General features: G+C 69.8%; 63 protein-coding genes and 1 tRNA gene (1 of these 64 cut by a window edge). 38 read left to right on the top strand and 26 right to left on the bottom strand.

Going from position 1 to position 55,153, the window contains the following annotated elements:
* Positions 1 to 66, bottom strand: partial view of a response regulator transcription factor gene (locus tag AU195_RS14965; RefSeq protein ID WP_059159853.1) — the 5' portion only. The gene continues 648 nt to the left of window position 1, outside the view; 66 of the gene's 714 nt are visible here — the first part of the coding sequence; its start codon is at positions 64 to 66; its stop codon lies off the left edge, out of view.
* 101 nt (positions 67 to 167) lie between these two features.
* Here AU195_RS14965 and AU195_RS14960 point away from each other — a divergent pair, with 101 nt between their 5' ends.
* From AU195_RS14960 to AU195_RS14950, 3 genes are read left to right on the top strand one after another with little or no spacing between them, the layout of a single operon-like run.
* Positions 168 to 824 (top strand): glycosyltransferase family 2 protein, encoded by a 657-nt coding sequence (locus AU195_RS14960; RefSeq protein ID WP_059159852.1) that lies wholly within the window; start codon positions 168 to 170, stop codon positions 822 to 824.
* Positions 821 to 1,492, top strand: coding sequence for a TIGR04282 family arsenosugar biosynthesis glycosyltransferase (locus AU195_RS14955; RefSeq protein ID WP_059159851.1), 672 nt, complete (start codon positions 821 to 823; stop codon positions 1,490 to 1,492). The genes AU195_RS14960 and AU195_RS14955 overlap by 4 nt, the downstream gene beginning before the upstream one ends.
* Before the next feature lie 3 nt (positions 1,493 to 1,495).
* A complete protein-coding gene (locus tag AU195_RS14950; RefSeq protein WP_059159850.1) occupies positions 1,496 to 2,125 on the top strand; it encodes a methyltransferase domain-containing protein in 630 nt (209 codons plus the stop codon).
* Here the strand turns inward: AU195_RS14950 and AU195_RS25230 are convergent.
* From AU195_RS25230 to AU195_RS14940, 3 genes are read right to left on the bottom strand one after another with little or no spacing between them, the layout of a single operon-like run.
* Positions 2,007 to 2,588: a hypothetical protein gene (locus AU195_RS25230; RefSeq protein ID WP_157531138.1), complete on the bottom strand. Its 582-nt coding sequence runs from the start codon at positions 2,586 to 2,588 to the stop codon at positions 2,007 to 2,009. The two genes, AU195_RS14950 and AU195_RS25230, sit on opposite strands and share 119 nt — an antisense overlap.
* Before the next feature lies 1 nt (position 2,589).
* Positions 2,590 to 3,876: a molybdopterin-dependent oxidoreductase gene (locus AU195_RS14945; RefSeq protein ID WP_059159849.1), complete on the bottom strand. Its 1,287-nt coding sequence runs from the start codon at positions 3,874 to 3,876 to the stop codon at positions 2,590 to 2,592.
* A gap of 51 nt (positions 3,877 to 3,927) precedes the next feature.
* Positions 3,928 to 5,283 carry a glycosyltransferase family 39 protein gene (locus AU195_RS14940; protein ID WP_059159848.1) on the bottom strand — a complete coding sequence of 452 codons (1,356 nt, stop codon included), beginning with the start codon at positions 5,281 to 5,283 and terminating at the stop codon, positions 3,928 to 3,930.
* Positions 5,284 to 5,466: 183 nt separating this feature from the next.
* On the opposite strand from AU195_RS14940, the gene AU195_RS14935 reads away from it, so the two are divergent.
* The 3 genes from AU195_RS14935 (at position 5,467) to AU195_RS14925 (ending at position 7,766) form a co-directional block, all read left to right on the top strand.
* Entirely contained in the window at positions 5,467 to 6,321 is an 855-nt protein-coding gene (locus tag AU195_RS14935) for a formate/nitrite transporter family protein (RefSeq protein ID WP_059159847.1), read from the top strand.
* Positions 6,318 to 6,773: a cyanase gene (cynS, locus tag AU195_RS14930; protein ID WP_059159846.1), complete on the top strand. Its 456-nt coding sequence runs from the start codon at positions 6,318 to 6,320 to the stop codon at positions 6,771 to 6,773. Before AU195_RS14935 ends, cynS begins: the two co-directional genes overlap by 4 nt.
* 108 nt (positions 6,774 to 6,881) lie before the next feature.
* A complete protein-coding gene (locus AU195_RS14925; RefSeq protein ID WP_059159845.1) occupies positions 6,882 to 7,766 on the top strand; it encodes a universal stress protein in 885 nt (294 codons plus the stop codon).
* A 5-nt stretch (positions 7,767 to 7,771) separates the two neighbouring features.
* On the opposite strand, the gene AU195_RS14920 is transcribed toward AU195_RS14925, so the two are convergent.
* Positions 7,772 to 8,476 (bottom strand): helix-turn-helix transcriptional regulator, encoded by a 705-nt coding sequence (locus AU195_RS14920; RefSeq protein WP_059159844.1) that lies wholly within the window; start codon positions 8,474 to 8,476, stop codon positions 7,772 to 7,774.
* Positions 8,477 to 8,582: 106 nt separating this feature from the next.
* On the opposite strand from AU195_RS14920, the gene AU195_RS14915 reads away from it, so the two are divergent.
* Positions 8,583 to 9,119, top strand: coding sequence for a DUF2231 domain-containing protein (locus tag AU195_RS14915; protein WP_286149262.1), 537 nt, complete (start codon positions 8,583 to 8,585; stop codon positions 9,117 to 9,119).
* Positions 9,120 to 9,121: 2 nt separating this feature from the next.
* Complete coding sequence (locus AU195_RS14910; protein WP_059159843.1) at positions 9,122 to 9,556, top strand: hypothetical protein; 435 nt, start codon at positions 9,122 to 9,124, stop codon at positions 9,554 to 9,556.
* Positions 9,557 to 9,561: 5 nt separating this feature from the next.
* Here the strand turns inward: AU195_RS14910 and AU195_RS14905 are convergent, their stop codons facing one another.
* A complete protein-coding gene (locus AU195_RS14905) occupies positions 9,562 to 10,176 on the bottom strand; it encodes a pyridoxamine 5'-phosphate oxidase family protein (protein ID WP_059159866.1) in 615 nt (204 codons plus the stop codon).
* A gap of 86 nt (positions 10,177 to 10,262) precedes the next feature.
* Between AU195_RS14905 and AU195_RS14900 the strand changes: the two genes are divergently transcribed.
* Positions 10,263 to 10,604 (top strand): DUF3140 domain-containing protein, encoded by a 342-nt coding sequence (locus AU195_RS14900; RefSeq protein WP_059159865.1) that lies wholly within the window; start codon positions 10,263 to 10,265, stop codon positions 10,602 to 10,604.
* Positions 10,605 to 10,650: 46 nt separating this feature from the next.
* Here AU195_RS14900 and menE read toward each other — a convergent pair whose 3' ends face one another.
* The gene (gene menE / locus AU195_RS14895) at positions 10,651 to 11,718 is read right to left on the bottom strand and encodes an o-succinylbenzoate--CoA ligase (RefSeq protein WP_286149261.1); all 1,068 of its coding nucleotides are present in this window, start codon (positions 11,716 to 11,718) and stop codon (positions 10,651 to 10,653) included.
* Positions 11,719 to 11,786: 68 nt separating this feature from the next.
* Entirely contained in the window at positions 11,787 to 12,086 is a 300-nt protein-coding gene (locus AU195_RS14890) for a DUF3349 domain-containing protein (protein ID WP_059159863.1), read from the bottom strand.
* A gap of 216 nt (positions 12,087 to 12,302) precedes the next feature.
* On the opposite strand from AU195_RS14890, the gene AU195_RS14885 reads away from it, so the two are divergent.
* The 3 genes from AU195_RS14885 to AU195_RS14875 are packed head-to-tail and all read left to right on the top strand — an operon-like array spanning position 12,303 to position 14,186.
* Positions 12,303 to 13,553, top strand: coding sequence for an inorganic phosphate transporter (locus tag AU195_RS14885; RefSeq protein ID WP_059159842.1), 1,251 nt, complete (start codon positions 12,303 to 12,305; stop codon positions 13,551 to 13,553).
* 38 nt (positions 13,554 to 13,591) lie between these two features.
* Positions 13,592 to 13,870: a hypothetical protein gene (locus AU195_RS14880; protein ID WP_059159841.1), complete on the top strand. Its 279-nt coding sequence runs from the start codon at positions 13,592 to 13,594 to the stop codon at positions 13,868 to 13,870.
* Between the two features lie 10 nt (positions 13,871 to 13,880).
* Positions 13,881 to 14,186: a DUF3349 domain-containing protein gene (locus AU195_RS14875; protein ID WP_059159840.1), complete on the top strand. Its 306-nt coding sequence runs from the start codon at positions 13,881 to 13,883 to the stop codon at positions 14,184 to 14,186.
* Positions 14,187 to 14,191: 5 nt separating this feature from the next.
* Here AU195_RS14875 and AU195_RS14870 read toward each other — a convergent pair whose 3' ends face one another.
* From AU195_RS14870 to fadD8, 7 genes are all read right to left on the bottom strand, one after another.
* Positions 14,192 to 14,563, bottom strand: a complete 372-nt coding sequence (locus tag AU195_RS14870; protein WP_059159839.1) for a VOC family protein — start codon at positions 14,561 to 14,563, stop codon at positions 14,192 to 14,194.
* 21 nt (positions 14,564 to 14,584) lie between these two features.
* Positions 14,585 to 15,460: an SDR family oxidoreductase gene (locus AU195_RS14865; RefSeq protein WP_059159838.1), complete on the bottom strand. Its 876-nt coding sequence runs from the start codon at positions 15,458 to 15,460 to the stop codon at positions 14,585 to 14,587.
* Positions 15,461 to 15,545: 85 nt separating this feature from the next.
* Positions 15,546 to 16,457 (bottom strand): 1,4-dihydroxy-2-naphthoyl-CoA synthase, encoded by a 912-nt coding sequence (locus tag AU195_RS14860; RefSeq protein ID WP_059159837.1) that lies wholly within the window; start codon positions 16,455 to 16,457, stop codon positions 15,546 to 15,548.
* 11 nt (positions 16,458 to 16,468) lie between these two features.
* On the bottom strand, positions 16,469 to 16,927 hold the full coding sequence (locus AU195_RS14855; RefSeq protein WP_059159836.1) for a nitroreductase family deazaflavin-dependent oxidoreductase: 459 nt from the start codon (positions 16,925 to 16,927) through the stop codon (positions 16,469 to 16,471).
* A gap of 7 nt (positions 16,928 to 16,934) precedes the next feature.
* Positions 16,935 to 17,627, bottom strand: coding sequence for an HAD family hydrolase (locus AU195_RS14850; RefSeq protein ID WP_059159835.1), 693 nt, complete (start codon positions 17,625 to 17,627; stop codon positions 16,935 to 16,937).
* Between the two features lie 12 nt (positions 17,628 to 17,639).
* Complete coding sequence (locus AU195_RS14845; protein WP_059159834.1) at positions 17,640 to 18,887, bottom strand: RNA polymerase sigma factor; 1,248 nt, start codon at positions 18,885 to 18,887, stop codon at positions 17,640 to 17,642.
* Positions 18,888 to 18,987: 100 nt separating this feature from the next.
* Entirely contained in the window at positions 18,988 to 20,586 is a 1,599-nt protein-coding gene (gene fadD8, locus AU195_RS14840; RefSeq protein ID WP_059159833.1) for a fatty-acid--CoA ligase FadD8, read from the bottom strand.
* 91 nt (positions 20,587 to 20,677) lie between these two features.
* Here fadD8 and AU195_RS14835 point away from each other — a divergent pair, with 91 nt between their 5' ends.
* On the top strand, positions 20,678 to 20,941 hold the full coding sequence (locus AU195_RS14835) for a DUF3253 domain-containing protein (RefSeq protein ID WP_059159832.1): 264 nt from the start codon (positions 20,678 to 20,680) through the stop codon (positions 20,939 to 20,941).
* On the opposite strand, the gene AU195_RS14830 is transcribed toward AU195_RS14835, so the two are convergent.
* Positions 20,938 to 21,402 (bottom strand): YciI family protein, encoded by a 465-nt coding sequence (locus tag AU195_RS14830; protein WP_059159831.1) that lies wholly within the window; start codon positions 21,400 to 21,402, stop codon positions 20,938 to 20,940. The genes AU195_RS14835 and AU195_RS14830 overlap by 4 nt on opposite strands.
* Positions 21,403 to 21,570: 168 nt before the next feature.
* Here AU195_RS14830 and AU195_RS14825 point away from each other — a divergent pair, with 168 nt between their 5' ends.
* From AU195_RS14825 to AU195_RS14760, 14 genes are all read left to right on the top strand, one after another.
* Positions 21,571 to 23,181 carry an amidohydrolase gene (locus AU195_RS14825; RefSeq protein WP_059159830.1) on the top strand — a complete coding sequence of 537 codons (1,611 nt, stop codon included), beginning with the start codon at positions 21,571 to 21,573 and terminating at the stop codon, positions 23,179 to 23,181.
* Between the two features lie 30 nt (positions 23,182 to 23,211).
* Positions 23,212 to 24,780, top strand: coding sequence for a long-chain-fatty-acid--CoA ligase (locus AU195_RS14820; RefSeq protein WP_059159829.1), 1,569 nt, complete (start codon positions 23,212 to 23,214; stop codon positions 24,778 to 24,780).
* Between the two features lie 19 nt (positions 24,781 to 24,799).
* On the top strand, positions 24,800 to 25,762 hold the full coding sequence (locus AU195_RS14815) for an o-succinylbenzoate synthase (protein WP_059159828.1): 963 nt from the start codon (positions 24,800 to 24,802) through the stop codon (positions 25,760 to 25,762).
* Between the two features lie 45 nt (positions 25,763 to 25,807).
* Positions 25,808 to 26,944 carry an LLM class flavin-dependent oxidoreductase gene (locus AU195_RS14810; protein ID WP_059159827.1) on the top strand — a complete coding sequence of 379 codons (1,137 nt, stop codon included), beginning with the start codon at positions 25,808 to 25,810 and terminating at the stop codon, positions 26,942 to 26,944.
* 63 nt (positions 26,945 to 27,007) lie between these two features.
* On the top strand, positions 27,008 to 27,964 hold the full coding sequence (locus AU195_RS14805) for an oxygenase MpaB family protein (RefSeq protein ID WP_059159826.1): 957 nt from the start codon (positions 27,008 to 27,010) through the stop codon (positions 27,962 to 27,964).
* Between the two features lie 4 nt (positions 27,965 to 27,968).
* Positions 27,969 to 28,550, top strand: coding sequence for a TetR/AcrR family transcriptional regulator (locus AU195_RS14800; protein WP_059159825.1), 582 nt, complete (start codon positions 27,969 to 27,971; stop codon positions 28,548 to 28,550).
* Between the two features lie 164 nt (positions 28,551 to 28,714).
* The gene (locus tag AU195_RS14795) at positions 28,715 to 29,680 is read left to right on the top strand and encodes a GlxA family transcriptional regulator (protein WP_059159824.1); all 966 of its coding nucleotides are present in this window, start codon (positions 28,715 to 28,717) and stop codon (positions 29,678 to 29,680) included.
* An 11-nt stretch (positions 29,681 to 29,691) separates the two neighbouring features.
* Entirely contained in the window at positions 29,692 to 30,429 is a 738-nt protein-coding gene (locus AU195_RS14790; RefSeq protein WP_059159823.1) for a DJ-1/PfpI family protein, read from the top strand.
* A 9-nt stretch (positions 30,430 to 30,438) separates the two neighbouring features.
* Positions 30,439 to 30,942 carry a nitroreductase/quinone reductase family protein gene (locus tag AU195_RS14785; RefSeq protein ID WP_059159822.1) on the top strand — a complete coding sequence of 168 codons (504 nt, stop codon included), beginning with the start codon at positions 30,439 to 30,441 and terminating at the stop codon, positions 30,940 to 30,942.
* Between the two features lie 70 nt (positions 30,943 to 31,012).
* Positions 31,013 to 31,795, top strand: coding sequence for an alpha/beta fold hydrolase (locus AU195_RS14780; protein ID WP_059159821.1), 783 nt, complete (start codon positions 31,013 to 31,015; stop codon positions 31,793 to 31,795).
* A gap of 2 nt (positions 31,796 to 31,797) precedes the next feature.
* Positions 31,798 to 33,429: a 2-succinyl-5-enolpyruvyl-6-hydroxy-3-cyclohexene-1-carboxylic-acid synthase gene (menD, locus tag AU195_RS14775; protein WP_059159820.1), complete on the top strand. Its 1,632-nt coding sequence runs from the start codon at positions 31,798 to 31,800 to the stop codon at positions 33,427 to 33,429.
* Entirely contained in the window at positions 33,426 to 33,938 is a 513-nt protein-coding gene (locus tag AU195_RS14770; RefSeq protein ID WP_059159819.1) for a DUF3592 domain-containing protein, read from the top strand. The genes menD and AU195_RS14770 overlap by 4 nt, the downstream gene beginning before the upstream one ends.
* A 55-nt stretch (positions 33,939 to 33,993) precedes the next feature.
* Positions 33,994 to 34,500: an SRPBCC family protein gene (locus AU195_RS14765; RefSeq protein ID WP_059159818.1), complete on the top strand. Its 507-nt coding sequence runs from the start codon at positions 33,994 to 33,996 to the stop codon at positions 34,498 to 34,500.
* 12 nt (positions 34,501 to 34,512) lie between these two features.
* On the top strand, positions 34,513 to 35,679 hold the full coding sequence (locus AU195_RS14760) for a zinc-dependent alcohol dehydrogenase (RefSeq protein WP_059159817.1): 1,167 nt from the start codon (positions 34,513 to 34,515) through the stop codon (positions 35,677 to 35,679).
* Here the strand turns inward: AU195_RS14760 and AU195_RS14755 are convergent.
* The gene (locus AU195_RS14755) at positions 35,676 to 36,335 is read right to left on the bottom strand and encodes a DsbA family protein (protein WP_502687345.1); all 660 of its coding nucleotides are present in this window, start codon (positions 36,333 to 36,335) and stop codon (positions 35,676 to 35,678) included. The two genes, AU195_RS14760 and AU195_RS14755, sit on opposite strands and share 4 nt — an antisense overlap.
* A 91-nt stretch (positions 36,336 to 36,426) precedes the next feature.
* Between AU195_RS14755 and AU195_RS14750 the strand changes: the two genes are divergently transcribed.
* Positions 36,427 to 37,554 (top strand): glycosyltransferase family 4 protein, encoded by a 1,128-nt coding sequence (locus tag AU195_RS14750; protein ID WP_059159815.1) that lies wholly within the window; start codon positions 36,427 to 36,429, stop codon positions 37,552 to 37,554.
* Between the two features lie 129 nt (positions 37,555 to 37,683).
* Here the strand turns inward: AU195_RS14750 and AU195_RS14745 are convergent, their stop codons facing one another.
* A complete protein-coding gene (locus tag AU195_RS14745; protein WP_059159814.1) occupies positions 37,684 to 38,508 on the bottom strand; it encodes an SDR family oxidoreductase in 825 nt (274 codons plus the stop codon).
* 71 nt (positions 38,509 to 38,579) lie between these two features.
* Here AU195_RS14745 and AU195_RS14740 point away from each other — a divergent pair, with 71 nt between their 5' ends.
* Entirely contained in the window at positions 38,580 to 39,272 is a 693-nt protein-coding gene (locus tag AU195_RS14740; protein WP_059159813.1) for a demethylmenaquinone methyltransferase, read from the top strand.
* A 95-nt stretch (positions 39,273 to 39,367) separates the two neighbouring features.
* Positions 39,368 to 41,152 (top strand): hydroxysqualene dehydroxylase, encoded by a 1,785-nt coding sequence (locus AU195_RS14735; RefSeq protein ID WP_059159812.1) that lies wholly within the window; start codon positions 39,368 to 39,370, stop codon positions 41,150 to 41,152.
* A 4-nt stretch (positions 41,153 to 41,156) separates the two neighbouring features.
* Here the strand turns inward: AU195_RS14735 and ygiD are convergent, their stop codons facing one another.
* From ygiD to AU195_RS14710, 5 genes are all read right to left on the bottom strand, one after another.
* On the bottom strand, positions 41,157 to 41,993 hold the full coding sequence (gene ygiD / locus AU195_RS14730) for a 4,5-DOPA-extradiol-dioxygenase (RefSeq protein WP_216636390.1): 837 nt from the start codon (positions 41,991 to 41,993) through the stop codon (positions 41,157 to 41,159).
* A 34-nt stretch (positions 41,994 to 42,027) separates the two neighbouring features.
* Positions 42,028 to 42,630, bottom strand: coding sequence for a DedA family protein (locus AU195_RS14725; RefSeq protein ID WP_059159862.1), 603 nt, complete (start codon positions 42,628 to 42,630; stop codon positions 42,028 to 42,030).
* A 62-nt stretch (positions 42,631 to 42,692) separates the two neighbouring features.
* A complete protein-coding gene (locus tag AU195_RS14720; RefSeq protein WP_059159810.1) occupies positions 42,693 to 43,331 on the bottom strand; it encodes a trimeric intracellular cation channel family protein in 639 nt (212 codons plus the stop codon).
* 21 nt (positions 43,332 to 43,352) lie between these two features.
* A complete protein-coding gene (locus tag AU195_RS14715; protein ID WP_059159809.1) occupies positions 43,353 to 45,545 on the bottom strand; it encodes a phosphatase domain-containing protein in 2,193 nt (730 codons plus the stop codon).
* Positions 45,546 to 45,637: 92 nt separating this feature from the next.
* Positions 45,638 to 46,078, bottom strand: coding sequence for a hypothetical protein (locus tag AU195_RS14710; protein ID WP_059159861.1), 441 nt, complete (start codon positions 46,076 to 46,078; stop codon positions 45,638 to 45,640).
* Positions 46,079 to 46,118: 40 nt separating this feature from the next.
* On the opposite strand from AU195_RS14710, the gene AU195_RS14705 reads away from it, so the two are divergent.
* Positions 46,119 to 46,382: a hypothetical protein gene (locus AU195_RS14705; protein ID WP_059159808.1), complete on the top strand. Its 264-nt coding sequence runs from the start codon at positions 46,119 to 46,121 to the stop codon at positions 46,380 to 46,382.
* Here the strand turns inward: AU195_RS14705 and menJ are convergent, their stop codons facing one another.
* Positions 46,383 to 47,609 (bottom strand): menaquinone reductase MenJ, encoded by a 1,227-nt coding sequence (menJ, locus tag AU195_RS14700; protein WP_172800587.1) that lies wholly within the window; start codon positions 47,607 to 47,609, stop codon positions 46,383 to 46,385.
* A 14-nt stretch (positions 47,610 to 47,623) separates the two neighbouring features.
* Here menJ and grcC1 point away from each other — a divergent pair, with 14 nt between their 5' ends.
* The 3 genes from grcC1 to AU195_RS14685 all read left to right on the top strand — a co-directional run bounded on the left by grcC1 (position 47,624) and on the right by AU195_RS14685 (position 50,245).
* Positions 47,624 to 48,631, top strand: a complete 1,008-nt coding sequence (gene grcC1, locus AU195_RS14695) for a nonaprenyl/(2E,6E)-farnesyl/geranylgeranyl diphosphat synthase (RefSeq protein WP_172800586.1) — start codon at positions 47,624 to 47,626, stop codon at positions 48,629 to 48,631.
* Positions 48,632 to 48,698: 67 nt separating this feature from the next.
* The gene (gene htpX, locus AU195_RS14690; protein WP_059159805.1) at positions 48,699 to 49,574 is read left to right on the top strand and encodes a zinc metalloprotease HtpX; all 876 of its coding nucleotides are present in this window, start codon (positions 48,699 to 48,701) and stop codon (positions 49,572 to 49,574) included.
* Positions 49,575 to 49,657: 83 nt separating this feature from the next.
* Positions 49,658 to 50,245: a hypothetical protein gene (locus AU195_RS14685; protein WP_059159804.1), complete on the top strand. Its 588-nt coding sequence runs from the start codon at positions 49,658 to 49,660 to the stop codon at positions 50,243 to 50,245.
* Between the two features lie 3 nt (positions 50,246 to 50,248).
* Here AU195_RS14685 and AU195_RS14680 read toward each other — a convergent pair whose 3' ends face one another.
* The gene (locus AU195_RS14680) at positions 50,249 to 51,274 is read right to left on the bottom strand and encodes an NAD(P)H-dependent glycerol-3-phosphate dehydrogenase (protein WP_059159803.1); all 1,026 of its coding nucleotides are present in this window, start codon (positions 51,272 to 51,274) and stop codon (positions 50,249 to 50,251) included.
* 107 nt (positions 51,275 to 51,381) lie between these two features.
* On the opposite strand from AU195_RS14680, the gene AU195_RS14675 reads away from it, so the two are divergent.
* Both AU195_RS14675 and AU195_RS14670 read left to right on the top strand, forming a co-directional pair.
* Positions 51,382 to 53,229, top strand: coding sequence for an alpha/beta hydrolase (locus tag AU195_RS14675; protein WP_059159860.1), 1,848 nt, complete (start codon positions 51,382 to 51,384; stop codon positions 53,227 to 53,229).
* Positions 53,207 to 53,761, top strand: a complete 555-nt coding sequence (locus AU195_RS14670; protein ID WP_059159802.1) for a lipoprotein LppJ family protein — start codon at positions 53,207 to 53,209, stop codon at positions 53,759 to 53,761. Before AU195_RS14675 ends, AU195_RS14670 begins: the two co-directional genes overlap by 23 nt.
* Here the strand turns inward: AU195_RS14670 and AU195_RS14665 are convergent.
* On the bottom strand, positions 53,748 to 54,239 hold the full coding sequence (locus AU195_RS14665) for a YajQ family cyclic di-GMP-binding protein (RefSeq protein ID WP_059096374.1): 492 nt from the start codon (positions 54,237 to 54,239) through the stop codon (positions 53,748 to 53,750). The genes AU195_RS14670 and AU195_RS14665 overlap by 14 nt on opposite strands.
* A gap of 103 nt (positions 54,240 to 54,342) precedes the next feature.
* Between AU195_RS14665 and AU195_RS14660 the strand changes: the two genes are divergently transcribed.
* A tRNA-Tyr gene (locus AU195_RS14660) sits at positions 54,343 to 54,425 on the top strand.
* A 131-nt stretch (positions 54,426 to 54,556) separates the two neighbouring features.
* A partial coding sequence (locus tag AU195_RS14655) for a transposase (protein ID WP_502687344.1) occupies positions 54,557 to 55,153 on the top strand: 597 nt, incomplete at its 3' end.

The following is a 55,153-nucleotide window of genomic DNA, read 5'->3' as shown; positions in this document are numbered from 1 at the left end:
TTCGAGATACCGACGCACGACGTCCCGCACGACGGAGTCGTCGTCGGCGATCAGGACCCGTGTCACCCTTCGAGGTTAGCCGTCAGCGCCCGCCACCTGCGCCGATGTCAGAGATTCGTCACTGTTGCCCCAGGTGGGTGCCGACGGGCGTGGTTAGCCTCGTTGCTATGCCCGAGTGTCCCGTGACGGTGGTGCTGCCGTGCCTGGACGAGGCGGCATCGCTGCCGGCGGTCCTGGCCGCGCTGCCCGACGGCTACCGCGCTCTGGTGGTGGACAACAACAGCACCGACGGCACCGCGGACGTGGCACGGCGGCACGGCGCCGAGGTTGTGCACGAGGCACGCCCCGGTTACGGCTCCGCGGTGCACGCGGGGGTGCTGGCCGCGGGCACCCCGGTGGTCGCCGTGCTCGACGCCGACGGGTCGCTCGACCCGCGCGAATTGCCCGCCCTGGTGGCCGAACTGGACAAGGGTGCCCACCTGGCGGTCGGCCGGCGGAGGGCGGTGCCCGGTCTGCGCTGGCCGTGGCATGCCCGCCTCGGCACGGCCGCGGTGTGCTGGCGGTTACGGCACCGCCACGGTTTGCCCGTCCACGACATCGCGCCGATGCGGGTGGCCCGCCGCGAGGATCTGCTCGCGCTCGGTGTGCAGGATCGCCGATCCGGGTATCCCCTGGAACTGCTGGTCCGTGCCGCCGCCGCGGGCTGGCGCGTCGTGGAACGCGACGTCACCTACGGCCCGCGCACCGGCGGGAGATCGAAGGTCAGCGGCTCGTTGCGCGGCAGCGCGGTGGCCGCGCTGGACTTCTGGCGGGTGATCGAGTGACGGAGTTGCCGGTGACGGTGCTCGTGGTCGCCAAGGCCCCGGTGCCCGGTTTGGCGAAGACGCGGCTGGCGGTCACGGTCGGGTTCGAGATGGCCGCGGTGATCGCGGCGGCCGCGCTGCTCGACACCCTCGACGCGGTCCTGGCGACGCCCGTGTCGGCGCGGGTGGTGGCGCTGACCGGCGACCTCGACGAAGTCCACGACAGCGCGGCGCTGCGGGCCCGCCTGGCCGAATTCACCGTCGTCGAGCAGCGCGGTGACTCGTTCGCCGAACGGCTGGCCCACGCGCACGTCGACGCCGCCGCGGCGGTGGGGGACCGTCCGATCCTGCAGATCGGGATGGACACCCCCCAGGTCACCGCCGATCTGCTGGCCCGGTGCGCACAGACGCTGCTCGCCGCCGAGGCGGTGCTGGGGCCGGCACGCGACGGCGGCTGGTGGCTGCTCGGGGTGCGGACCGCGACGATGGCCGACTGCCTGCGCGAGGTGCCGATGTCGCGGGACGACACCGGCGCGCTGACGCGGAAAGCGTTGCAGGACAGGGGGATCAGCGTGATAATGGTCGACGAGCTCGCCGATGTGGACACCGCCGCCGACGTCGAAACCGTCCGACGCTGCTGCCCGCCCGGTGGGCGGTTCCCGTTCGCGACGGCCGCGGCGGGGTTGTGACCGGTGCTCGGCAACCTCTACGACCGCGCGCTCGACGGGGAACGGTGCTGGATCCGCAGCGGCGACGGGGCGGTGAAGACGCTGCCGGTGCGCAGCTGGCTCGGCGGACGGCACGCCGACCGGCTCTTCGACCGGGCGGTCGTGCTGCTCTGTGAGGGGCCGACCATCGACTTGGGTTGCGGCCCAGGCCGTCTGGTGGCCGATCTGGTCCGCCGCGGCATCCCGGCCCTCGGTGTCGACCAGTCCGCCACCGCGGTCGAGTTGGCGCGGCGCAACGGCGCTCCCGCGCTGCGCCGCGACGTGTTCGGGGTGTTGCCCGGACTCGGGCGGTGGCAGACCGCGCTCCTGGCCGACGGCAACATCGGCCTCGGCGGCGATCCGAGGCGGGTGCTGCGCCGCGCCGCCGAACTGCTGCGCCCGGGCGGCCGCTGCGTCGTCGAGTTCGACTCCGAGACCCGGGGAGTGCAGGACACCATGGTGCGCCTGGAGTCCTCGAACACGGTGGGGCCGTGGTTCAGGTGGGCGTCGGTGGGGGTGGACTGTGCGGCTGCGCTGGCGCAGGAGGCGGGGTTGACGATGACGGGTCTGCATCCGGCGGGCCGCCGGGTGCTCGCGACGTTGGCGGCGCCGTAGCCCGTCGGGTTCTCCCCAGCCGGACCGCGTACGCCGCGGCGCTGAGCGCGAACATCGCGGCGACCAGCAGCAGCCAGCGGCCGAGGTACGGCTCCTGCGTCTGTCCGGTGGCCGCGGTGTAAGCGGGCGCACCCTGCCGCAGGATGCCGGGACTGAACACCGCGAACGTCAGGGCGGCACCCAGAATCGGAACGCGGAGGTGATTCAGGACCGGCACCGGAGCCGGAAAGCGCTGGGAGAGAGTGAGAATGCGGTCGACGAGCGCGTAGAGCGGGAACAGCACCAGGTCGTGCAGGATGACGGCGGCCGCGAACCACACCACGATCGACTGCCACCACGTGCGCGGATTCCACAGGGCGGCGATGCCGAGCGTGGCAACGGTGTAGCCGAACAACGCGAAGCCGGCGATCAGCGTCAGCAGATGCAGCGGGTGCGATCCGTACACCGCGCGGAAGGCCCGCATGTCAACGCGCCTCGAAGTCGATCGCGCCCACCCACTTGGTGTTGTGCACACCGGGCAACGCGGGCACGATCACCCGCGCCGGGAACCCGTGATCGGGGGAGAGGTCCGCACCGTTGACGCGCAGCGCCAGCAGCGCATCGTCATCGCGGATCTGGTTGGCCTGCAACCTCGCCCGATTGAACGCACCGCGCCGCTCGACCGACGACACGCGGGCCGACACCGGCTCGGGCACCCCGGCCAGCGCGGCGAGGTCACGTAACCGCACCCCGCTCCACGTCTGGGTGGTCGACCAGCCCTCGACGCAGGCGATCGGCAATCGGGCCGTGTGCTGGGGCAGTGCCGCCAGCGCGGCGCGGTCGAGGACGACGGGCTGCGAGCCGCCGCGCAGCGTGAGCCGCCAGCCCGGACCCGTCGCCGCGGTGGTGATGCCCGCCGCGCGGGCGGTGCGGTTGACCTGGAAGTCGTTCGGGCCATCGCCGGACGAGCGGCCGCGGGGCAGCAGCAGTGCCGCCGGTCTGGTTATTCCGCCGAGGGTCTGGCCCGCGGTCAGGACCGCCATCAACAGCGCACCACCGCCGACCAGGGCCAGCGCGCCGCGGCGGCTCATCGTCGGTTCCGCCGGGTCGGGCGCTGCCAGCCCGTCGGGCTCGAAGTCTTCCGGCCGGGTGCCGGCGCGGTCGGTGCGCAGCACCTCGCGCAGCGGTATCGACCGCAGCCCGGCCCGCATCCGCGGGATCTTGATCGCGATGTGGACCAGGAACCCGGTGATGAACATCCAGGCCCCGAAGTAGTGGGCGGTGTAGAAGCTGAAGCCGAAGATGTAGTCGTACTGGATGTTGAGCACGCCGGTGACGATCTCGAACAGGATGCCGCCGACCAGCATCAGCAGCGAGATCCGTTCCAGCAGTTGGGCGATCGACAGGGCCGGCGGCCACACGAACAGCCGTGGGATCACCGACCACAGTTTGGCCAGCACCACCGGGATCAGGACCAGGCCCAGCCCGACATGCACACCCTGGGTAAACCGGTACAGCCACGACGGGTCGGTGGGCCAGTCGAACGTCGGCAGCTTCAGCCAGCCGACGTCGGCGGGGATGGCCTGGCCGAACTGCGGACCGTAGGCGATGTAGGACAGCAGGCCGGTGACGGTGACGATCGGCAGCGTCACCAGGAGCGCGGCGCCGAGGACGGAGGTCAGCCACCGGCCGCGGAGCGGGCTGCGCCACCGGAGCCCGCGGGGCGGGCTGTGCCGCCGGAGCGGACGACCCCCCGGCTTCTCGGGACCCATGCAGGCATTCTGCCGATCCGTGGCGCCGTCGGTGTCCGGAAAGGCGCTTCGTCACCAGTTGGTCAGGACGAGGTGGTTGATCAGCAGCGCGCCGAGCACGTTGACGGCGAGCCACCACCGCTGCGCGCGCACCGGCAGCAGCGCCCCGGCCGCGACCAGCCACATCGTGAAGGGCAGCCAGATCCGTTCGGTCTCGGCCTTGCTCAGCATGCTCAGATCGGCGCAGACAATCGCCGCGAGGGCCCCGAGCATCAGCAGGTGCAGACCGCAGCGCGCGCGGATGGCCGCGATGTCGAAGACCCGTCCCAGCCCCGCGACGCTGCCCAGCCCGATCGCGCAGACGACGGAGGCGAAGTTCGCCCACCCCCAGTACTGGAACGGCCGCTCGTTGGCGATGCCCTGCCAGTAGCGTTCCTGCACCAGCTGATAGCCGTCGAACCACCAGAATCCGGCGATGACGAACACCACGACCACGGCCACCGCAGCGCCGACGGCGGGCAGCAGCGCGCGCAGCGCGGAGCGCCAGTCGGCGGAGCAGATCAGCACCGCGACGGCGGGCAGTGCCATCAGCACCAGGCCGTAGTTGAGGAAGATGCCCCATCCCAGCAGCAGGCCGGCGCCGACCGCGAACAGTTCGGGGCGGCGGCCGGCGCGGCGCACGGCCAGCGCCAACAGCGCGATACCCCAAGCGGCGACGCCCGCGAAATAGCCGTCGGCCGACACCGCCACCCAGATCGCGGTCGGCGCCACCGCGAGGAACGGCGCGGCGAGGCGGGCGGTGCGCTCGTCGGCCAGCGCGCGGACCGCCACGAGGATGGCCGCGGCCACGCTCGAACCGGCGATCAGGCACAGCAGCCCGGCCCAGGCGCCGCCGCCGAGTCCGATGCGGTCCAGCCAGACGAACGTCAGCAGCGCACCCGGCGGGTGCCCGGAGACGTGGGTGATCCACGAATCGGGCTGGTAGTCGAGGATGCGGTCGGCGAACGTGCGGACCGCCTCGGGGATGTCGGTGACGGTGGGGACCTGCCGCAGGTACTCATGGCGCGCGGTCAGCCGGCCGGCGAACCCGCGCTGCCAGCCGTCGACCATCGCCAGCGAGAACGCCCACGCCGCCGAGGTGGCCCACGTCGCGAGCACCAGCGTCCGCCAGTTCAGCCGCTGTGCCGGCGCACGCCCCCAGACGACGGCGGCCACGCCGATGACGACGGCGGGCACGGTGCCCCACCCCACGTGGGGCCTCCACCACCCGAAGATGGGTGAGGTGGCGGCGAAGCTCCGGAAGCGCTCCGGGGTGGCGTTGATCAGCGGTGTGACGACCTCGAGGTGCAGATGGGGGACGACGAACGCCGCCGCCACGAGCACCAGACCGACGACGGCGGCGATCGTCTCCCTGCGATAGGCGCGCACCCGGCCAGCCTATGGGGCCGCCGTCCGCCGCGGCTCACAGCCGCGCATCGCCTCCGGTGAACTAACCGTGACGCGCCGTCAACGTCGTTTTACGTGCCCGACACAGGCGCTCGCCAAGCTGAGGTCACCTTCAGTGCCGTCGTCCGCCGCTGCCACTCACCGTCCGAAAAGGAGCGACGACTCATGTCCTATGTGAATCCAGCGCAGTTCGTCACGAAGATGATCGACGCCGGGGAGACCAAGGCGTTCATGTCCACGCGCGACACCGTGATCCGCGCCTACATGGCCGGGGCGATCCTCGCGCTGGCCGCGGCGTTCGCGGTGACCATCACCGTGCAGACCGGCAACGCGCTCGTCGGCGCGCTGCTGTTCCCCGTCGGGTTCTGCCTGCTGTACCTGCTCGGGTTCGACTTGCTCACCGGCGTTTTCACGCTCGTCCCGCTCGCGTTGCTCGACAAGCGGCGGGGCGTGACCGTACGGTCCCTGCTGCGCAACTGGGGGCTGGTGTTCGTCGGCAACTTCGCCGGTGCGCTCACCGTCGCGTTCATGATGGCGATCATCTTCACCTACGGATTCTCCGTGGATCCCAACGAGGTCGGCCAGAAACTCGGCGAGATCGGACACAGCCGCACCGTAGGGTATGCCGAACACGGCGCCGCCGGCATGCTGACGTTGTTCATCCGCGGTGTGCTGTGCAACTGGATGGTCTCCACCGGTGTCGTGGCGGCGATGATGTCGACGTCGGTGTCGGGCAAGGTGATCGGGATGTGGATGCCCATCATGCTGTTCTTCTACATGGGTTTCGAGCACTCCGTGGTCAACATGTTCCTGTTCCCGTCCGGTCTGATGCTCGGCGGTGACTTCTCGGTGATGGACTACTTCGTGTGGAACGAGATCCCCACTGTGGTGGGCAATCTCGTCGGAGGTCTGGCCTTCGTCGGGTTGACGTTGTACGCCACCCATGCCCGCACCGGTACGGAGTGGAACCGGCCCGTCGAACCGGAGCAGTTCACGCTCCCGGTGGAAGCGCGCGCATGACCCGGGAGCAGATCACCGCCGAGATCGTGGCCGCCCGGCTGGCCAAACAGCTGACGTGGCAACAACTCGCCGATGCCATCGACCGGCCGGTGGTGTGGACCATCGCCGCGCTGCTGGGCCAGCACCCGATCCCCGTGGACAGCGGCAAGATCCTCGTCGACATGCTCGACCTGGACGAGTCGGCGGTTCCGGTGCTGGCGGCGGTCCCGATGCGCGGCGGGCTGCCCACCGCGGTGCCGACGGACCCCACCATCTACCGCTTCTACGAGGTTCTCCAGGTCTACGGCGGCGCCATCAAGGAACTCATCCACGAGGAGTTCGGCGACGGCATCATGAGCGCGATCAACTTCAGCATCGACGTGCAGCGCAGACCGCATTCGGCAGGCGACCGCGTGGTGGTCACGCTCGACGGCAAGTTCCTGCCGTACGACTGGACGGCCGCTGAGGGCTGATCCGCCGCCGAGCGTTCGGGACTTTGGTCCATCGGCGCGGGGACCATGGCCCCGCGTAGGGGACACCCTCCTCGGCTAACCTGTGCCTGACCGTACAGGGAGGTTCGGATGTCCTCGCCCACAACGCTTCATGGCATCGTCGTCGGTGCCGACGGCTCCGCGGCCGGCAAGGTCGCGGTGGATTGGGCGGCACGCGACGCCGCCCGGCGCGGCGTGCCGCTCACGATCGTCCACGTCATCGCACCGAAGAACATCCAGATGTGGATCGAGGTGCCCGCGCCGCAGGAGTACCTGCGCTGGCAGGCCGAACGCAGTACGCGCGTGATGGCCGAGGCGACGGCGATCGCCGAGCGGGCCGCCGAGGGCAGGCACCTCACGGTCGTGAAACAGGTCGTCCCGGGTGAGGCGAAGGCCACGCTGATCGACATGTCCAAGGACGCCGAGATGGTCGTCGTCGGTAGCCGCGGCCTCGGCGACTGGGGCAGGCGGCTGCTCGGATCGGTGAGCACCGCCGTCGTACACCATGCGCACTGTCCGGTCGCGGTGATCCACGACGAGGACCCGCTGATGGACCATCCGGACCAGGCGCCCGTCGTGGTCGGGATCGACGGCTCAGCGGCCGCCGAGCACGCGATCGCGATCGCGTTCGACGAGGCATCGCGCCGCGGTGTCGACCTGGTCGCCGTGCACGCCTGGAACGACGTCGACTACGAGTTCCCGGACATCAAGTGGGTGGATTACACCGACCGCGGCGAGCGCATCATCGCCGAGCGGCTGGCCGGCTACTGCGAGACCTACCCCGATGTCACGGTGCGCAAGGTGCTGGTGCGCGACCGGCCTGCGCACCAGCTGCTGCAGCAGTCCGAAGGGGCCCAGTTGCTGGTCGTCGGCAGCCACGGCCGCGGCGGGTTCGCGGGCATGCTCCTCGGCTCGGTCAGCTCCGAGGTGGTGCAGTCCGCCCGGATGCCGGTGATCGTCGCCCGCCAGCCCTGATCACGTCATCGCGTCGGCCGCACCTCGACGCAGCATTCCCCGGCGGCCGGTGACAGTACGGCCTCGACGGCGTCGCTGCCCAACCCGTCGAGCGCACCCGATACGAAGGCGTGGTTGAGCCGGCACACCAGCTCCGGCAGGTCGCGGGCGAGCGGGAGGAACGGGCAGTTACGCAGCCGGATACATCCGCCTCCGTCGCGGTGGGGCTCGAACCCGTTGTCGGTGAGTACCTCTTCGGCCAGGCGCAGCGCGCGCTCGGCCCCGATGCGTCCCCGCCGTGCGCGGGTGGGTGCAGCGGTGGCGGCCACACCGCGCTCGCGAGCGATCCGCACCGCGGCGGCCCGCACCGATGTCTGACCGCCCCCGTCGAGGACCGCATGCGCCAAGATGTCGGCGAGCAACTCGGGTCGGCGCGGCGGGATGCTCACCGTGAACTCGGCGTCGGCGGGTGCGTACACCTTCGGCGGCCGGCCGACACGGGCCCCGGCGGGCTGGAGGAACCGGAAACGCAGCAGGCCCACGTCGACGAGCTTGTCCAAGTGGAACGCGGCGAGCTTGCGCGAGATGCCGACGGCCGACGCCGCTTCGTCGCGGCTCACGGGACGACGCTCGTGGCGCGCGAAGTCGTAGAGCCTCCGCCGGATGTCGTCACCCAGCGCCGAGACCGCCCGGATCGAACCGGCGTGCGCGCTTCGGCCGTCGTGTTCCACGCCATCACGATATCGCCAACAAAGATGGTCGAAATACGGTCTTGACTGGCCAGAGTCAATAAGACCAAAATTGATTATCTAAACCACGGCGAAGTGGGAGGTGGAGGTGAGCACACCACCCGACCAGGCCAAGCGCCCCGTCAGCGCGATGCTGGCGGGACCCTACGGACACCCGTTCCATCCGATCCTGGTGACCGTTCCGATCGGTGCGTGGGCCGCCAGCCTGGTTTTCGACATCGCCTCGCGCATCGTCGACGAACCGGCATTCCTGGCCCGGGGAGCGGAGTGGCTGATCGCGATCGGCGTGCTCGGCGCGCTGGCGGCCGCGACGGTCGGCTTCCTCGATCTGATCGCGATCCCCTCGGGCACCCGGGCGCACCGGATCGGCCTGCTCCACATGGCACTCAACCTGACCGTCACCGGGCTCTACATCGCCGGCTTCGCCTGGCGACATGCGACCTATCCCCAAGAGGCCGCGGTGGGATTCGGGCAACTGGCGCTGTCGCTGGCGGCGTTCGCGGCGCTCGCGGTGTCGGGCTACCTGGGCGGGATGCTGTCCTACCGGTACGGCGTGCGCGTCGCCGACGAGTCGACGCAGGCGGAGGGATTCGGGGGGAGTCGAGTAACCGGCACAGGGAGGTAACCATGGGTATCGCGTCACTGATCGCCTGGATCCTGACCGCGGGCGGCGGCGCCTTCATGCTCGCCAAGTGGGTGGGCGGTGGTGGTCATCGCGACCGGACGAGAACCCATCTGCCGCCCGCGGTGGTGTTCGGCCACTTCGCCCTGGCGGCCCTCGGGCTGGTGCTCTGGATCGTCTACGTCGTCACCGACAACCACCCGATCGGCTGGGTCGCGCTCGCGCTTCTGGTACCGGTCGCCGCGCTCGGCGTCGTCATGGTGATGCGTTGGTTGCCCGTGTACCGGAGCCGGCACCAGCCGGTCGGCGGCGGCGGAGCGTCGGCGCTCACGGACGCGCCCGAGCGGTCGTTCCCGGTGGCGGTGGTGATCGGACACGGCGTACTCGCCGTCGCCACCGTGGTGCTGGGGCTGCTCGCGATCCTCGAGATCGGCGGCTGACCGGGTCAGTACAGCTGCTTGCGCATGCTGTCCTCGGAGTAGTACTCGTCGAGTTCGGCCTGCGTCAGATCGGGTTTGAACGTCTTGGCCAGCTGTGCGACGCTCGGCACGGCATCCGGGGTCCACGACTCCGGTCTCCATGCGCCGGAACGCAGAAAAGCCTTGGCGCAGTGGAAGAAGACCTCTTCGACGCTGATCTCCAGCGCGAGGATCGGGCGTTTCCCGCTGACCACCATCGCGTCGAAGTAGTCGGCATCGGCCAGCACGCGAGCGCTGCCGTTGATCCGCAGCGTGTCACCGCGGCCCGGGATGACGAAAACAGTGCCGACCCGCGGCCGCTCCAGCACATTGAGGTAGCCGTCGACCCGCTTGTTGCCGGGCCGCTCGGGGATCGCGATCGTCCGGTCGTCGATGATGTGGACGAAGCCGGCCGGGTCACCCTTCGGGGACACGTCGAGGTTGCCCTGCGCGTCGGTCGTCGCGACGAAACCGAGGGACGCGGCGCGCAACCACTCCTGCTGCACCGACGACAACCGCGGCCCGACCTTGTTCGCGACGAAGCTGTTCGGGTGGCCGACGATCGCGCGCAGTTCCTCGACGGTCGTGACTTCTCGACGCATGCGCCCCATCATGCCGGGCTCTCGCGCTGCGGCCGCCGGTTGACCGGTTGGCGGTGCGGGTAGCCGACGCGAAGGAGGTGACCGACATGAGCCGACACGTCGAGGTCGACGACGACCTGTGGAACGAGTTCCATCGCGTGGTCAACATGACGTCCCGAGAGCTGCTCGACTGGTTGCGCACGCGTTCCGCCACCGAGGGCAGCGAGGAACTGCCCGACCAGGCCGGCACCCAGACGGGCAGACACGTGCTCGAGATCCTCGGCAAACGACGGGTGGACCTGACCGCCGACGACGAGCACGTGATGCGGCGGGTGGTCGACCGGGTCCATGCCGAACGGCGCGACGATCTGGAGCCGACCGCCGGGCAGGAGAACTGGCGGCATCGCCTCATGACCATCGGACACGACCCGCTCAAGCCCCCGCGCTGAACCGCGCGCTCAGCGCGCTCTAGCTGAAGTGCGCGCTCAGCGCGCCCTAGCTGAATTGCGCGCTCAGCGCGCGGCGGTCCACCTTGCCGATCCCCCTGCGCGGCACCTCCTCGACCACATGCACCTCACGCGGGGCGGCCGTCGCGTCCAACTCGGCCGCGACGTACGCGCGCAACTCTGCGGGCGTGGGCGCCGGCCGACCCGCGGCGACGACGATCGCGGCCACCACCCGCTGGCCCAACCGCTCGTCGGCCACCCCGAACACCGCGCAGTCGGCGACCGCCGGATGGCGGGACAGCACCGCCTCGACCAGAGGGGGCATCACGGTCAGCCCGCCGGTGCTGATCGCGTCGTCCACGCGGCCCAGAACCCGCAACACGCCGTCGTCCAGCGCGCCGACGTCGTCGGTGCGGAACCAGCCCGGCTCGGCGAACGGATCCGGCCGAACGGGATTGCGGTATCCCGTGGCCAGTGTCGCCCCGCCGAGCAGGATCCGGGATCCGTCGAGACGCACCCGCACTCCGTCCAGCGGCACCCCGTCGTAGACGCACCCTCCGGCGGTCTCACTCATGCCGTAGGTCCGCACCACGGAAATGCCTGCAGCAGAGGCCTTTTCGGACAGGCCCGCGGGCATCGGCCCGCCGCCGATCAGCACCGCGTCGAACGTGGCGAGCGCCGCGGTGGCCGCCGGATCGCGCAGCACCTTGTCCACCTGCACGCTCACCAGCGACACATACCGCCGTCCCGCGGCCATCCCCGCCACCGCCGACACCAGGTCCCGTGCCTCGAAACTCGCCGGCATGGCGACCGGCCGCTCACCGGCCACCACACTGCGCACCAACACCTGCAGCCCCGCGATGTGATGGGCGGGCAGCGCCAACAGCCAGCGGCCGGGCCCACCCAGCCGCGAGTGCGTCGCGTCGGCGCTGGCCATCAGCGCCGAGGCGGAGAGCATCGCACCCTTCGGTGTGCCGGTGGTGCCCGACGTCGGCACCACGACGGCGACGTCGTCCCCGATCGGCGCACCGGATCGCAACGCCTCGCACAGCAGCGCGCCGTGCTCGGCGTCGCCGGCCGGGGTGGGCAGCAGCGCCGGCCCGCGGCCGGCCAGCATGTCCTCGACGGCAGGCAGGATCTCGAGCGCCGCAGCGCCGGACGGGACGGCGAGGGCGCGCAGGACGGCTATGCGTCCTCCCCGGATCGTCGGTCGTCGAGTGGCCAGCTGCGCGCGGCGAGCCGGGCGCGCACCCGGTCGATGTCGGCCTCGGTGGGCATGTCGTCGGTGATCGAGGTGATCATCACCGCGATGTCGAACTGATCGAACTCGCCGCGGTCGACGAGGGTCTGCGCCACGGCCGCGACCTCCTCGTCGGTCAACCGCCGGCGCAACAGCGCGAGCAGCGGCACCCGGTCCGGCCCCGGGACGCCCTCGGGATAGCCGGCGGTGATCCAGGCGACGATTCTGGCGAGGAAGTTGGGCACGTGGGTCACTTTCCCGGGCGCGCCGAAGACCGGTGTGCCCGCAGGCAGTCGATGGTAACTCCGGCCGGTGACGCGCGCCGACGGCCAACGGCGACTGCACGCCGGATGAACACTTGGTGAACACCACGGGGAATAGGGCAAAAGTCCAGGACACACCGGAAATTAGGACCGCTAGTTTTTGGTTCTGAGAGTCGTGGCACAGCAGAATGTGGACTCGTGAGTTCCGAGTTGATCATCTTGGTGCTGCTCATCGCGACAGCACTGGCCTTCGACTTCACCAACGGTTTCCACGACACCGGAAACGCGATGGCCACGTCGATCGCCACCGGCGCGTTGAAGCCCAAGACGGCGGTGACTCTGGCCGGGGTGCTCAACCTGGTGGGCGCGTTCCTCTCGGTGGAAGTGGCCGTCACCGTGACCACCTCGGTGCTCAAGATCCAGGACAGCAAGACCGGATCCCTGCTCCCGAACATCGACGCGTCCACGGGGCTGACCATCATCTTTGCCGGACTCGTCGGCGGCATCCTGTGGAACCTGCTGACGTGGCTGTTCGGCATCCCCTCGAGTTCGTCGCACGCGCTGTTCGGCGGGCTGATGGGTGCGGGTCTGGCCGCGATCGGGCTGGCAGGGGTGAACTGGTCCGGCGTCACCCAGAAGGTCCTCATCCCGGCGATCGCCGCCCCGGTCATCGCCGGACTGGTCGCCGGATGCGGTACCTGGCTGATCTACCGCATCACCCGCAAGGTCGCGCGCAAGCGCCGCGATTCCGGCTTCCGGTGGGGGCAGATCGCCACCGCGTCGCTCGTCGCGCTGTCCCACGGCACCAACGACGCCCAGAAGACCATGGGTGTCATCGCGCTGGCCCTGATCACCACCGGCCACCTGACCGGCGACGTGGCCGAGGACGGCCTGCCCTTCTGGATCATCGCCAGCTGTGCGCTGGCCATCGGCCTGGGCACCTACCTCGGCGGCTGGCGGGTCATCCGCACGCTCGGCAAGGGTCTGGTCGAGATCGAGTCGCCGCAGGGACTGGCCGCCGAGGCCTCGTCGGCCGCGATCATCCTCAGCTCCAGCGCCGCGGGCATGGCGCTGTCCACCACCCACGTCGCCACCGGGTCGATCCTCGGCAGCGGCGTCGGCAAGCCGGGCGCGCAGGTCCGCTGGGCCGTCGCCGGCCGGATGGCGGTGGCCTGGCTGGTCACCCTGCCCGCCGCGGGCCTGGTCGGCGCGCTCGCCTTCTGGCTCTCCCACTCGGTGGCGGGGATGACCACCCAGCTCGTGGGCGACGGCCTGATCTTCCTGATCCTGGTCGGCACGTCGTTCGGGCTGTGGTGGCGCGCCCAGCAGCAGAAGGTCGACCACCGCAACGTCAACGCCGACTGGGACGCCAGCACCAATTCCGTGGTGCCCGTCGAGGTGCGGGAATCCGCACCCGGCGCACCGGCCCGAGACGTCGCGGCCGTCTGACCCGACCGACACCCGAGAACGACTGAAGGACATTGGGAATGGTTCACCTCGAGAGCATCCTGCGGGTGCTGGTCGTCGGCCTGATCCTCGGCGCGGGCCTGCCCGCCCTGTTCGCCTGCGGACTGGTGGCGTATTCCGCCGGAACGGACGGCGCCGACGGCGACGGCGCCGCCCACGCCCCGAACCCCGCGCTGAAATACCTTGGCGTGGCACTGTTCACGATCGTCGGGGCGGTGATCCTGGTCGGGTTGCTGTGGATCACCCGGTCGACGATCGAGCATCAGTTCGGCATCGACCTCTTCCCGTTCGCCAAGTGAGATCCCGGCGATGACAGACAACACCGGCGTCATGGAGAAAGTGCTCACCTGGCTGCGCGACGGATACCCGCAGGGTGTCCCGCCGAAGGACTACTTCCCGCTGCTGGCGCTGCTCAAGCGGTCGCTGACCGAGGAGGAGGTCGTCAGGGCCGCGCAGTCGATCCTGCGCTCGACGGACTCTGACACGGTCACCGAGGACGAGATCCGCACAGCGGTGCACGAGGTCATCGCGAAGGAACCCAACCCCGAAGAGGTGCACCAGGTCGCGGCGCGGCTGGCCTCGGTGGGCTGGCCGTTGGCTTCACCGGTGCACTGAGACCGTCAGCCGCGGGTGTCGCGGCGCAACGGATGGTCGTCGGGCACCTGCACGAAGATCAGGGTGACGCCGTCGGGATCCGTCACGTGCATCTCGTGCAGACCCCACGGCTCCTGCCGTGCCTCCCTGGCGATCTCGACGCCGCGCCCGCGCAACTCGTCCTGGGTGGCGTGGAGGTCGCGTACCTGCAGCCACAGGGTGCCGCCGGCGTCGGGGCCGCCGGGGGCGGCCAGTTCGATCAGTGACTGGCCGGCGTAGAACACCGTCCCGCCGCCGTACTCACGCGCGATGGCAAGCCCGATACCGTCGCGGTAGAACCGCAGCGACCGCTCATAGTCCGCCGGCCGCAGCAGCATCCGGCTGGCCAGGATCTCCATGGGGTCGTGTCTATCACGGTGTCAGGCGCCCGGCTGGAACTGCTGGCGCTTGACGATCGCGTTGAACCACGTTGGCGCCAGCGAGTCGACGGCCCGCGCGGTGACGGCCATCCGCGGCGCGATGCGCACCGGGCGGTGGCGCGCCGCGGCGATCATCCAGTCGGCCGCCTCCTGCGCGCTCAGCCCTGGCACTCGGTCGTAGGCCCGTGTCGGCGCGATCATCGGTGTCTTCACCAGCGGGTAGTACAGCGTCGTCGAGTGCACACCGTTGTCGGCCCACTCGGTCTCGATGACCCGGCTCACCGCCGACAGCGCCGCCTTCGAGGCGACGTAGACCCCGAACAGCGGTGAGGCCTCGCTGAACACACCCCACGTCGCGACGTTGACGATGTGGCCGTGGCCGCGCTCCATCATGCCCGGCGCCAGGCCGCGGATCAGCCGCAGCGGTGAGAAGTAGTTGAGCATCATCGTGCGTTCGACGTCGTGCCAGCGGTCCAGCGAGTCGGCCAGCGGCCGGCGAATCGACTTGCCCGCGTTGTTGATCAGGATGTCGACACCGCCGAGCCGCTCCTCGACCTCGGCCACCAACTCGTCGACCGCATCGAGGTCGGACAGGTCGCACGCCCTGGCCGTGGCGTCGCCGCCCGCGGTGGTGATCCGTTCGACGAGTGCGTCGAGCAGATCCTGACGGCGGGCCACCGCGACGACCGTGGCTCCGCGCCGGGCGAACTTCTCCGCGGCGGCCTCACCGATCCCCGAGGAGGCGCCGGTCAGCAGGATCCGCTTGCCGGTGAGGTCGACGTCCGCGCGCGGCTGCAGGAACTGCTCGGCCATCGAGGGTCGCATGCTGGTCAGCATCAGACTGTCGGACAGACGGCGCAGCGGGTTGTTGCTCACTCCGGGAGTCTAGGCCCGCATCCCACTGGGCGATTTCGGCGCGCTCACGTACGCCAGGCGTCGATTACCGCGCCGAAATCGGGGGCTAGAAGTAGCGGGGGAACCCCGACCAATCCGGATCGCGCTTCTCCAGGAAGGCGTCACGGCCCTCGACGGCCTCGTCGGTCATGTACGCCAACCGCGTCGCCTCGCCGGCGAACACCTGCTGACCGACCAGCCCGTCGTCGATGAGGTTGAACGAGAACTTCAGCATGCGGATCGCCTGCGGGGATTTGCCGTTGATCTCGGCGGCCCACTGCAGCGCCTCGATCTCGAGGTCGGCGTGGTCGACGACGGCGTTGACCGCCCCCATCGCATACATCTGCTCGGCGTCGTAGGCGCGGCCGAGGAAGAAGATCTCGCGAGCGAACTTCTGGCCGGTCTGCCGGGCCAGGTAGGCGCTGCCGAACCCGCCGTCGAAGCTGCCGACGTCGGCGTCGGTCTGCTTGAACCGCGCGTGCTGGCGGCTGGCCAGTGTGAGGTCACAGGTGACGTGCAGGCTGTGCCCGCCGCCGGCCGCCCAGCCGTTGACCAGGCAGATCACCACCTTCGGCATGAACCGGATGAGGCGCTGCACCTCGAGGATGTGCAACCGGCCGGCGCGCGCCGGATCGACCGTCTCGGCTGTTTCCCCGGCGGCGTACTGGTAGCCGGTGCGCCCGCGGATGCGTTGGTCACCGCCCGAGCAGAACGCCCAGCCCCCGTCCTTGGGGGACGGGCCGTTGCCGGTCAACAGCACCACCCCGACATCCGGGGACATCCGGGCGTGGTCGAGCACCCGGTAGAGCTCGTCGACGGTGTGCGGGCGGAACGCGTTGCGCACCTCGGGCCGGTCGAAGGCCACCCGGACCGTCGGCTGCGGGGCGCCGTCGACGACGTGACGGTGGTAGGTGATGTCGGTCAGGTCGAAGCCGGGCACCGGCTGCCAGACCGACGCGTCGAACGGGTTGTCGCTCATGCCAGGAGAACCTACGTGATGGGGTCGAAACGGAAGACGGCGCAGCGGCCCGCCAGCGCCTCGAACTCGTCGGGCGTGGCATCGGTGACCAGTCCGGCGTTCTTCATGAAGTCGACCCCGGTGGGTACCAGGGTGGGGAACTGCCGCAGCAGCGGGCGGGCCTCCTCAGCCGGCACCTCCACCATCCGCACCCGCTCGTCGCGTCGGTTCTGCGTCAGCGTCACCTCGGGATTGGCGCGTGCGTTGCGCACCCAGTCCGCACCCGGAAAGCCGCCCACCACATAGCATTTGCCGTCGACGTACATCGGGCTGATCGGTGTCGGCCGCGGCTTGCCGCTCTTGCGGCCGGTCACGGTCAGGATCATCGGCCCCTGCTTGCCGAAGATCGGCAGCCGCAGCTTCGCCGAGGCGATCACGACCTTGTTGAGCGGTTTGAGCCACCACGGCGGGCGGATGCGTTCCTCGGACATAGGCCTCCTAGACGTGGATTCCGACGGCGGTCAGCGCATCGCGCAGCCCGGTGGGGCGCTCCGTGGTGGGCAGCGGGTCGACGAGGACGAACGGGCAGCCGACGGCGCGCGCCCCGCCGTCGGCCTCGTCGCTGTCGCCGACCATTACCGCGTCGGCCGCCTCGACACCCAGCCGTGTCAACGCGGTGGTGAAGATCTCCGGGGCGGGTTTGGTGACGCCGACCTCGAAGGACAGCACGAATTCGTCGACGTCACCGTCGGCGCCGATCGCCGCGAACGCCGGCCGCACGTCGAACGCGATGTTGGACACGACCGCGGTCTTGACGCCCTGGCGGCGCAGTGCCGCGAGGACGTCTGCGGTATCGGGGTAGGGCGTCCACGACGCCGGGTCGATCACCCGTCGGTAGAGCTGCTCGGCGTGGTGGTCGGCGAGCCCCGACTCCCGCAACACGTGCAGGTAGGCCTCGCGGTGCAGGTGCGGTGCGAGGTCACGGTTGACCCACGCGTGGTCGGCCTCCGGGGTCATCTGCACCGACCGTCCGGTCGGCGCGGTCAGGCGGCGCAGCAATTCGGCCTGGACGTGGTCGTCGACCTCCCGGTTGTCGACCTCGATACCGGTGAACCAGCTGTCGTCCTCCTCGAGGCGGAAGAGCGTTCCGGAATAGTCGAAGAGCGCCGCTCGGACAGTCATCTCAGCCATGGTGCCACGTCATCACCGTCGCATGCGAACAGCCTTGCCGCTCAACACCTCTCGCTCGCGCTCATTGTCGGCGAGCGCGGCGGCCCGCTCGAACTGCGCGGCGGCCTCCTCGGCGCGGCCCAAGCGGGCCAGGAGTTCGCCGCGCACGCTGGGCAGCAGGTATGAGTCCGCGAGCCCGGAGATGCCGTCGACGATGTCCAGTGCCGCCGCAGGCCCGGAGTCCATCGCGACGGCGACGGCGCGGTTGAGGGCGACCACGGGTGACGGGGCGATCTGCAGCAGGGCGTCGTAGATGGTCACGATGCGCCGCCAGTCGGTCTCGGCCGCCGACGGTGCGGTCGCGTGGCACTCGGCGAGCGCGGCTTGCAGCGCATAGGGGCCCCACCCGGTGCCACGCCGGTCGACGGCCTCGGCCGCCCGGCGCAGCGCGGCGACGCCGCGGCCGATCTGGGCGCGGTCCCACATCGTGCGGTCCTGGTCCTCGAGCATGATCGGGCGGCCGGCGTCGTCGGTGCGCGCGGCGAACCGCGAGGTCTGCAGTTCCATCAGCGCCACCAGGCCGTGCGCCTCGGGCTCGTCGGGTACCAGCGCGGCGAGGATGCGGCCCAGCCGCAACGCCTCCCGGCACAGTTCGTCGCGGATCCACCGCTGTCCGGAGGACGCCGAGTAGCCCTCGTTGTAGATGAGGTAGATGACGCTCAGCACGGCCGAGAGGCGCTGCGGGAAGTGCTCGCGCGACGGCACCTCGAACGGGACGTGCGCCTCGGAGAGGGTCTTCTTCGCCCGGACTATCCGTTGCGCCACAGTGGCTTTGGAAGACAGGAATGCGCGGGCGATCTCCTCGGTGGTCAGGCCGCCGACCACCCGCAGCGTCAGCGCGATCTGGTTCTCCCGCGACAGCACCGGGTGGGCCGCGACGAAGATGAGCCGCAGCACGTCGTCGTCGATGTGGTCGGGGTCCCACGCGGGGTCGTCGAGGTGGGTTTCGAGGTCGCGGGCCAGTTCGGTGTACTTGGCGCCGAGGTTGTCCTGGCGCCGCCAGTGGTCGATCGCCTTGCGCTTGGCGACGGTGGTCAGCCAGGCGCCGGGATTGTTCGGCACCCCGGACGACGGCCACTGGGTGAGCGCGTCGACCAGGGCGTCGGCCGCGAAGTCCTCGGCCAGGCCGACGTCGCCGACGGTGCGGGTCAGCGTGGCGACGATCTTGGCGGCCTCCATCCGCCACACCGCGTCGACGGTCTGCTTGATGTCGGAGGCCACCGACTCATTCTGCGTCGGCTCAGCCGACTCCGGCTGGTTTGTCGGCTCAGCCGACTCCGGCTGGTTTGTCGGCTCAGCCGACTCCTGCTGGATTGTCGGCTCAGCCGACGGCGCGGCCCGCACCCTCCCAGAACTGCGCCCGCACCGCCTTCTTGTCCGGCTTGCCCAGCGCGGTGATCGGCACCGAGTCGGCGACGACCACCTGTTTGGGCACGTGCACCGAACCCTTGCGCTCCTTGACCGACGCCTGGATCTCGGCGGTCATGGTCTCGACGGCCTGCTCCGAGGAATCGGCGTCGGGCCGCAGCACCACGACCGCCGTCACCGCCTCACCCCATTTCTCGTCCGGGGTGCCGATCACGCACACCTGCGCGATCGAAGGATGTTCGGCCACAACGTCTTCCACCTCGCGCGGGAACACATTGAAGCCGCCGGTGACGATCATGTCCTTGGTGCGGTCGACGATGAAGTAGAAACCGTCCTCGTCCTCCCGTGCCAGGTCTCCGGTGTGCATCCAGCCGTCGCGAAAGGTCTCGGCCGTCGCGTCGGGCAGGTTCCAGTACCCGCCCGACAGCAGCGGACCCGACACGCAGATCTCCCCGACCTCACCCTGCGGCACCGGCTTACCGTCCTCGCCGAGCAGCGCCACCCGCGCGAACAGCGTCGGCCGCCCGCACGAGGTCAACCGCTTGTCGTCGTGTTCCTTCTTCGACAGATAGGTGATCACCATCGGCGCCTCGGACTGCCCGTAGTACTGCGCGAAGATCGGCCCGAACCGCCGGATCGCCTCCTTCAGGCGGACCGGGTTCATCGCCGAGGCGCCGTAGTACACGGTCTCCAACGACGACAGGTCGCGGGTGTGCGAATCGGGGTGGTCCATCAGCGCGTAAATCATCGACGGGACGAGCATCGTCGCGGTGATCTTCTGCTCCTCGATGACGCGCAGCACCTCGGCCGGGTCGAACTTCGTCAGCACGATCAGCTCGCCGCCCTTGACGATCACCGGGGTGAAGAACGCCGCGCCGGCATGCGAGAGCGGCGTGCACATCAGGAACCGCGGGTGCTCCGGCCACTCCCACTCGGCGAGCTGGACGGTCGTCATCGTCGTGATCGACTGCGTCGTGCCGATGACGCCCTTGGGCTTACCGGTGGTGCCGCCCGTGTAGGTCAGCCCGCCGATGTGGTCGGGCGGCAGGTCCGCGGCCACCAGTGGCTTGGCCGGGTACTTGGCCGCCTCGGCGTTCAGGTCGACCGCGACCTCGGAGAGCGCCTCGGGAACCGGGCCGATCGTCAGCACCTGTTTGAGCGACGGCACCTTCTCCAGCAGGCCCAGCGCGCGTTCGACGAACATCGGGTTGGGGTCGATGATCAGAGACGTCACCCCGGCGTCGGACAGCACGTAGGCGTGATCGTCCAGGGACCCTAGAGGGTGTAGTGCGGTGCGGCGGTAGCCCTGGGTCTGGCCGGCGCCGATGATCATCAGCACCTCGGGCCGGTTGAGCGACAGCAGGCCGACGGCCGCACCGGTGCCCGCGCCCAGTGCCTCGAAGGCCTGGATGTACTGGCTGATGCGGTCGGCGAGCTCACCGCCGGTCATCGTGGTCTCGCCCAGGAACAGCACCGGCTTGTCCCTGTGGCGTTTCAACGCGCCGACGGTGAGGTGGCCGGAGTGGAGGAAATGGCGCAGCTGATCACTCATGGGCATCAGACTAGAACGTGTTCCAATTCCAGTCAGCCGGTCCCCGCGAATGGGCCCGTAGGCTCGCCGCAGACGACATCGGGAGGCGCTCATGGCCCCAGCCGAAGGCGACGAGCTGCGCACGGCGATCCTGCGGATGGCGCGCGAGCGTGGGCCCGCCAAGACCATCTGCCCGTCGGACGCCGCGCGGGCCGTCGGGGGAGACGGCTGGCGCGGGCTCATGGACGAGGCCCGCGAGACCGCCCGCGAGCTGGCCAGGGCCGGAGACGTCGAGATCACCCAGAAGGGCGAGGTGCTCGACCCGGACGCGACCTGGCGCGGACCCGTCCGGATCCGCGCCAGGGACGACTCCTAGCCCAGCTTGTCGGCGTCGGCCCGGGCCTGCGCCGCGACCTTCTCGGCGAGTTCGGCCTTCCACCGGATCTCCTTCTGCACCCACGGGTTGTCCTGCGGGAACTCCTCGGTCTCCGACACCCGCCGTACCTCGAGCTTCACGCCGGGCCCCAGCGGCACCTTCTTCGCCCACTGCTTGGCCTCCTCCTTCGAGGACACGTCGAGGATCCAGAAACCGTTGAACAGCTCCTTGGCCTCGGTGTACGGACCGTCGGTCACCACCGGCGGATCGGAGTCGAAGTCGACGACGAAGCCGTCCTCGGGGCCGGTGAGCCCTTCCCCGGCCAGCAGCACGCCGGCCTTGATGAGTTCCTCGTTGAAGCGGCCCATCGATTCGATGACCTGATCGAAGTCGATCTCCTGCTCGGCCATGGCCGCCTCGGCCTCCGGTCCGACCCGCATGATCAGCATGTAACGCGCCATTGGTGTGTCTCCTTCTCGAGTGGTGAAGGGGCGTGTTCGTCTCTGTACCAGGGTGCCCCTCGCACATACGTCGAACGGCGTCGCCGTGAATAGACACGGTCGAAAAAATTTCTCCCGATTTTTTCGCGGCTCCCGAGTAATCGCAGGTCATCCCGTTAACATGCGGCAATGTCGATCGCCGACCTCGTCCTGACCGGCACCGTGCTCACCGTTGACGACGCACAACCCACCGCCGAGGCACTCGCGGTCGCCGACGGGCGCATCGTCGCCGTGGGGTCGCGCTCCGAGGTGGCGGCCTGGATCGGGTCCGGCACCGAGGTCGTCGACGTCGGGACGGGCTGCGTGCTGCCCGGTCTGGTCGAGGCGCACGGGCATCCGCTGATGGAGGCGATCGCGCTGTCCGAGCGGATGGTCGACATCCGCCCGGTCACCATGACTTCGGCCGACGAGGTCGTCGCCGCGGTGCGCAAGGAGGTGGCGCGGCGCGGCCGGCAGGGTGCGTACCTCAACGGGTGGGACCCGCTGCTGCAGAACGGCCTTCCGGACCCCACGCTGGCGTGGCTCGACGACATCGCCCCGGACAGCCCGCTGGTGATCCTGCACAACTCCGGTCACAAGGCCTTCTTCAACAGCGTCGCGGCCAAACGGGCCGGGCTGCACCGCGACATCCCGGATCCGAAGGGCGCGCGCTTCGGTCGCGACGCCGACGGCGAACTCGACGGCACCGCCGAGGAGACGGCTGCGGTGTTCCCGCTGCTCGCCGGTGTGGTCTCGCCCAGCGACTACCCGTCGATGCTCGTTGCCGAGTGCGCACGGCTCAACCGCGCCGGCCTCACGACGTGCTCTGACATGGCGTTCGATCCCGTCTTCCGGCCCATGCTCACCGCGCTGCGCGACGAGCTCACGGTCCGGCTGCGCTCGTACGAGATCTCCAACCCGCAGATGACCAGTGACGCCCATCCGGGCGACGGCGACGACCTGGTGCGCCAGGTGGGCATCAAGATCTGGGTCGACGGTTCGCCGTGGATCGGCAACATCGACCTCACCTTTCCCTACCTCGACACCGCGGCCACCCGGACCATCGGCGTGGTGCCGGGCTCGTGCGGTCACGCCAACTACAGCCGCGAGCAGCTACGCGAGATCGTCGGCGCCTACTTCCCGTTGGGCTGGCAGATGGCGTGTCACGTCCAGGGCGACGCCGGCGTCGACACGATCCTCGACGTGTACGAGGAGGTGCTCGAAGCCCATCCGCGGACCGATCACCGCCTGCGCCTCGAACACGTCGGCGCGATCACCGACGAGCAGTTGAAGCGGGCGCAGGCGCTGGGCGTCACCTGCAGCATCTTCGTCGACCAGATCCATTACTGGGGTGACGTCATCGTGGACGGGCTGTTCGGACCCGAGCGCGGCAACCGGTGGATGCCGTGCGGTTCGGCCCTCGCGACCGGTATGCGCATCTCATTGCACAACGATCCACCGGTCACCCCGGAGGAGCCGCTGCGCAACATCAGCGTCGCGGTGACGCGAACGGCGCCGAGCGGGCGGGTGCTCGCGCCGGAAGAGCGGCTGACCGTCGAGCAGGCGATCCGCGCGCAGACCCTCGACGCCGCGTGGCAGTTGTTCGCCGACGACGTGATCGGATCCGTCGAGGTGGGCAAGTACGGCGATCTGGTGGTCCTGTCGGCCGATCCGCGCAGCGTGCCGCCGGAGGAGATCGCCGAACTCGACGTCCTGGCCACCTACTTGGCGGGCCGCTGCGTTTACGCGAAACGACTCTGACAACTGCCGTTGTCATGGCAGGCTCGTCGTATGTCCGAGCTGCCCGAACCCCGCTTCCTCGACGACCGACTCAGCCACTGGGCGCATGCCACACCCGACGACGAGGCCATCGTCTATCTCGACCGGAGCTGGACGTGGGCACAGTGGGACGACCGGGTCCGCCGGCTCGCCGGCGCGCTCAGCGGGTTCGGGGTCGGCCACGGTGATGCGGTCGCCTTCCTCGACAAGAACCACCCGGCCTGCGTCGAGCTGACCTTCGCCGCGGCGTCGCTCGGCGCAGCCAACGCCGTCGTCAACTTCCGGCTCGCGGGCGACGAACTCGACTACGTGCTGGGCGACAGCGGCGCCAAGGTGCTGATCGTGGGCCGCGAGCTGCGCCCGACGATCGACAAGATCCGTGACCGGCTCACCCACGTCGAGCACGTCATCGAGGTGACGCCCGACGGCGCCGACGGCGACGAATACGAGGCGCTGCTCGCCGGCGCCACACCGGCCGGCCGCGCCGACGACGTCTCGCCCGACGACGCCTGCGTGATCATGTATTCGTCGGGCACCACGGGGCGGCCCAAGGGTGTGGAGCTGACGCAGGCCAACCTCATCGCCCACACGGTCAACGCCCACGACGGGTGGGGTTTCGACGAGGGCGACAAGAACATGGTGTCGATGCCGCTGTTCCACGTCGGCGGCCAGTCGTACGTGCAGTTCGGGATCCACGACGGTGTCCCCAGCGTGATGACGCGCGAGGTGGACGGGGCCTCGCTCGCGGGCGCCATCCTCGCCGGCGCCAATCGCACGTTCCTGGTGCCGGCCGTTCTCGCGAAGGTGCTCGACACCGGGCCGGACGCGGTGAAGCTGTTCGGGGCGTTGAAGACCTTCTGCTACGGCGCGTCGCCGATGCCGCTCCCACTGCTGCGGCAGGCCCTGCAAGCCTGGCCCGACACCGATTTCATCCAGGTGTACGGGTTGACCGAGGTGTGCGGGGTGATCAGCCATCTGATGCCCGAGGCGCACCGTGACACCGAGCATCCGGAGCGGCTGGTCAGCGCGGGTCAGCTCATCCCGAAGGCCGAGTTGCGGGTCGTCGACCCCGACACCGGCGAGGAGGTGCCCACCGGGCAGCAGGGCGAACTGTGGTTCCGCACACCGCAACTGATGAAGGGCTACCACAACAAGCCCGAGGCGACGGCCGAGGCCGTCACCGCCGACGGCTGGTTCCGCACCGGCGACGTCGGGCGCATCGACCCCGACGGGTTCATCTTCGTCGAGGACCGCCTCAAGGACATGATCATCTCGGGCGGGGAGAACGTCTACTCGATCGAGGTGGAGCGGGTGCTGGCCGAACACCCGGCGGTGACGGAGGTCGCGGTGATCGGCGTGCCCGACGAGAAGTGGGGCGAGGCCGTCAAAGCAGTTGTCGCGGTCAATGGTTCGGCGTCCGAAGAGGAGCTGACCGACTGGTGCCGCGAGCGGCTCGCGCGTTACAAGTGCCCCCGCAGCATCGACATCGTCGACGAACTGCCGCGCAACCCGACCGGCAAGATCCTGAAGAAGGATCTGCGCAGGCCGTTCTGGGAGGGCCGGGACCGGACCACGGTGTGAGGTCGGCGAGACTGGCGGCGTGAACCCCACGCTCGACGACCTCCTGGACCGCCTGCACGTCGTATCGCTGCCGATGCGGGTGCGGTTCCGCGGCATCACGGTTCGCGAACTCGCGCTGATCGACGGCCCGGCCGGGTGGGGGGAGTTCGGGCCGTTCCTCGAATACGCACCGCCGGAGGCGTCGACGTGGCTGGCGTCGGCGATCGAGGCGGCCTACTCGGCGCGGCCCACCGTGCGGCGCGACCGGATCCCGATCAACGCGACGGTCCCCGCCGTGAGCGCCGCGCAGGTGCCCGACGTGCTCGCGCGGTTCCCCGGGGCGCGGACGGCCAAGGTCAAGGTCGCCGAACCGGGGCAGACGCTGGCCGACGACGTCTCCCGGGTGAACGCCGTGCGGGCGGCGGTGCCGACCGTGCGGGTGGACGCCAACGGCGGCTGGACCGTCGAGGAGGCGGTGACCGCCGCGGCGGCGCTGACGGCCGACGGGCCGCTCGAATACCTCGAACAACCGTGCCCGACTGTGCCGGAGCTCGCTGAATTACGTTCGCGCACTTCTGTTCCCATCGCCGCGGACGAGAGCATCCGCAAGGCCGACGATCCGCTGCACGTGGTGCGGGCGCACGCCGCCGACGTCGCGGTGGTCAAGGTCGCCCCGCTGGGCGGGGTGCGCCCCCTCCTCGACATCGCGGCGCAGATCGACATCCCGGTCGTGGTGTCCAGTGCGCTGGATTCGGCGGTCGGTATCTCCGCGGGACTGTACGCGGCGGCGGCGCTGCCCCGGCTGGACCACGCGTGCGGGCTGGGCACCGGCGGACTGTTCGTGGAGGACGTCGCGGCCCCGCTCGTTCCCGTGGACGGTCACCTGCCCGTGACGGCGGTGGTGCCGGACCGGGACCGTCTGACCGCGTTGGCCGCGGCGCCGGAGCGGCGTCAGTGGTGGATCGACCGCGTTGCTGACTGTTTGCAAGTGCTAGATGGCTGATCAACGCCTCTAGGCAACGCATCCGGCCGCGCGCACACTGGGCACATGCAGGTGGGGTTGAGCGATCTCATTGTGGCAGGCCGGCCGAGGGCCGAGACACTCACCAGACTCAATTATCTGGGGGCGGCGGCGAGCCGGGTCGATTCCTTCTGGGTGCCCGACCATCTCAACGCATTGTTCCCGCGCGCGCTGTGGCAGCCGCAGTACTGCCAGACGGCGAAGATCACCCCGTCCGTCGACGCCTACATGGAGCCGTGGACGATGCTCGGAAACCTGGCCGCGCGCAACAGGATCGGCCGGCTCCGACTCGGCGTCGCCGTCACCGACACCGGCCGGCGCAACCCTGCGGTCACGGCGCAGGCCGCCTGCACCCTGAACCTGCTGACGCGCGGGCGGGCGGTTCTCGGCATCGGCACGGGGGAGAGGGAGGGCAACGAGCCCTACGGTGTCGACTGGTCAAAGCCGGTCGCACGCTTCGAAGAGGCGATGGCCACCATCCGGGCGCTGTGGGACTCCAAAGGTGAACTGGTCAACCGGGATTCGCCGTACTTCCCGTTGCGCAACGCGGTGTTCGCGCTGCCGCCGTACCGCGGCGCGTGGCCGCCGATATGGATCGCCGCGCACGGCCCACGAATGTTGCGCGCGGTCGGCAGGTACGGCGACGGGTACTTCCCGGCCTTCCTCACCGAACCACGGGAGTACGCCGTGCGTCTCGACGCGGTGCGCAGCGCGGCCTCCGACGCGGGCCGCGATCCGATGTCGATCGTGCCCGCGGTGGTGTTGGCGACGCTCACGGCCCGCACCCGCGACCTGCTCGACGAGGCGCTGGACTCCGAGGTGGTCAGGGCGGGCGCGTTGAACATCCCGGACGCGGCGTTCGCCAGGCACGGCGCGACGCATCCGCTCGGGGCCGGGTTCGGTGGTGCGCACGACATCATGCCCCAGGGTTGGGACGAACAGACCGCGTTGTCGTACGTCAAGGGCGTTCCGCCCTCGGTGGTGAAACAGTTGGGGTTGATCGGCACCCCGGACGAAATCGTCGAGAAGGCCGCGGAGTGGCGGGATTGCGGCGTCCGCCACCTCGTTCTCCTCAACGCCACCTTCCTGCAGCGCAGCCTGCGACGCAGCGCCGAGGCGTCGGTGCCGTTCTACCAGACCGTGCGAATGCTCAAGCGCCTGTGAAAGCGTTGACATGTTGACACAAACGCATAGTCTTTGTGTCAACCGTCGACGGCTGGAGGCGACATGGTCGCAGTTGCCCACACTTCTCCGCAGCACCCGGCCGCCGCCGTGCGGCCGAAAGTCATGCGCGAGTTCCGCAGACACAGCGGTAGCACGCTCGGTGGTTTCTTCGGTGCGGCCGCCTTCGACGAGGTGGCCCTGGTTCCGGTGGCCGCCGCCGTCGACAGGACCGGCCGGTTCGCCGCGAACTTCGCCGATCGCGGTGTGCGCAGCGGGTTTTCGGCGTTCCTGGCCATCTGGGGTGACGCCGAGGACCGGGTCGCCGAGTCCGACCGGCTCAAGATGCTGCATCGCGACGTGCGCGGCCGAGGCAGCGGTGACTTCGCCGACCTCCGGTACAGCGCGCTCGACCCGAAGCTGTGGAACTGGATCGCGGTCAGCGGCATCTTCCTGGTGCTGAACTCGTTCACACCGTGCACCGGCATCGTGCTCTCCGAGGCCGAACGCGACGCCGCCTATCTGCAACTGCTCGACGCCTTCCGGGGTCTCGAACTGCCCGGCAAGAATGCCAAACTGCCCGCCACCTACGCCGACGCGGTGGCGTACTACGACGCGATGGTCGCCACCGAACTGCGCGCGAACCCGTTCCTGCGGCGCGTGACCACCGACCTGACCCGGCTGCCGCTGCCCACGCTGTTGCTGCCGGCCCCGGTCCGGCGGGCGCTGACGCCGCCGTGGCTGCTGCTGCGACCCGTCGCCGGACGCGTCGTGAAGGTGTGCTCGTTCGGGATCCTGCACCCGGGGATCCGCGCGATGACCGGTTTCGACTGGCAGGCCCGTCATGACCGGGAGTTCGAGCTGTACTGCCGCCTGCTCCAGGTGGCGTGGCGGGTCCTGCCGGACAAGTTGCTGCTCATCCCGTTGGCACGCAACCGGATCGAATACGAGAAGCTGGTCCGGCTGCACCGGTCGGTCGCGCTCGAGTCGTTCGCGCCGCCGCCCGGGTGCCCGGCGGGCTGAGCGGATGCGCCGCACCAGCGCCAACCGGTCCGAACAGGAAGCCGCGATCCTCAAGGCCGCCGCCGAGGAGGTCGCGCTCGTCGGCGTCGGCCGGTTGAGCATGGACGTCGTCGCCCGCCAAGCCGGGGTCAGCCGCAGCACGCTGTACCGCCGCTATCCCAGCCGCGAGGAGTTGATCACCGAACTGGGCAGGCAGACCTTCGATTTCGCGATGGCGCGGCTGCAGACCGTCGGCGTGGGCGCCGATCCACAGGAGGCCGCGGTCGCCGCGTTCCGGGAGGGGGTCCGGCTGCTGACGGGCGAACCGGTCATGCGGCGGTTCCTGCAACTGGACGGCGACTTCACCGCCACGACCGGGATGTACGACGAGGCGCGCGTATTCCTGGTCAGCGCGGCCACCGCGATGGCCAAGGCGCTGCGGGCCGCGGGCGCCACCATGGCCGACGACGCCCTGCTCGCCGTGTCCGAGTTGCACATCCGCCTCGCGGCGTCGCTGGTCCAGGTGAGCACACCCGTCCTCGATGTCACCGACGACGATGCGGTGACCCGCTACGCGCGTACCCACCTCGCGCCGCTGGTGTGGTGAGCGCCGTTACAGACGCACCGTCTGCGTAACGCCATGGCGGAAAACGCGCCGCGCGGCCGCCACTGCGTTACGCAAGCGGCGAAGGCGGGCCGCGTGCCGCGCGTGTCCTGATCTGTGGGATCCATGGCGTAGACGCCACGCTCAGCGGCCGACACACTGAACCCATGACGAGATCCGTGCTGATCGTCGGGTTCCCCGGCATCCAGGCGCTCGACCTCGTCGGCCCGTTCGAGGTGTTCACCGGCGCCTCGCGATACCTCGCCGACGAGGGCGCCGAGGGTTACCGCGTCGGCATCGGCTCCCTCGACGGTCAGCCCGTCACGACCGGCACCGGCCTGTCGCTGGCCGCCGAACCCCTCCCGAAGCCGGACACCCCGCTCGACACCCTTCTCCTGCCCGGCGGAGCGGGCACCGAGGCCGCCGTCGCCGACAAAGACCTCATCGGCTGGGTGCGCGCCGCCGCCCCGCATGCCCGCCGCGTCGTCAGTGTCTGCACCGGCGCCTTCCTCGCCGCCGAGGCCGGTCTGCTCGACGGCTGCCCGGCCACCACGCACTGGGCCTTCGCCAAGCGCCTCGCCGCCCGTTATCCCGCGGTCGCCGTCGACCCCGATCCCATCTTCGTGCGCAGTTCGCCACGGGTGTGGACGGCGGCCGGGGTGACGGCGGGCATCGACCTCGCCCTGGCGCTCGTCGAGGACGACCACGGGACCGAGGCCGCGCAGACCGTCGCCCGCTGGCTGGTCATGTACCTGCGCCGCCCGGGCGGGCAGACGCAGTTCGCCGCCCCGGTGTGGACGCCACGCGCCAAACGCGCCCCGATCCGCGACGTGCAGGAGGCCGTCGAGGCCGAACCCGGTGGCGCACACAGCATCACCGACCTGGCCCAGCGCGCGGCGATGAGCCCGCGCCACTTCACCCGGGTGTTCACCGCCGAGGTCGGCGAAACCCCCGGCGCCTACGTCGAACGCGTCCGCACCGAAGCCGCGCGCCGCCAACTCGAGGAGACCGACGACACCGTCACCGCCGTCGCCGCCCGCTGCGGCTTCGGCACCGCGGAAACCATGCGCCGCACCTTCGTCCGGAGGCTCGGCGTCTCACCCGACCACTACCGCAAGACGTTCACCGCCTGAGAGGACCAGCCATGCCCCAGATCGCGATCGTGCTCTATCCCGGCTTCACCGCCCTCGACTTCATCGGGCCCTACGAGGTGCTGCGCAGCCTGCCCGACACCGAGATCCGCTTCGTCTGGCATGAACCCGGACCCGTCACCGCCGACTCCGGTGTGCTCGTCGTCGGGGCCACCCACTCGTTCGACGAGACCCCGTCACCCGACATCGTGCTGGTGCCCGGCGGGCCGTCGTCGGCCGAACACGCGCGCGACGAGAAGCTGTTGGCCTGGCTCCGCGCCGCGCACGCGACGACGACGTGGACGACGTCGGTGTGCACGGGTTCGATGATCCTCGCGGCGGCCGGACTGCTCGACGGTAGGCGCGCCACCTCGCACTGGATGGCCGTCCCGCTGCTCAAGACCTTCGGCGCCACCCCCGTCGGGGACGAACGCGTGGTGCGTGACGGCAAGGTCGTCACGGCCGCGGGCGTCTCGGCGGGCATCGACTTCGCGCTGTGGCTGTCCGCGCAGATCGGCGGGGAGGCGCAGGCGCTGGCACGGCAACTGATCATCGAGTACGACCCGCAGCCGCCGTTCGACTCGGGCCACGTGTCGAAGGCGTCGGCCGCCACGAAGGCCGCCGCCACGGCCGCGCTGGGCAAGGACACCTTCATCACCCACCGCCAGCTCGGGCCGTCGGCGAAGCTGCTGTGGGACACCGCACTGCAGGCCGTCCGCACGCGCAACAGCCGCCGGAGGGCGTCTGCATAGGATCGCCGCATGGGCATACCCGAGGTGGACCCGACCGCCGGCTCGCCGATGCTGAAGGTCGGCGCACGACTGCTGCGCCCCCGCCCGGTGCGCTATCTGGTTCGTCACATCGTGCCGCGCATCGACCCGCCGCTGCTGCGCGTCAGCCGCGGCCGGGTGTCCACGGCGATGGTCACCCCGGAGCTGTTGCTCACCTCGGTCGGCGCGAAGACCGGCGAACGGCGCGTGACGCCGCTGACCTACTTCACCGACAACGGCCGGGTGATCGTCGTCGCCTCGAACTACGGCGGCCGCCGCCATCCCGCCTGGTACCACAACGTGCGCAAACAGCCGCGGGTCACGTTGGCCGCCGGTGGTTACGAGGGCACGTTCCTCGGCGAGGAGGTCACCGGCGTCGAGCGGGACCGGCTGTGGGAGCTGGCGAAGAACTGGATCCCCAGCTACGCCGACTACGAGAAGCTGACGCAGGGCCGCACCATCCCGATCCTCGCCTTCACGGAGGTATCTGGGTGATTTCGGCGCGCTGACCGACGCTGCGCGCACGTCAGCGCGCCGAAAACGCCGTCGAGTAGCGTCGGGAGGCGTGAATCTCGCTTACGACGACCGCGGTACCGGCATCCCGGTGCTGTTCATCGCCGGTCGCGGCGGCGCCGGCCGCACCTGGCACCTGCACCAGGTTCCGGAGTTCGTGCGCAACGGTTACCGGGCCATCACCTTCGACAACCGCGGCGTCGGCGCCACCGAGAACGCCGAGGGCTTCGGCGTCGAGCAGATGGTCGCCGACACCGCCGCGCTGATCGAGAAGCTGGGCGCCGCGCCGGTCCGCATCGTGGCGGTGTCGATGGGCTCCTTCATCGCCCAGGAACTCATGCTGGCCCGCCCGGAACTCGTCCGGTCCGCGGTGCTGATGGCCACCCGCGGCCGCCACGACCGCGCCCGCAACTTCTTCTCCGACGCCGAACGCGAACTGGTCGACGCCGGCGTCACCCTGCCGCCGCGGTACGACGCGAAAGTCCGTGTGCTGGAGAACTTCTCGCCCAAGACGATCAACGACGACCGGGCGATCGGCGACTGGATCGAGATGTTCACCATGTGGCCGACCAAGTACACCCCGGGTCTGCGCACACAGGGGTCGGTGGGGCCGAAGGACAACCGGCTGCCGGCCTACCGCAGCATCCGGAACCCCACGCTGGTGATCGGGTTCGCCGACGACGTCCTGTTGCCGCCGCATCTGGGCAAGGAGGTCGCCGACGCGATGCCGCACGGCCGTTACCTGGAGATCCCCGATGCCGGCCACCTCGGCTTCATCGAGAGGCCCCAGGAAGTCAACGCCGCGGCGCTGAAATTCTTCGCCGATATCCTGTAGCGATGAACCCCTCGACGGCACAGGCGCGTGTCGTCGTCGACGAACTCGTTCGCGGCGGCGTGCACGACGTGGTGCTGTGCCCGGGTTCGCGCAACGCGCCGCTGGCGTTCGCGCTGGCCGACGCGGACCGCGCGGGCCGGTTGCGGCTGCACGTCCGCATCGACGAGCGCACCGCGGGCTTCCTCGCGATCGGATTGGCGGTCGCCGACCGGGCGCCGGTGTGCGTGGCGATGACGTCGGGCACCGCGGTCGCGAACCTGGGCCCCGCGGTCGTCGAGGCGAACTACGCGCGGGTGCCACTGATCGTGCTCAGCGCCAACCGGCCCTACGAACTGCTCGGCACCGGCGCGAACCAGACCTTCGAGCAGCTCGGCTACTTCGGCAACCAGGTCCGCGCGAACATCAGCCTCGGCCTCGCCGAGGATGCGCCCGAGCGGATGGACTCGTTCAACGCGCAGTGGCGGTCGGCGACGTGCCGGGTCGTGGTGGCGGCGACGGGCTCGCGCAGCGCCAACGCCGGGCCGGTCCAGTTCGACATCCCGCTGCGCGAGCCGCTGGTGCCCACGTTCGACGACGACGGCTCCTGCCCACCGGGGCGCCCCGACGGCAAACCGTGGACCCTCACCCCGCCGGTGACGTTCGACCAGCCGCTCGACATCGACCTCACCCCCGACACCGTCGTGATCGCCGGGCACGGCGCCGGTGTGCACCCGAACCTCGCCGACCTGCCCACCGTCGCCGAACCGACCGCACCGCCTGCGGACAATCCGCTGCACCCCCTGGCGCTGCCGCTGCTGCGGCCCAAGCAGGTCATCATGCTCGGCCGTCCGACCCTGCACCGGCCGGTCTCCGCGCTGCTCGCCGACCCGTCGGTGCCGGTGTACGCGCTGACCACCGGGCCGCGCTGGCCCGATGTCAGCGGGAACTCACAGGCCACCGGCACCCGCGCGGTCACCATCGGCACGCCGCACCCGTCGTGGCTGCGGCGCTGCGCCGAGGTCAACGCGCACGCCGTCGCCGCCGTGCGAAACCAGCTGAAGTCGCATCCGCTGACCACCGGCCTGCACGTCGCGGCGGCGGTGGCCGACGCGGTGCGACCGGGCGATCAGCTGGTGCTCGGCGCGAGCAACCCGGTGCGGGACGCTGCGCTGGTCGGGTTCACCCCGCACGGTGTGCAGGTGCGCTCCAACCGCGGGGTCGCCGGTATCGACGGCACGGTGTCGACGGCGATCGGCGCCGCGCTGGCCCACGATCGCACCGGCGGCCGCACGGTCGCGCTGATGGGTGATCTGACCTTCGTGCACGACAGTTCGGGGCTGTTGATCGGGCCGACCGAGCCGAGCCCGCGCAACCTGACGATCGTGGTGTCCAACGACAACGGCGGCGGCATCTTCGAACTGCTCGAACAAGGCGATCCGCGCTTCGGCGACGTGTCCTCGCGGGTGTTCGGCACCCCGCACGACGTCGACGTCGGCGCACTGTGCCGGGCCTATCACGTCGACAACCGTCAGATCGAGGTCGGCCAGCTCGCCGACGCGCTCGACGAACCGCACGAGGGGATGCGCGTGCTGGAGGTGAAAGCCGACAGGTCGTCGCTGCGCGCGCTGCACGCTTCGATCAAGGCCGCGCTGTGAGACTGGCCGAACGGGTGGCGGCCGTCCGGCGCGTGGTCATCCCGCACCTCTGGGGCGACGGCGACGAGACCCGCGCCGAACGGATCATCCGGCGGGTGCGCATCGGGATCATCCTGGCGGCGTGCCTGGTGACCCTGCAGTCGGTGCTCATGGTCGTCGGCGCCTGGCGGAACGACCGCCAGATCGAACGCCACATGGGCGTCGCCGAGGCGACGGTCCTCAGCGCCGGCCCGCGCCGGTCGACCATCGAGTTCGTCACCCCCGACCGCGTCACCTACCGGCCCGAACTCGGCGTGCTGTACCCGTCGGAGCTCGAGACGGGGATGCGCATCTACGTCGAATACGACCGCAACGACCCTGATCTGGTGCGGGTGCGCGACCGCGACGCGTCGCTGGCGATCATCCCGGCCGGGTCGATCGCGGTCGTCGGTTGGCTGGTCGCCGGGGGTGCGCTGATCGGCCTGGTGTGGCTGCAGAAGCGGCTGGCCCGGGAGCCCGAGCCGGCCTGAGGCGTTTGGCCGCCTCCTCGCCGGGTATCGCCCCGCGCGACGGAGGGAGCCCCACATGTCGATTCTGGACTCGGCCAGGAACCGGGCCAAAAGCCTGGCCGCCGGCGTGGCCGACAGGGTGGTCGAGAAGACGCCCGACGCGACGAACGGGCAGTCGGTGACCATCGACAGCAGCGTCGTCGAGGTCGAGGAATTGTGGCGCGACGCGCGACGGATGTCGATCGTGCTCGGCGAACTCGGCGACGTGGAGTACACCGACCCGGACCGGTACACGTGGCGACTGCACGCCGGGCCGGTCGAGACCACCTGGGCATCCCGGGTCCACAGCACCGACGGCGGGTTGCGGTTCACCGGCGACGACGGCAACGAGATCCTGGTCGATTTCCGGCCCGCGCCCAACCATCTCGGCACCGAGGTCACGCTGCGGACCAAGACGCCGGCGCCCGATCTGCTCTCCGGCGCCCTCGCGTTCAAGGTGCTCTACCGCTGCCGGGCGCTGCTGCAGACCGGCGAGGTGCCCACCATCCGCAACAACCCCAGCGCGCGGCGCTCCGCGCGGTAAGGAAGGCCACTCATGCGCGCACTGTGCTGGAACGGCGTCAACAAGCTGTCCGTCGAGACGGTCGACGACCCCGAGATTCTCAACCCGCACGACGTCATCGTCGAGGTCACGCTGACCACGACCTGCGGATCCGACCTGCACTTCATCGACGGCTACCTGCCCGGTATGCGGGAGGGCGACGTCTTCGGGCACGAATTCATGGGCAGGATCGTCGAAGTCGGCCGCGAGGTCCGCAACGTCGCCATCGGCGACCGCGTCGTCGTCCCGTCGTTCATCGGATGCAGCCGGTGCTGGTACTGCGACCACGACCTGTACTCGTGCTGCGACACCACGAACCCGAATGCCGAACTGCAGCAACCACTTCTGGGGTACCCGTCCGGCGGGATCTACGGGTACACGCATCCGTTCGGCGGCTACGCCGGCTCGCACGCCCAGTTCGTGCGGGTGCCGTTCGGTGACACGAACTGCTTCCCGATCCCCGGCGACATCACCGACGAACAGGCGCTGTTCCTGTCCGACGCCGTGCCGACGGGGTTCATGGGTGCCGACTTCTGCGACGTCAGCGCCGGTGACACCGTCGCGGTGTGGGGCGCGGGGGGCGTGGGTCTGATGGCGGCCAAGAGCGCGCTGCTGCTCGGGGCCGAGCGCGCCATCGTCATCGACCGCATCCCCGAACGGCTCTCGCTGGCCCGCGAATTCGGGCTGGAGACCATCGATTACACCGCCGCGGACAGCGTGCAGGAATCGCTGCGCGAGATGACCGGCGGCCGCGGACCCGACGCGTGTGTCGACGCGGTCGGGATGGAGGGCCACAGTACCGGTCTGCAGCAGGTCTACGACCGCGCGAAGCAACTGCTCCGGCTGGAGACCGACCGCGCGAGCGCGCTGCGGCAGGCGATCCTGGCGTGTCGCAAAGGCGGTGTGGTGTCCGTGCTGGGCGTCTACGGTCTGACCGACAAATTCCCGATGGGTGTGGTGACCAACAAGTCGCTGACGATCAGGTCGGCTCAGCAGCACGGTCAGCGGTACATGCCGCGGCTGTTCGACTACGTCGAGCAGGGCGACCTCGACCCGGCCAGGTTGATCACCCACGACCTCCCGCTCGAAGAGGGAGTCCGCGCCTACGACATGTTCAAGAACAAGCAGGACAACTGCATCCGCGTGGCGCTGCGTCCCTAGATGGTGGAGATGAGCTTCGACAGCCAGTCATCGTCGCTGATGTCGAGCACTTCGTCATTGACCAGGTCGTAGACCGTCGGGGTGCCGACCCCGTACGCGTTGATCTCGATGAGCAGTTCGACGTTGAGGTCGGACATGGCCTGAGTGTCGACGGCCTCGCCACCGCTCCCGACAGCACGGACGCCGGGCGCGGGGATCCCGCTGTCCTCGGCCATGTCGGCCATGTCCGCATCGGTCGGGCCGGTGCCCCCGGGCTGCTGATGGGCCCACAGTTCCTCGACGAACGCCTGGAAGGCCACCGCACGGGGTGACGCGTCGGCGGCGGCGAACATCGCATTGCTCACCCGCGCCGAGTGGTCGCCGTTCTGGTCCAGGAACGTCACCGGCCGGTAGGTCACCGCCAACTGCCCGAGGCTGATGTAGCCGGCCATCTCCCCGCCGAAGTCGGCCTGCAGCGCCGCGCAGTGCGGGCACTGCGGTTCGGTGAACACCTCGATCTGCGCCGCCGCGTCGGGGTCGCCGACGAGGATGCCGTAGCCGTCCTCGGTGACCGCGGCGCGGGGCTGGTTGGGATCCTGCCGTGCGGTGCCGCTGATTTCGCGGGTGCAGCCGACGGTGAACAGCAACGACGTCGCCATGACCAGCGCGATCCACATCCGCACGAGGCAAACGGTACCGCGCCTGATCTTCGTGTCGGGTATCCCGGGACGCAACCTGCCCGACAGCTTGCGCTGAGACCCTCGGGTCGTGCGCGTTGCGATCGTTGCCGAGTCCTTCCTCCCCAACGTCAACGGCGTCACCAACTCGGTGCTGCGGGTGCTCGAGCATCTGCGCCGCACCGGCCACGAGGTGATCGTCATCGCCCCGGACACCCCGCGCGGTGAACCGCCTGCCGAACGGGTGCACGACGGGGTCCGGGTGCACCGGGTGCCGTCGCGGATGTTTCCGAAGGTGACCTCCCTGCCGCTGGGCGTGCCGCGGCCCCGGTTGGTGGGGGTGCTGCGGGGTTTCGACCCCGACGTGGTGCACCTGGCGTCCCCGGCGCTGCTCGGCTACGGCGGTCTGCACGCCGCGCGCCATCTCGGCGTCCCGACGGTCGCGGTGTTCCAGACCGACGTCGCCGGGTTCGCGCAGAGCTACGGCGTCGGGGCGATGTCGCGCGCGGCGTGGGCGTGGACCCGGCATCTGCACAGCCGGGCCGACCGCACGCTGGCGCCGTCGACCTCGGCGATGCAAAACCTCGAGGCGCACGGCGTCCCGCGGGTGCACCGCTGGGCGCGCGGGGTCGACATCACCGGCTTCGCACCGTCGGCCCGCGACGAGCGGTTGCGGCGGCGGTGGTCGCCCGACGGCAAGCCGATCGTCGGGTTCGTCGGGCGGTTGGCGCCGGAGAAGCACGTCGAGCGGTTGGCCGCGCTGGGCGCCCGCAGCGATCTGCAGATCGTGGTGGTCGGCGACGGGGTGGACCGGGCGAAGCTCGAATCAGTCTTGCCGACAGCGGTTTTCACCGGAGCGCTCTACGGTGACGCGTTGGCCGCCGCGTACGCCAGCATGGACGTCTTCGTGCACCCCGGCGAGCACGAGACGTTCTGCCAGGCCGTGCAGGAGGCGATGGCGTCGGGTCTTCCGGTGGTCGCGCCGAACGCCGGCGGGCCGCGGGATCTGGTCGCGCCGTACCGCACCGGGTTGCTGCTCGACGTCGCCGACTTCGAAGGCAGGCTCGGGGAGTCCGTCGACCACCTGATCGCCGAGCGCCCGCGGTACTCCACCGCGGCGCGGCGCAGCGTGCTGGGCCGCACCTGGCCGGCGATCTGCGACGAACTGCTCGCCCACTACGAGGCCGTGGCAGCCCGGCGCACACTCCGCGCCGCCTAGCTTTCGGGTCCCCACCCACCGCGAGCCGGGGTCCCCACCCACCGCGAGCGTGCGTGCCTGTACCCCGGCACGCCGCGAAACCGCGACGGTCTGCGCATGCTCGCAGGGGAACGAGCGCGCGCAAACCGGCTAGCCTTGCGCTTCGATCGCGACGGGTTGCCACTCCTCCCACGTCGCCAGCCGGCTCTCGTAGTCGGCCTTGGCGATGCCCAGCGGCACCTCACCGAAGAACACGCGCAGCGGCGGGTTCTCGGCGTCGACGACCTTGAGGATCGCGCCGGCCGACGCCTTCGGGTCACCCGGATTGGCGGAGCGCTGACTGCGCGCTCGCTGCGCCTGCTCCTTGATCTCCGCGTAGTCGTCCAACGGGGTGGCGTGTTTGGCCGACGGGCCGGCCCAGTCGGTGGAGAAACCACCCGGCTCGATCAGTGTGACGTGCACACCGAACGGCGCCACCTCCTGCGCCAGTGCCTGGGAGAAGCCCTCCAGCGCCCACTTCGACGCGTGGTAGATCCCGACGTTGGGGAAGGCGCTGATCCCGCCGATCGACGACACCTGCACGATGTGGCCGCTGCGCTGCGCGCGCAGATACGGCAGTGCCGCCTGGGTGATCCACAACGCCCCGAACACATTCGTCTCGATCTGGTCGCGCGCCTCCTGCTCGGACAGTTCCTCGATGAAGCCGAACTGCCCGTAACCGGCGTTGTTGACGACGATGTCGAGCCGCCCGAAGTGGTCGTGGGCCTGTTCGACCGCCGCGAAGTCGGCGTCGCGGTCGGTGACGTCGAGGGCGATGGGCAACAGCGCGTCGCCGAACTTCTCGGTGAGGTCGGCGAGCGTCGCGGTGTCCCGCGCGGTCGCCGCGACGCGGTCACCCCGCTCGAGCGCGGCGATCGCCCACTCCCGGCCGAATCCGCGCGATGTACCAGTGATGAACCATACTTTTCCGCTCATATCGCGTTACAAGGGCGCCGGCGGCGTCCCCCATTCCCGGTGGCAGCGGATTCACAGGTAGCGTCGGCGTCGTGAGCCGGGCGACGTTGGACAAGAACCCCCACGAGGTCGCGTCGATGTTCGATGCGGTGGCGCGCCGTTATGACCTGACCAACACCGTGCTCTCGCTGGGGCAGGACCGGTTCTGGCGCCGCGAGACCTGCTCGGCGCTGGGTATCGGACCGGGCGACAAGGTGCTCGACCTGGCGGCAGGCACCGCGGTGTCGACGGTCGAACTCGCAGCCTCCGGCGCATGGTGTGTGGCCGCGGACTTCTCGGTGGGGATGCTCTCCGCGGGGCGGCAGCGCGACGTACCGAAGGTCGCCGGCGACGCGACCAGGCTGCCGTTCGCCGACGAGTCGTTCGACGCGGTCACCATCAGCTTCGGCCTGCGCAACGTGGTCGATCATGTGGCCGGCCTCAAGGAGATGGCGCGGGTGACGCGGCCGGGTGGGCGGTTGGTGGTGTGCGAGTTCTCCACGCCGACGAACCGCGCCTTCGCCACGCTGTACAAGGAGTACCTGATGAAGGCGCTGCCGCGGATGGCCCGCGCGGTCGCCTCCAACCCCGACGCCTACGTCTATCTGGCCGAGTCGATCCGGGCGTGGCCGGATCAGGCGGGTCTCGCGCGGCGCATCGAGGACGCGGGCTGGTCGCAGGTGCGCTGGCGCAACCTGACCGGCGGCATCGTCGCGCTGCACGCCGCGGTCAAACCACCGCGCTGAGCGCACCGACACGCGGCGCAGACCCAAATGCGCGGTTGTGGCGCGAATCACCGTTAACTTATCGCCGACGGGGTTCCGCGGCGAGGCGGTGGGTCATGGGTCGGGTTCATCAACAGCACGTGTCGCGCCGGTCGTTTCTGGCGGGCACCGCGAGCGCCGGTCTGGCCGCGGCGACGCTGACGGCCGTGCCGCCGGCAGCGCGCGCCGCGCCCCGGGGCATGTCGGTGGCGGTGTTCGGCGCAGGCATCGCCGGGCTCACTGCCGCACACGAACTCGTCGACCGCGGTTACACCGTCACCGTCTACGAGCGGAAAGCCCTGGGCGGCAAGGCGAGATCGATTCCGGTGCCGAACTCCGGTACCACGCCGCTGCCGGCCGAACACGGCTTCCGATTCTTCCCCGGCTTCTACCGCAACGTCACCGACACCATGCGACGGATTCCGTTCCCCGGCAACAGTCATGGCACCTGGCAGAATCTGACGCGGGCGACGTCCTATCTGCATTCGGGCCTCAACCGGGCCGATCTGACTGTGCCGCTGCCGTTTCCGCTGCCGACGCTGCCGAACCCGGTCACTCCGAAGGCGTTCATCGAGTCGGTCACCACCGTGTTCCAGACGCTGTACCGGTTGCCGCTGTGGGAGGCGGCCTACGCCGCGCAGAAGCTGGCCGTCTACGTGACCAGCTGTGACGAGCGCAAGCTCGGGCAGTGGGAGAACATGACGTGGGAGGACTACATCGGCGCGAACAAGCGGTCACACGAGTACAACCGCTATCTGGCCGACGGCATCATCCGCAACCTTGCCGCCTCGAAGTCCAAGGATGCCAGCGCCCATTCCATCGGTCTGGTCGGTGAGGCGTCGGTGTGGTCGATCCTGTTGCTGGGCAACGACTACGACAACAAGGGCTTCGACCGTGTGCTGAACGGACCGACGAGTTCGCAGTGGCTCGACCCGTGGGTCGCCCATCTGCGGTCGAAGGGTGTCACGTTCCGTGTGGGTGAGGCGCTGGCGCGGCTGACGCCGGACGGTGCGCACATCGCGTCGGCGACGGTCGTGGGCCCCGGTGGTGCGACGCGTCCGGTCGTCGCCGACTGGTACGTCAGCGCGATCCCATGCGAGAAACTCGCCGCGGTGCTCACCCCCGACGTCATCGCCGCGGACCCGAAACTGGCCGACGTCGCCCTGCTGCGCACCGAATGGATGAACGGGCTGATGTTCTACCTCAGGGAGCGGGTCGACGTCACGAAAGGTCATGTCAACTACGTGGATTCGGGGTGGGCGATCACCTCGATCAGCGAGGCGCAATTCTGGAAACGAAGCCTGAGCAGCTACGGCGACGGCACGGTCAAGGACTGTCTGTCGGCGATCATCTCGGACTGGACGACCCCGGGCAACGTCAACCGCCGAAGCGCCAGGGACTGTACGCCCGAGGAGATCGCTCGTGAGGCGTGGGCGCAGATCAAGGCGCACCTCAACGACACCGACACCGTGCTCACCGACGACATGCTGCACTCGTGGTTCCTCGACCCCGCGATCATCGACTCGGGCACGCCCCAGGTCCGCAACGACGAACCGCTGTTCATCCAGGACCCCGGATCGTGGGCGCGCCGTCCGGAGGCCGTGACGGGAATCGACAACCTGTTCCTGGCCGGCGAGTGGGTGAAGACCGACCAGAACGTCACCACCATGGAGGGCGCCAACGAGGGCGGCCGGTACGCCGCGAACGGGGTGTTGCAGGCGTCGGGCTATCGCGGTCCGATGGTCAAGATCGTCGAGTTGTTCCAGGCGCCGTGGTGGGTGCCGTTCAAACAGGCCGACCGGGCGCGCTACCGCGCAAAGCTGCCGAACGCGCTGGACATCCTGGACACCCGCTGGCCGTAACGCGTCAGATGTTCGAGGCGTCGGCGGGCGCGTTCGGCGGATGCTGTTGTCCAACAGCGGGTTCCGAAACAATAGCCCCCAGGCCCAGCGTGTAGGCGGTCATCGACAGCGACCCGTAGGAGTACCCGTCGACCAGAACGTCGACCCCGTCCTCACCCGCGGAGGCCAACCCCGCCAGATACAGCCACGGGATGAAGTGGTCGGGGGTCGGCGCCGCGATGCCGAAGTCGGCGTGCCGGCTCAGGCCCGCAGCCTCCGAGGGCTCCGAGGCGATCAACTCTCTGGCGGCGTCGTCGAATCGGTGGGCCCAGTCGAACCCGGTGTCGAGCGTCCAGTCCATGGCCTGCAGGTTGTGAACGACGTTGCCGCTGGCCAGGATCAGCACTCCACGTTCGCGCAGCGGAGCCAGCTTCGCGCCCAGTTCGAGGTGGTAGTCGAGCGGTTTGTCGGCGTTGACCGACAGCTGGACGACGGGTATCGACGCGTCGGGGAAGGCGTGGACCAGCACCGACCAGGTGCCGTGGTCGATGCCCCAGCTGTCGATGTCGGCGCCCACCCACGTCGGATGCACCACCTCGCCGACCTCGTCGGCCAGTTCGGGCAGTCCGGGGGCGGGGTACTGCACGTCGAACAGTTCCTGCGGGAAACCGTAGAAGTCGTGGATGGTCCTCGGTCGCGGCATCGCGGTGACCGCCGTCGCGTTGATGTACCAGTGCGCGCTGATCACCAGGATCGCGCGCGGACGGGTGACCTGCTCACCGAACGCCCGCCACGCCGCGGTGTACCGATTGACTTCGAGCGCGTTCATGGGGCTGCCGTGTCCGATGAACGCCGCGGGCATCAGGTCCATTCGACCACCATCCCACGTGCGACGGCTAACGCTGCTCAACGAGTTCGGGTTTCCGGCGCACCCGGCGCACCACCTCGACGGCGCCGCCCACGGCCACCGCCACCCCGAAGGACACCGCGAACGCGCCGATCGTGTTCTCGGCGAACGCCTTCCCGCCGACGAAGCCGATCAGCGTGTTGATGCTGCCCCACAGCACGGCGGCGATCGCGTCGAAGACGAGGAACCGGCGATACGGGAATTCGAGTATGCCGGAGGCGATCATCGTCGGCGTACGGCCGCCGGGGATGAAGCGGGCCACGATGATGATCGATCCGCCGTGCTCGTCGAGCTCCCGCTTCGCCCACTCCAGACCCCGGCGCCCCTTCTCCCCGCGGGTGATCCACCGGCAGGCCCGGTCCTGAGCGGAGCGCCCGATCCAGTACGCGAGGTTGTCACCGACGAACGACCCGATCGACGCCATCGCGATCACCAGGGGCAGTGACATCGCGCCGTCCGCCGAGAGGATCCCACCGGTGATGAGACCCGACTCGCTCGGGATGACGGGCACGACGGCGTCGAACAGGCAGAACGCCAGGAGAAGCGGATAGGCCCACCACGCGTGCCCGAGGGCGCCGAGCAGCGAGTCCATCATCCCTCTCCGGTGCCCCGGTTGGCCGCGACCGAAACAACCGTGTGGCCGCTCGGTCGAGGCTATGACCCGTCCGGAGCGAATCCCGGTGGGCGAGGCGCGTTGAGCTGATACCGGACCCCCAGCATCCGGATGACGAAGCAGACCGCCGTCGCCCCGAGCGCGGCGGCCAGGCCGTAGAGGTCCAACCGGACCGCGGCCACGGTGATCGACGCCGCCACCAGGGCCGGAATCGCGTACAACTCGCTGCGCAACACCGTCGGCACCTGCCCCACCAGCGCGTCGCGGATCGTGCCGCCGCCGACGGCGGTGATGACGCCGAGCAGCACCGCCGGTGCGACGCCGAGGCCGAAGGCCAGCGCCTTACTCGCCCCGATCACCGCGAACACGCTGAGCCCGATCGCGTCGAAGACGGTGATCGCCATCCCCAGCCGCTCCAGCCACCGGTTGAGGGCGAACGCGATCAGCGCCCCACCGACGGCCAGCGCGAAGTACCGCCAGTCGAGGAACGTCGCGGGCGGCAGCGCGTCGATGAGGACGTCGCGAATCACCCCGCCGCCCAGGGCCGTCATCATCCCGAGGGTCACCACACCCACCACGTCGAGGTGTGTCGCACGCAACGCCGTCAGCGCCCCGTTGAGCCCGAACACGAAGGTGCCGGTGAGGTCGAGCGCGAACAGCAGCGGCGGTTGGGTGTTCACCCGTCCTGCCTATCACGGGGATCAGTAGGCGCGGCGCAGTCGCATACCCAGCGGCCGACCGTCCGGATCGAGCACGATCCGGTACGCGGGAATGGTCAACCACCGGTGCCGGGCCGGCGGCCGCGCCCGATCCTGTCCGAACACGTGCGGGCGCAGCCGCCCGGGCGGGCGCGGCCCCTGACATCCCTCGGCATGCCACGCATCGAGGGTCGCCGCCCGCTCCCGCACGGTGGCGGCGGCCCGGTCGGGGTCGAGCAAGTCGTCGTCCTCGCCGAGGCCGAGGTGTTCGCGCATCAGGTCGAGCCGCAGCCGGCGCGCGAACCGCCGGGCGCCGTCACCCAACCCGCCGGGATCGTCGGGAGCGCGTGCGTCGCGCTCGTCGTCGATGATCGCGGCCGCCAACTCCGAATCATGCGTCCAGGAGCGGTTGTTGAGGTTGTTGCTGCCCACCACCGCCCAGACGTCATCGACGATGCAGACCTTGGCGTGCACATAGATCGGCCGGCTCTCGTCGTTCTCGATGTCGACGATCTGCACGCGCGCGCCACCGGCGGCCCGCACCATCGCCATGGCCTCCAGCTGACCCATCTCGGCCGCACGCGTGGCCACCTTCTGGTCGACACGACGCGGCACCACCGCGATCAGGTGCAGATCGGGTGAGCGCCGCAGCGCGGCGGCGAAGATGCGCGCCACGTCCACCGACCACAGGTACTGGTCCTCGAGGTAGACCAGCCGGCGGGCCCGCCGCAGCGCCTTGGCGTAGGCGCGGGCGACGCTGCGTTCGCCCAGCGGGGCGAACGGATGCGCGGGCCGGCGACGTGGGTAGGTCCGCAGGAGCTGCACCGCACAGTGGCCGGCGTCCGGCGGATCCGGCGAGGGGGCAGGCAGCGGCGACGCGGTGCGCGGTGAACCGTGGACGAGGTCTGAGACGACGTGCCAGGGCAGCCGGGTCGTCGGCGCGGGATCCTCCCACCGTTCCCTGATCGCGTCCTCGATCTCGCGCACCGCGGGTCCGCGCACCTCGACCTGGATGTCGTGACGGGCCGGGGTGGGTCCGTACAGGTCGTCGGGCGAATCAGCCTGCGGGTCACCGTGGTGGTCGGCGTCGTCGCGGCTGCCACGGTCGACGTCGATCCCACCGACGAACGCCACATCGTCGTGGGAGCGCCCGCCGTACCGAATCACGACAGCCTTCTGATGGTGGCTGCCGAGCGCGCGGATCCGTTGGTCCAGAAGCACTTCCACGCCGACGGCGGCCATGTCGGCGGCGAAGTGCCGGTTCTGCTCGAGGTGGTAGCCGAAGGTGCCGAGGTGCGCGCGCCACAGCAGTCCGCGCACCAGCGCCCCGCGCCGAGCGGCCGCGGCCAACGCCTCGGCGACCGTGGGCCCGTCGTCGGTGAGCAACTCTTCGGAGTCGGCGCGCCACCCGGCGAACAGGACCACGTCACCCGGCCCGGCGGCGGCCAGGGCGTCGGCGAGCGCGGCGAAGTAGGTCCGCCCGTGCACGAGCGGGCGGACGGCGTTGTTCGCGGTCCAGGGGCGCAGCCGGGTGACGTCGTTCCCGCGTTCACCTGCGGTGAGGAACCACGCGTCGACGGCCGTGCGCTGTTGTGGCTGCAGGCTCAGGCTCGCGTCCAACCCCGGCAGGATCTCCTCGGCGTTCGGCGCCGTCACCACGGCCACGCCGGGCAGATCGTCACCGCGCAGAGCCCGCCGCGATTGGCGGCGGTCCTCGCGCAGCGCGATCACCGCCACCCGGCCCGGATGGCGACGGGCGAAGTCGGCGAACAGGTCCGGATCGGGTCCGGCGTCGTCGCCGATCAGGATCCAGCGCAGCTGGGGGTGCCGCTCGGCCAACCGGTCGAGCGCGGCGCGTTTGGGTGTCAGGCTGTGGCCGACGAGCCAGCCGGGGGCGAGGTCACCTCCCGCGGGCAGCGCGGTGCCGGTCGGGTAGCCGTTACGGGTCAGCGCATCGCTGATCAGCGGCGCGGACAAGTCCGGGGCCGCGGTCAGATAGAACACCGCCGGCGCGAGGTCGGAGTGCGCGAGATGCCGCACCAGATGCGGCATGCCGAGCACCGACCGGCGATCGCGGGGACTGCGGTTGAACAGCGCGCTCACCCTGCCCAGCTGCCGGCGCACGTGCGTGATCGGCAGGACCCCGTCCACGTCGCACACCACGCCGAACTGGGGCTCAACGGGTGGGCTCGGCACCCCTGAATTGTGCCCTGACCGCCCCGGTGCGGCCCCCCGAAATGCGGAATCCGTCCGTCAATGACGTCGAATACATTGCCGGAGAGCTGCTTTCACGAGTCTCGCGCCCATAGGCGCAGGCTGTCGTCTGCGACGGCCGAATCGTGGGTCTGTTGGAAGTTGCGCCCGCCGCGGCGGTACGTCGCGAGAACCGCCGACGGTACCTCCGGTTCGAGGAACGGAGCGGACAGCCACCGGCACGGGCGCACGTGCACCAGGTCGACGGCCGCTGCGGCGCGCGTGTTGTCGCGTCGGTACGGCCCGTCGATGCGGCCCAACCAGAACAGCCCCTCGGGGTCGCGCGTCCACACGAGGGCGCCGTCGGGGGCGTCGGCGAAGCGGGCGATGCGGCGGGTCAGCCGATCCTCGTCGACCCCGAGTTCGCCGAAGCCGCACAGCCCGATCCGGCGGGCCCGCTCGATCGTCTGCGCAACGTCGATGCCGTCGTCGCGTGAGCGCATCGGCGCCCGGTACACCGCCACCCTGTCCGTCATCATCGGGATATGCTGCCCCACACCGGTGGCGGGAGTGCGGATGCAGACGTTCTGGCGTTACGTGCGGTTCCAGGCGATGATGTTCGTCTTCGGGATCGTGGGGCCGATCTTCCTCATCCTGTACTTCGCCACCCAGCCCGATCCGTCGATGAAGTGGGCGTACTGGTTCGGGTTGTTCATCACCACCGCCGACATCCTCATCGCGCTCGCGTTGACCGACGGGACCCGCAAGGACGATCCGCCGGCCGACATGCGGATCGCGCTGGCCTTCGCCAGACACAAACAGCGCGGCCCCGACGCGTGATCAGCTGAAGGGTTTGCGCGCGTCCAGCCCGCGTGACGCCAGACCGCCCGCCCGCCACACGCGGGCGATCCAGTCGGCGTCCTCGTCGGTGACCAGATTGCCCATCACCCGGACCGCGATGCGCATGAGCGTCGTCGACCGCATCGCCACCGGACCGGTCACCGGCAGGAACTTCGGCAGCGTGAGCAGCAACGCCAGCCGGCGGGCCACGGAGAAGCCGCGGGCGTAATGCTCGCTCAGCACGGCGGGCCACGCCTGCGAGAGGTCGTCGGCGCCGAGCAGATCGACGGCCAGGCGGCCGGTCTCCAGCCCGTAGTCGATGCCCTCCCCGTTGAGCGGGTTCACGCACGCGGCGGCGTCGCCGATCAGCATCCAGTTCGGGCCTGCGACTCCGGAGACCGCACCACCCATCGGCAGCAGTGCCGACAGCGGTGCGCGGGGTTCGCCGTCGAAGCCCCACTCCTCGCGGCGCAGCGCCGTGTAGTACGACATCAGCGGCCGCAAAGCCGCGTCGGCGGGCCGTTTCTCGGTGGCCAGGGCGCCGACGCCGATGTTCACCTCCCCGTTGCCCAGCGGGAAGATCCAGCCGTAACCGGGCAGCACCTTGCCCTCGGGGGACCGCAACTCGAGATGTGAGGTGATCCACGGTTCGTGGCTGCGCGGGCTGGCGAGATATCCGCGCACCGCGACGCCGTAGACGGTCTGCTGATGCCACCGGCGCCCGAGCGCCCGGCCCAGTGTCGACCGCGCCCCGTCGGCGACGATCAACATCCCGACTCCGACCTCCGCACCCGAGTCGAGCACCAACGTCTCGACACGGCCGGAGGAATCATGCCTGACGTCAACGGCTTTGGCGCCGAGCAGCATCTTGGCGCCGTCGTCGGCGGCCACGGAGCGGATCCGGTCGTCCAGTTCGGTGCGCGGCACCGCGCTGCCCGTGGACGGGAACGACGGTCCGGGCCACGCGACCTGCACGTCCGCGCCGAAACCGGACATGCGCAGACCGCGGTGGCGGATGCGGGTGTCCAGCCACGGCCCGAGTCCGAGGCGTTCGAGTTCGGCGACCGCCCGGGGGGTCAGCCCGTCGCCGCAGGCCTTGTCGCGCGGGAACTGGGCGGAATCGATCACCAGCACGTCGCGGCCGGCGCGAGCCGCCCACGCGGCGGCCGACGAACCCGCAGGTCCGGCGCCGACAACGACCACATCCGCCCGGGTCTTCATTGTCACAGTATGTTGGCAGGGTGAGGACACCGGCGACTGTGGTGGCGGGCGTGGATTTCGGTGACGCGGCCTTCGCGGCCGAAGTCCGCGCCGGAGTCGCCCGCATCGAGGATCTGATGTCCACCGAGCTGGGCAAGGCGGACGAGCTGATGGCCGAGGCCGTCCAGCACCTCTTCCAGGCCGGCGGCAAACGGTTCCGTCCGCTGTTCACGGTGTTGTCGGCACAGCTCGGGCCCGATCCGAACGCCTGGCAGGTGACGGTGGCCGGTGCGGTGATCGAGCTGGTGCACCTGGCCACGCTGTACCACGACGACGTGATGGACGAGGCCCAGATGCGGCGCGGGGCGCCGAGCGCCAACGCCCGCTGGGGCAACAACATCGCGATCCTCGCCGGTGACTATCTGTTCGCCACGGCCTCGCGGCTGGTGTCGCGGCTGGGCCCGGAGGCAGTGCGCATCATCGCCGACACGTTCGCCCAGCTGGTCACCGGTCAGATGCGCGAGACGCGCGGGGCGGCCGAGCATGTGGACGAGATCGAGCACTACCTCAAGGTCGTCTACGAGAAGACGGCCTGTCTGATCGCGGCGTCGGGCCGGTTCGGGGCGACGTTCTCCGGCGCGGACGAGGCGCAGATCGAGCGGTTGGCACGCCTGGGCGGCATCGTCGGCACGGCGTTCCAGATCTCCGACGACATCATCGACATCGACAGCGATCCGGACGAGTCGGGCAAGGTTCCCGGCACCGATCTACGTGAGGGTGTTCACACTCTGCCGGTTCTGTACGCGCTGCGGGAATCCGGTCCGGATGCGGAGAGGCTGCGTCAACTGCTCGCCCGGCCGGTCGACAACGACGACGATCTGGCCGAGGCGTTGCGGCTGCTGCGCCGCTCACCAGGCATGGAGCAGGCCAAGTCGACCGTCACCCGCTACGCGCAGCAGGCCCGCGATGAGTTGGCGGCGCTGCCGGACGTGCCCGGGCGCCAGGCGCTGGCGTCGCTGGTCGACTACACGATCACCCGGCACGGCTGAACCTCGCCGGAACCCGGACGGCTGTATGCGGCGTTGGATCAGCGAAGACTTCACGAGGAGGTAGCTGATGACGTGGAATCCGCACGCGAACAGGTTCAAGACGTTCCTGTTGCTGGTGGGGATGTCGGCGCTGATCGTGTTCGTCGGTTCGCTGTTCGGCCGGTCGATCATGGCGCTGGCGGTGCTGTTCGCGGTCGGCATGAACGTCTACGTGTACTTCAACAGCGACAAGCTGGCCCTGAAAGCGATGCACGCCCAGCCGGTCAGCGAGCTGCAGGCGCCGGTGATGTACCGCATCGTGCGCGAACTGGCCAACGCCGCACACCAGCCGATGCCGCGGCTGTACATCTCCGACACCGCGAACCCGAACGCGTTCGCGACCGGGCGTAACCCGCGCAACTCGGCGGTCTGCTGCACCACGGGAATCCTGCAGATCCTCAACGAACGCGAACTGCGCGCGGTGCTGGGCCACGAACTGTCGCACGTGTACAACCGCGACATCCTGATCTCGTGCGTGGCCGGGGCGATGGCGTCGGTGATCACGGCGCTGGCCAACATCGCGCTGTTCGCCGGCATGTTCGGCGGTAACCGCGAGGGGACGAATCCGTTTGCGCTGCTGCTGGTTTCGTTCCTGGGCCCGATCGCGGCCACGGTGGTGCGGCTCGCCGTGTCGCGGTCGCGGGAGTACCAGGCCGACCAGTCCGGCGCCGAGCTGACCGGCGACCCGCTGGCGCTGGCGTCGGCGCTGCGCAAGATCTCCGGCGGGGTGGAGGCCGCGCCGCTGCCGCCGCAGCCGCAATTGGCCGATCAGGCCCACCTGATGATCGCGAGCCCGTTCCGGTCGGGGGAGAAGATCGGCAAGATGTTCTCGACGCATCCGCCGATCGCCGACCGGATCCGCCGGCTCGAGGACATGGCCGGGCGCGGTCCGGGCCTCTACTGAACCCTGTAGGGCCGAAACGCACGCCAGGGTCGTCAAGCCGGCCGCTTCGTAACCCTCACGTCGGTCTCGGCGATGATCAGTTCATGGACCAGCAGTCAGCTCATGCGCGCGGTCGCACCGGCACATATGGTGTGGGCGTGCTCAGCAGAATCCTGGCAGGAACCGCGACGGTCATCGGCGCAGCAGTCATGACGGCGGGCTTCGCCGCGGCCCAACCGCCCGCACCGGCCCCGCCCCCGGCGCCCAACGTCAACGCCTGGCCGCCCGTGAGCCCCGCCGAGTTCACCGCGATGAACGGCACCTGGTACGCGTTCGGCGCGCCCGGCGGCCTGACCTGCGTCATCCAGCGCGGCGGCGCCTACGGCTGCAGCGGCCCGATCCCCGCCGCCCCGGGTGGCGCGAACCTGGTCAGCGGCGGCATCGGCGGTGTGCCGACGTTCGCGAACGCCGCGGCGCCGTTCACCAACGTCGTCGAGACGGTCAACCCGCTGCCGGCCAACACCCGCATCAGCTTCCAGACCGTCAGCTGCGGCACCGACGGCACGATGACGACGTGCGTGGACGCGCACAACGGCGCCGGCTTCGTCATCAGCCCCACGGCCAGTTTCGTGCTGCAGCCCAGCAACCCGCTGCTGCTGCCCCGTGAGGGCCGCAGCCCCTACTTCAACTGACGTCTAGAAGCCCGAGCCGTGCACCTCATGGCCGGGCTTCTCGGCGACCAGGCCGCGATAGGCCTGCTCGACCGTCGACCCGTGGTTGATGACGCCGTCGACCTCACGGGCGATCGGCATGTTCAGCTGGTACTCCTCGGCGAACTCCATGATCACCTTGGAGGCCTTCACACCCTCGGCGACCTGGTTCATCGCAGAGATGATCTCGTCGATCGGCTTGCCGGCCCCGAGCTGCTCGCCGACGTGGCGGTTGCGGCTGCGCTGGCTGGTGCAGGTGACGATCAGGTCGCCCATGCCGGCCAGACCGGCGAAGGTGTCGCGGTGTCCGCCCATGGCCTCGCCGAGTTTCGACATCTCCCGCACCGCACGGGCGATCACCATGGCGCGGGTGTTCTCCCCGATGCCGAGTGAGTAGCCCATGCCGACCGCGATCGCGTAGACGTTCTTCAGGGCGCCCGCCATCTCCACACCCACCACGTCGTCGGTGGTGTAGGTCCGAAAACGCTTGGTGCGGAACAACTCCGCCAGCTGCGCCGCGAGGTGCGGATCCGGCATCGCCAGCACCGCCGCCGCGGCGTACCCGTCGGCGACCTCGCGGGCGATGTTGGGCCCGGCCAGGATTCCCGCCGGGTGCCCGGGCAGCACCTCGTCGACGATCTCGCTCATCCGCTTGTTGGTGCCCTGTTCGAGCCCCTTGACCAGCGACACCACCGGCACCCACGGCCGCAGTTCGGTGGCCAGTTCCTCGAGTACCCCGCGGAACCCGTGCGACGGAACGCCCATAACGACGACGTCGGCACTGTTGGCGGCCTCGGCGAAGTCTGTGGTCGCGCGCAAGGTCTCGCTGAGCACACAGTCCTCACCGAGGTAGCGGGAGTTGCGGTGGTTGGCGTTGATGTCCTTGGCGGTGTCCTCGGAGCGCACCCACTGCATCGTCGGTGCGCGCCGGGAACAGATCGATGCGACGGTGGTGCCCCAGGACCCGCCCCCGAGGACGACGACTTTGGGCTGTCGTTGCGCGTGTGCCATGGCGATCAGCGTAGGACGGTGCCGCCGCCCGGGAGGGCGATTCGATTGGTGCAGCAAGCGCGTCGCGGGCGGCGGGATAATGAGATCTCGTCGGCTCAGGGGGTGTGGTGACGGTTTCGCTGTCGGTGGTGGAGACCTCCCACCCGGACGGCCTCACCGACGCAGCAGGCCGGGTCCGCGAGAAGATCGCCCACCTCGACGGTCTGATGGCCCAGCAGCGTCACGCGTTGGCGGACCTGCGCGCGAACTGGCAGGGCAGGGCCGCGGCGGCGGCGATCGCGAAGGCCGAAGCCAACCTCGACCACCAGGAGGAGCTGCGGGCCCGATTGCAGGCGGTGCAGTCGGCTTTGCAGACGGGTGGGGCGCAGCTGTCGTCGACCCGGCAGGCACTGCGGATGCTGGTGAACGGTCTGCGCGTGACCGGCTGGCAGGTCGCCGACGACGGCACCTGCAGTCCGCCGCCGTTTCTGCCTCCGGTCTTCACCGGGCTGGCGCAGGCGTGGACGGCCGTCATCAGGAAGCTGCTCTCCCAGTACGACGAGATGGACCGGTCGACGGCTGCGGCCGTCACCGCGGCGCTCGGCGGCCCGGTGCCGCAGACGCCGCCGGGAACGCCCGGTGATCCGCGGCGGCTGCCGGGTAAGGACACCGCACCCGAGGACGTCAAGACGTGGTGGGACTCGCTCAGTCAGGCCGAGAAGGATGCGCTGATCGCGAGGCACCCACCGGAGTTGGGCAATCTCAACGGAATTCCCGCCGAGGTCCGGGACCGGGTCAACCAGGCGGTGATGACCGACGACCTGAGCCGCGTCCGGGATGTGGCCGCGCGCAACGGGGTCTCCAAGGACGACGTGATGACCGATCCGGCCCGCTATGGGCTGACCCAGGCCGACGCCACCCGCTTCCACAACGCCCGGCGCACCAGCGAGGGGCTGGCGCATCAACGCGGGCCCAACCCGAAGAACCCGCGGCCGGTGATGCTGTGGGGCTATCAGCCGCTCGCCGACGACGGTCAGGGCCGCGCGGCGATCGTGATCGGTGACCCGGACAGCGCGGAGAACACGGTCGTGATCGTGCCGGGCACCGGCAGCAGCGTTCGCGACGGCTGGCTGGCCGACGGCCACAACGATGCGATCAACCTCTACGACCAGGCCAGGCTGGCCGACCCCGACGATCCGACCGCGGTGATCATGTGGATGGGCTACGACGCGCCCGACGGGTTCACCGACACCCGGATCGCGACCCCGGACCTCGCTCGGGCGGGTGGTGATCTGTTGGCGGCCGACGTGAACGGGCTGGCGGCAACGCACACCGGTCCGTCGCACGTCACGGTGATCGGCCATTCCTACGGGTCGACGACGGTGGCCGACGCGTTCGCGGGCAGCGGGATGCGGGCCGACGACGCGGTGCTGATCGGAAGTCCCGGCACCGACCTGGCCAGAAGCGCCGAGGATTTCCACCTCGACGGCGGCAAGGTCTACGTGGGTGCCGCGTCCACCGACCCGGTCAGCTGGATCGGGATGCCCGGGTACCTTCCGGCCGACGTACTCAACCGCACGCTGGGTTATCCGGTCGGGCCGGATGCCGGGCTCCGCACCGATCCGGCGGGCGACGAGTTCGGGTCGGTGCGTTTCCGCGCCGAAGTCGCCGGCGAGGACGGGTTGGACGTGCATGATCATTCGCATTACTACGACCGAGGCAGTGAATCGATGCGGGCCATCACCGACATCGCCAGCGGCAACAGCCACCGGCTCGCGGAGCAGGACCTGCTCGCCGAGGGGCGGCGGCAGCCGCACATCACCACCCCCGCCCACATCGACCTACCGTTCGGCGGCCGTATTCCGTTGCCGCACATCGACACCGACATTCCGGGCAGTCCCGCGTTCATCGATCCGGAAGCCGGCCGACCAGGGAGCTCTGTGACCACCGACCATGACTACAAACCGACCGGCTGAGCTGATGCGCGCGGCGCTGGCCGTCACGCTGCTGGTGTGCGCGATCGCGTTAGGAGGTTGCTCGATGTCCGAGTTCCGCGGCGATGCCGAGGAGGTCGCCAACCCGATGTCCGACGAACAGGCCGAGGCCCAGGTCGTCGACGTCGGCCGGCAACTGCGCACCATCGCCGGTCTGCAGGACGTCGGCGGCGGATTCTCGTTCGAGTCGTGCAACGACCAGGGTGAGCCGCCCTACCGCGGTCTGGTCGAGATGAGCGCGCAACTGCCGGCGGGCACCGACACCGACACCTACGCCCGGCAGGTCGCCGACGCGATGGTGGCGGCCGGTTGGACCGACGGGCCGCCGCCCGGCAAGAAGCCGTACGGCACGGTGATCCACCGCGATGGGGTGATGGTCGTGATGGGGCCGGGGAACGTCGACGGGCTGCTGGCGTTCACGATCCAGGGGGAGTGCCGCAACACCACCGATCACCGCGACGACGGCAAGACCGTCGGGCGTGACATCACCGCGGAGTTGCTCAGCGGTAGTTGACGAACTGCAGGGCCACCTCGAGATCGGCCTGCTTGAGCAGGGCGATGACGGTCTGCAGGTCGTCGCGCTTCTTGCTGCTCACGCGGATCTCGTCGCCCTGGATCTGGGCCTTGACGCCCTTGGGGCCCTCGTCGCGGATGATCTTGGTGATCTTCTTGGCCTGCTCGCTGGTGATGCCCTCTTTGATGGTGCCGTTGACCTTGTAGGTCTTGCCGCTGGGCTGCGGGTCGCCGGCGTCGAAGGCCTTCATCGAGATGTCGCGCCGGACGAGCTTCTCCTTGAAGACGTCGACGGCGGCCTTCACGCGTTCCTCGGTGGAGCTGACGATCTCGATGGCTTCTTCGCCCTTCCAGGCGATGGTGGTGTCGGTGCCCCGGAAGTCGAAGCGGGTGCTCAACTCCTTGGCTGCCTGGTTCAGCGCGTTGTCGACCTCCTGACGATCGACCTTGCTCACGACGTCGAAGCTGGAATCCGCCATGGACTCGCTCCCTCCTGGCTTGTGTTCGGGCGTTTTCGTCTTCGGCCCATCCTCGTTGTACCCTGCTAGTCGCACCAAATCCGAGAGGACGGTGCGACCACCCGGCAGGTTGCCCGAGCGGCCAATGGGAGCGGACTGTAAATCCGTCGGCTTACGCCTACGCAGGTTCGAATCCTGCACCTGCCACGTTTTGATCAGGCCCCCTTTCGAGGGGGCCTGATCGCGTCAGCGGGCGAACGTGATCCTGTGCCCGATACTCGGGCGGCGGTTTCAAGGCGTCGTTGCAATAGCAGCTGATTCTGATGGGAAGTGCTGCTGTGCCACGTCCACCGTTGTTGAGTGTTGTTCGTGAGTTCTGGGGCTGTATCGGTGAGGGTTGCACTGCACGTGAAGCCGGTGTGGCGGTCGGTGTGTCGTGTGCTACCGGGGTTCGCTGGTTCACACACGCTGGAGGGGTGAACCCGCAAAAGCGTGAGCCGACGACCTCGGGACCTCGGCCGCGTCTGACGTTGGCCGACCGCATTCAGATCCAGATCGGAGTCGCGGCCAACGAATCGCTGAACTCGATTGGCAGGCGATTGGGCCGGCCGGCGTCGACGATCAAGTACGAGCTCGACGTCAACGGTGTCCACCACAACGACGGACGCAAGTCGGGGTATCGGCGCAAGGAGGCGTTCGGAGCGCGTCAGAGCGGTTCGACCGCCACCGTGCGGTACGACGCGGTAGTGGCGCAGTCGCGCTCCGAGGAGCGTGCTCGCCGTCCGCAGCTGGGCAAGCTGGCCCGCAATCAGGTGTTGCATGATGAGGTGCAGGCGAAACTGCTTGAGGAGCACAGCCCTGAGCAGATCGCAGCGCGGTTGCTCATCGACTTCCCCGACGATGCGGAGATGCGCGTGTCCCCGGAGACCATCTAT

Source organism: Mycobacterium sp. IS-1496 (genome assembly GCF_001499995.1).
In the GTDB taxonomy this organism is placed as follows: domain Bacteria; phylum Actinomycetota; class Actinomycetes; order Mycobacteriales; family Mycobacteriaceae; genus Mycobacterium.
This window is presented reverse-complemented; position numbering and strand designations above follow the sequence as displayed.

Coding starts and splice junctions, on each gene's coding strand:
- fadD8 (WP_059159833.1), bottom strand. CDS start 20,586: ATGAGTGATCAGCTGCGCCATTTCCTCCACTCCGGCCACCTCACCGTC.
- AU195_RS14745 (WP_059159814.1), bottom strand. CDS start 38,508: ATGAGCGGAAAAGTATGGTTCATCACTGGTACATCGCGCGGATTCGGC.
- AU195_RS14875 (WP_059159840.1), top strand. CDS start 13,881: ATGACAGACAACACCGGCGTCATGGAGAAAGTGCTCACCTGGCTGCGC.
- AU195_RS25230 (WP_157531138.1), bottom strand. CDS start 2,588: ATGCGGGCCTTCCGCGCGGTGTACGGATCGCACCCGCTGCATCTGCTG.
- AU195_RS14945 (WP_059159849.1), bottom strand. CDS start 3,876: ATGGGTCCCGAGAAGCCGGGGGGTCGTCCGCTCCGGCGGCACAGCCCG.
- AU195_RS14755 (WP_502687345.1), bottom strand. CDS start 36,335: ATGTGGATCGCGCTGGTCATGGCGACGTCGTTGCTGTTCACCGTCGGC.
- AU195_RS14710 (WP_059159861.1), bottom strand. CDS start 46,078: ATGACGGACAGGGTGGCGGTGTACCGGGCGCCGATGCGCTCACGCGAC.
- AU195_RS14935 (WP_059159847.1), top strand. CDS start 5,467: ATGTCCTATGTGAATCCAGCGCAGTTCGTCACGAAGATGATCGACGCC.
- AU195_RS14680 (WP_059159803.1), bottom strand. CDS start 51,274: ATGGCACACGCGCAACGACAGCCCAAAGTCGTCGTCCTCGGGGGCGGG.
- AU195_RS14795 (WP_059159824.1), top strand. CDS start 28,715: ATGACGAGATCCGTGCTGATCGTCGGGTTCCCCGGCATCCAGGCGCTC.
- AU195_RS14860 (WP_059159837.1), bottom strand. CDS start 16,457: ATGAGCGACAACCCGTTCGACGCGTCGGTCTGGCAGCCGGTGCCCGGC.
- AU195_RS14765 (WP_059159818.1), top strand. CDS start 33,994: ATGTCGATTCTGGACTCGGCCAGGAACCGGGCCAAAAGCCTGGCCGCC.
- cynS (WP_059159846.1), top strand. CDS start 6,318: ATGACCCGGGAGCAGATCACCGCCGAGATCGTGGCCGCCCGGCTGGCC.
- AU195_RS14725 (WP_059159862.1), bottom strand. CDS start 42,630: ATGGACTCGCTGCTCGGCGCCCTCGGGCACGCGTGGTGGGCCTATCCG.
- AU195_RS14835 (WP_059159832.1), top strand. CDS start 20,678: ATGGCCCCAGCCGAAGGCGACGAGCTGCGCACGGCGATCCTGCGGATG.
- AU195_RS14665 (WP_059096374.1), bottom strand. CDS start 54,239: ATGGCGGATTCCAGCTTCGACGTCGTGAGCAAGGTCGATCGTCAGGAG.
- AU195_RS14850 (WP_059159835.1), bottom strand. CDS start 17,627: ATGGCTGAGATGACTGTCCGAGCGGCGCTCTTCGACTATTCCGGAACG.
- AU195_RS14825 (WP_059159830.1), top strand. CDS start 21,571: ATGTCGATCGCCGACCTCGTCCTGACCGGCACCGTGCTCACCGTTGAC.
- AU195_RS14670 (WP_059159802.1), top strand. CDS start 53,207: ATGACTACAAACCGACCGGCTGAGCTGATGCGCGCGGCGCTGGCCGTC.
- menE (WP_286149261.1), bottom strand. CDS start 11,718: ATGCTGGCCGGCCGCGGGCCGGCGCTGCTGCCCACCCCGGCCGGCGAC.
- ygiD (WP_216636390.1), bottom strand. CDS start 41,993: ATGCCCGCGGCGTTCATCGGACACGGCAGCCCCATGAACGCGCTCGAA.
- AU195_RS14735 (WP_059159812.1), top strand. CDS start 39,368: ATGGGTCGGGTTCATCAACAGCACGTGTCGCGCCGGTCGTTTCTGGCG.
- AU195_RS14810 (WP_059159827.1), top strand. CDS start 25,808: ATGCAGGTGGGGTTGAGCGATCTCATTGTGGCAGGCCGGCCGAGGGCC.
- AU195_RS14790 (WP_059159823.1), top strand. CDS start 29,692: ATGCCCCAGATCGCGATCGTGCTCTATCCCGGCTTCACCGCCCTCGAC.
- AU195_RS14900 (WP_059159865.1), top strand. CDS start 10,263: ATGAGCCGACACGTCGAGGTCGACGACGACCTGTGGAACGAGTTCCAT.
- AU195_RS14685 (WP_059159804.1), top strand. CDS start 49,658: ATGGACCAGCAGTCAGCTCATGCGCGCGGTCGCACCGGCACATATGGT.
- menD (WP_059159820.1), top strand. CDS start 31,798: ATGAACCCCTCGACGGCACAGGCGCGTGTCGTCGTCGACGAACTCGTT.
- AU195_RS14785 (WP_059159822.1), top strand. CDS start 30,439: ATGGGCATACCCGAGGTGGACCCGACCGCCGGCTCGCCGATGCTGAAG.
- AU195_RS14910 (WP_059159843.1), top strand. CDS start 9,122: ATGGGTATCGCGTCACTGATCGCCTGGATCCTGACCGCGGGCGGCGGC.
- AU195_RS14830 (WP_059159831.1), bottom strand. CDS start 21,402: ATGGCGCGTTACATGCTGATCATGCGGGTCGGACCGGAGGCCGAGGCG.
- AU195_RS14820 (WP_059159829.1), top strand. CDS start 23,212: ATGTCCGAGCTGCCCGAACCCCGCTTCCTCGACGACCGACTCAGCCAC.
- AU195_RS14705 (WP_059159808.1), top strand. CDS start 46,119: ATGCAGACGTTCTGGCGTTACGTGCGGTTCCAGGCGATGATGTTCGTC.
- AU195_RS14760 (WP_059159817.1), top strand. CDS start 34,513: ATGCGCGCACTGTGCTGGAACGGCGTCAACAAGCTGTCCGTCGAGACG.
- AU195_RS14880 (WP_059159841.1), top strand. CDS start 13,592: ATGGTTCACCTCGAGAGCATCCTGCGGGTGCTGGTCGTCGGCCTGATC.
- AU195_RS14870 (WP_059159839.1), bottom strand. CDS start 14,563: ATGGAGATCCTGGCCAGCCGGATGCTGCTGCGGCCGGCGGACTATGAG.
- AU195_RS14905 (WP_059159866.1), bottom strand. CDS start 10,176: ATGCGTCGAGAAGTCACGACCGTCGAGGAACTGCGCGCGATCGTCGGC.
- htpX (WP_059159805.1), top strand. CDS start 48,699: ATGACGTGGAATCCGCACGCGAACAGGTTCAAGACGTTCCTGTTGCTG.
- AU195_RS14925 (WP_059159845.1), top strand. CDS start 6,882: ATGTCCTCGCCCACAACGCTTCATGGCATCGTCGTCGGTGCCGACGGC.
- AU195_RS14960 (WP_059159852.1), top strand. CDS start 168: ATGCCCGAGTGTCCCGTGACGGTGGTGCTGCCGTGCCTGGACGAGGCG.
- AU195_RS14855 (WP_059159836.1), bottom strand. CDS start 16,927: ATGTCCGAGGAACGCATCCGCCCGCCGTGGTGGCTCAAACCGCTCAAC.
- AU195_RS14800 (WP_059159825.1), top strand. CDS start 27,969: ATGCGCCGCACCAGCGCCAACCGGTCCGAACAGGAAGCCGCGATCCTC.
- AU195_RS14805 (WP_059159826.1), top strand. CDS start 27,008: ATGGTCGCAGTTGCCCACACTTCTCCGCAGCACCCGGCCGCCGCCGTG.